The 57,671-nt window shown below is 57.6% G+C and carries 51 protein-coding genes; 22 read left to right on the top strand and 29 right to left on the bottom strand.

Annotated features, from left to right (window positions below):
* Nucleotides 1-735 precede the first annotated feature (735 nt).
* Nucleotides 736-1,845 carry an aminopeptidase gene (locus tag O2597_RS16755; protein WP_269526655.1) on the bottom strand — a complete coding sequence of 370 codons (1,110 nt, stop codon included), beginning with the start codon at nucleotides 1,843-1,845 and terminating at the stop codon, nucleotides 736-738.
* Nucleotides 1,846-2,481: 636 nt separating this feature from the next.
* The gene (locus tag O2597_RS16750) at nucleotides 2,482-3,375 is read right to left on the bottom strand and encodes a class I SAM-dependent methyltransferase (protein ID WP_269526654.1); all 894 of its coding nucleotides are present in this window, start codon (nucleotides 3,373-3,375) and stop codon (nucleotides 2,482-2,484) included.
* Between the two features lie 82 nt (nucleotides 3,376-3,457).
* Here O2597_RS16750 and O2597_RS16745 point away from each other — a divergent pair, with 82 nt between their 5' ends.
* Complete coding sequence (locus O2597_RS16745; protein WP_269526653.1) at nucleotides 3,458-4,741, top strand: mechanosensitive ion channel family protein; 1,284 nt, start codon at nucleotides 3,458-3,460, stop codon at nucleotides 4,739-4,741.
* On the opposite strand, the gene O2597_RS16740 is transcribed toward O2597_RS16745, so the two are convergent.
* Together O2597_RS16740 and O2597_RS16735 are read right to left on the bottom strand one after the other, a co-directional pair.
* Nucleotides 4,738-5,802 carry a glycosyltransferase family protein gene (locus tag O2597_RS16740; RefSeq protein WP_269526652.1) on the bottom strand — a complete coding sequence of 355 codons (1,065 nt, stop codon included), beginning with the start codon at nucleotides 5,800-5,802 and terminating at the stop codon, nucleotides 4,738-4,740. The genes O2597_RS16745 and O2597_RS16740 overlap by 4 nt on opposite strands.
* On the bottom strand, nucleotides 5,799-6,569 hold the full coding sequence (locus O2597_RS16735; RefSeq protein WP_269526651.1) for a hypothetical protein: 771 nt from the start codon (nucleotides 6,567-6,569) through the stop codon (nucleotides 5,799-5,801). The genes O2597_RS16740 and O2597_RS16735 overlap by 4 nt, the downstream gene beginning before the upstream one ends.
* Nucleotides 6,570-6,622: 53 nt before the next feature.
* Here O2597_RS16735 and O2597_RS16730 point away from each other — a divergent pair, with 53 nt between their 5' ends.
* On the top strand, nucleotides 6,623-7,375 hold the full coding sequence (locus O2597_RS16730; protein ID WP_269526650.1) for a TlyA family RNA methyltransferase: 753 nt from the start codon (nucleotides 6,623-6,625) through the stop codon (nucleotides 7,373-7,375).
* A gap of 216 nt (nucleotides 7,376-7,591) precedes the next feature.
* On the top strand, nucleotides 7,592-9,568 hold the full coding sequence (locus tag O2597_RS16725) for an ATP-dependent helicase (protein WP_269526649.1): 1,977 nt from the start codon (nucleotides 7,592-7,594) through the stop codon (nucleotides 9,566-9,568).
* Between the two features lie 81 nt (nucleotides 9,569-9,649).
* Here the strand turns inward: O2597_RS16725 and O2597_RS16720 are convergent, their stop codons facing one another.
* Genes O2597_RS16720 through O2597_RS16710 form a run of 3 tightly spaced genes read right to left on the bottom strand, consistent with a single transcriptional unit; the run spans nucleotide 9,650 to nucleotide 12,334 of the window.
* The gene (locus O2597_RS16720) at nucleotides 9,650-11,242 is read right to left on the bottom strand and encodes a putative Na+/H+ antiporter (protein ID WP_269526648.1); all 1,593 of its coding nucleotides are present in this window, start codon (nucleotides 11,240-11,242) and stop codon (nucleotides 9,650-9,652) included.
* Between the two features lie 58 nt (nucleotides 11,243-11,300).
* The gene (locus O2597_RS16715) at nucleotides 11,301-11,720 is read right to left on the bottom strand and encodes a hypothetical protein (protein WP_269526647.1); all 420 of its coding nucleotides are present in this window, start codon (nucleotides 11,718-11,720) and stop codon (nucleotides 11,301-11,303) included.
* A 53-nt stretch (nucleotides 11,721-11,773) separates the two neighbouring features.
* Nucleotides 11,774-12,334, bottom strand: a complete 561-nt coding sequence (locus O2597_RS16710; RefSeq protein WP_269526646.1) for a hypothetical protein — start codon at nucleotides 12,332-12,334, stop codon at nucleotides 11,774-11,776.
* A gap of 128 nt (nucleotides 12,335-12,462) precedes the next feature.
* Here O2597_RS16710 and leuS point away from each other — a divergent pair, with 128 nt between their 5' ends.
* The 4 genes from leuS to O2597_RS16690 are packed head-to-tail and all read left to right on the top strand — an operon-like array spanning nucleotide 12,463 to nucleotide 17,259.
* The gene (gene leuS, locus O2597_RS16705; RefSeq protein ID WP_269526645.1) at nucleotides 12,463-15,042 is read left to right on the top strand and encodes a leucine--tRNA ligase; all 2,580 of its coding nucleotides are present in this window, start codon (nucleotides 12,463-12,465) and stop codon (nucleotides 15,040-15,042) included.
* Nucleotides 15,042-15,866: a FecR family protein gene (locus O2597_RS16700; RefSeq protein ID WP_269526643.1), complete on the top strand. Its 825-nt coding sequence runs from the start codon at nucleotides 15,042-15,044 to the stop codon at nucleotides 15,864-15,866. The genes leuS and O2597_RS16700 overlap by 1 nt, the downstream gene beginning before the upstream one ends.
* A 4-nt stretch (nucleotides 15,867-15,870) precedes the next feature.
* Nucleotides 15,871-16,749 (top strand): LpxI family protein, encoded by an 879-nt coding sequence (locus tag O2597_RS16695; protein WP_269526642.1) that lies wholly within the window; start codon nucleotides 15,871-15,873, stop codon nucleotides 16,747-16,749.
* Between the two features lie 3 nt (nucleotides 16,750-16,752).
* Nucleotides 16,753-17,259, top strand: a complete 507-nt coding sequence (locus tag O2597_RS16690) for a type II secretion system protein (protein WP_269526641.1) — start codon at nucleotides 16,753-16,755, stop codon at nucleotides 17,257-17,259.
* A gap of 77 nt (nucleotides 17,260-17,336) precedes the next feature.
* Here the strand turns inward: O2597_RS16690 and O2597_RS16685 are convergent, their stop codons facing one another.
* From O2597_RS16685 to O2597_RS16670, 4 genes are all read right to left on the bottom strand, one after another.
* Nucleotides 17,337-18,182 carry a hypothetical protein gene (locus O2597_RS16685; protein WP_269526640.1) on the bottom strand — a complete coding sequence of 282 codons (846 nt, stop codon included), beginning with the start codon at nucleotides 18,180-18,182 and terminating at the stop codon, nucleotides 17,337-17,339.
* 79 nt (nucleotides 18,183-18,261) lie between these two features.
* Entirely contained in the window at nucleotides 18,262-18,798 is a 537-nt protein-coding gene (locus O2597_RS16680; protein ID WP_269526638.1) for a hypothetical protein, read from the bottom strand.
* 69 nt (nucleotides 18,799-18,867) lie between these two features.
* Entirely contained in the window at nucleotides 18,868-19,761 is an 894-nt protein-coding gene (locus tag O2597_RS16675) for a hypothetical protein (RefSeq protein ID WP_269526637.1), read from the bottom strand.
* An 844-nt stretch (nucleotides 19,762-20,605) separates the two neighbouring features.
* Nucleotides 20,606-21,457: an SCO family protein gene (locus O2597_RS16670; protein ID WP_269526635.1), complete on the bottom strand. Its 852-nt coding sequence runs from the start codon at nucleotides 21,455-21,457 to the stop codon at nucleotides 20,606-20,608.
* A gap of 340 nt (nucleotides 21,458-21,797) precedes the next feature.
* Here O2597_RS16670 and O2597_RS16665 point away from each other — a divergent pair, with 340 nt between their 5' ends.
* The gene (locus tag O2597_RS16665) at nucleotides 21,798-22,445 is read left to right on the top strand and encodes a hypothetical protein (RefSeq protein ID WP_269526634.1); all 648 of its coding nucleotides are present in this window, start codon (nucleotides 21,798-21,800) and stop codon (nucleotides 22,443-22,445) included.
* Between the two features lie 52 nt (nucleotides 22,446-22,497).
* Nucleotides 22,498-23,058 (top strand): hypothetical protein, encoded by a 561-nt coding sequence (locus O2597_RS16660; protein ID WP_269526632.1) that lies wholly within the window; start codon nucleotides 22,498-22,500, stop codon nucleotides 23,056-23,058.
* Nucleotides 23,059-23,402: 344 nt separating this feature from the next.
* Here O2597_RS16660 and O2597_RS16655 read toward each other — a convergent pair whose 3' ends face one another.
* Both O2597_RS16655 and O2597_RS16650 read right to left on the bottom strand, forming a co-directional pair.
* Complete coding sequence (locus O2597_RS16655) at nucleotides 23,403-26,840, bottom strand: pyruvate carboxylase (protein WP_269526631.1); 3,438 nt, start codon at nucleotides 26,838-26,840, stop codon at nucleotides 23,403-23,405.
* A gap of 91 nt (nucleotides 26,841-26,931) precedes the next feature.
* Nucleotides 26,932-27,471 carry a cupin domain-containing protein gene (locus tag O2597_RS16650; RefSeq protein ID WP_269526630.1) on the bottom strand — a complete coding sequence of 180 codons (540 nt, stop codon included), beginning with the start codon at nucleotides 27,469-27,471 and terminating at the stop codon, nucleotides 26,932-26,934.
* Between the two features lie 385 nt (nucleotides 27,472-27,856).
* Here O2597_RS16650 and O2597_RS16645 point away from each other — a divergent pair, with 385 nt between their 5' ends.
* Complete coding sequence (locus O2597_RS16645; protein WP_269526629.1) at nucleotides 27,857-28,228, top strand: endonuclease domain-containing protein; 372 nt, start codon at nucleotides 27,857-27,859, stop codon at nucleotides 28,226-28,228.
* Nucleotides 28,229-28,804: 576 nt separating this feature from the next.
* On the opposite strand, the gene O2597_RS16640 is transcribed toward O2597_RS16645, so the two are convergent.
* From O2597_RS16640 to O2597_RS16625, 4 genes are all read right to left on the bottom strand, one after another.
* Nucleotides 28,805-29,368, bottom strand: coding sequence for a GNAT family N-acetyltransferase (locus O2597_RS16640; RefSeq protein ID WP_269526627.1), 564 nt, complete (start codon nucleotides 29,366-29,368; stop codon nucleotides 28,805-28,807).
* Between the two features lie 13 nt (nucleotides 29,369-29,381).
* The gene (locus tag O2597_RS16635; protein ID WP_269526625.1) at nucleotides 29,382-30,389 is read right to left on the bottom strand and encodes a 5'-methylthioadenosine/S-adenosylhomocysteine nucleosidase family protein; all 1,008 of its coding nucleotides are present in this window, start codon (nucleotides 30,387-30,389) and stop codon (nucleotides 29,382-29,384) included.
* Nucleotides 30,390-30,402: 13 nt separating this feature from the next.
* Entirely contained in the window at nucleotides 30,403-31,728 is a 1,326-nt protein-coding gene (locus O2597_RS16630; protein WP_269526623.1) for a cytochrome P450, read from the bottom strand.
* A gap of 70 nt (nucleotides 31,729-31,798) precedes the next feature.
* Nucleotides 31,799-33,115, bottom strand: coding sequence for a uracil-xanthine permease family protein (locus tag O2597_RS16625; protein WP_269526621.1), 1,317 nt, complete (start codon nucleotides 33,113-33,115; stop codon nucleotides 31,799-31,801).
* Nucleotides 33,116-33,202: 87 nt separating this feature from the next.
* On the opposite strand from O2597_RS16625, the gene mtnN reads away from it, so the two are divergent.
* The 4 genes from mtnN to O2597_RS16605 are packed head-to-tail and all read left to right on the top strand — an operon-like array spanning nucleotide 33,203 to nucleotide 36,896.
* The gene (gene mtnN / locus O2597_RS16620) at nucleotides 33,203-33,979 is read left to right on the top strand and encodes a 5'-methylthioadenosine/S-adenosylhomocysteine nucleosidase (protein ID WP_269526619.1); all 777 of its coding nucleotides are present in this window, start codon (nucleotides 33,203-33,205) and stop codon (nucleotides 33,977-33,979) included.
* Entirely contained in the window at nucleotides 33,976-35,610 is a 1,635-nt protein-coding gene (locus O2597_RS16615) for a hypothetical protein (protein WP_269526618.1), read from the top strand. Before mtnN ends, O2597_RS16615 begins: the two co-directional genes overlap by 4 nt.
* Nucleotides 35,611-35,621: 11 nt before the next feature.
* A complete protein-coding gene (locus tag O2597_RS16610) occupies nucleotides 35,622-36,221 on the top strand; it encodes a phosphoribosyltransferase (RefSeq protein WP_269526617.1) in 600 nt (199 codons plus the stop codon).
* 60 nt (nucleotides 36,222-36,281) lie between these two features.
* Complete coding sequence (locus O2597_RS16605; protein ID WP_269526616.1) at nucleotides 36,282-36,896, top strand: hypothetical protein; 615 nt, start codon at nucleotides 36,282-36,284, stop codon at nucleotides 36,894-36,896.
* An 88-nt stretch (nucleotides 36,897-36,984) separates the two neighbouring features.
* On the opposite strand, the gene O2597_RS16600 is transcribed toward O2597_RS16605, so the two are convergent.
* Nucleotides 36,985-37,896 (bottom strand): phosphorylase family protein, encoded by a 912-nt coding sequence (locus O2597_RS16600; protein WP_269526614.1) that lies wholly within the window; start codon nucleotides 37,894-37,896, stop codon nucleotides 36,985-36,987.
* Nucleotides 37,897-38,040: 144 nt separating this feature from the next.
* On the opposite strand from O2597_RS16600, the gene O2597_RS16595 reads away from it, so the two are divergent.
* Entirely contained in the window at nucleotides 38,041-38,961 is a 921-nt protein-coding gene (locus O2597_RS16595) for an isopenicillin N synthase family dioxygenase (RefSeq protein WP_269526612.1), read from the top strand.
* A gap of 1,190 nt (nucleotides 38,962-40,151) precedes the next feature.
* On the opposite strand, the gene O2597_RS16590 is transcribed toward O2597_RS16595, so the two are convergent.
* Nucleotides 40,152-41,105, bottom strand: a complete 954-nt coding sequence (locus O2597_RS16590; RefSeq protein WP_269526610.1) for an alpha/beta hydrolase — start codon at nucleotides 41,103-41,105, stop codon at nucleotides 40,152-40,154.
* A 205-nt stretch (nucleotides 41,106-41,310) separates the two neighbouring features.
* Between O2597_RS16590 and O2597_RS16585 the strand changes: the two genes are divergently transcribed.
* Complete coding sequence (locus O2597_RS16585; protein WP_269526608.1) at nucleotides 41,311-42,324, top strand: adenosine deaminase family protein; 1,014 nt, start codon at nucleotides 41,311-41,313, stop codon at nucleotides 42,322-42,324.
* Between the two features lie 101 nt (nucleotides 42,325-42,425).
* The gene (locus O2597_RS16580; RefSeq protein WP_269526606.1) at nucleotides 42,426-43,154 is read left to right on the top strand and encodes a hypothetical protein; all 729 of its coding nucleotides are present in this window, start codon (nucleotides 42,426-42,428) and stop codon (nucleotides 43,152-43,154) included.
* A 22-nt stretch (nucleotides 43,155-43,176) separates the two neighbouring features.
* Here the strand turns inward: O2597_RS16580 and O2597_RS16575 are convergent, their stop codons facing one another.
* The 10 genes from O2597_RS16575 to O2597_RS16530 all read right to left on the bottom strand — a co-directional run bounded on the left by O2597_RS16575 (nucleotide 43,177) and on the right by O2597_RS16530 (nucleotide 52,031).
* On the bottom strand, nucleotides 43,177-43,692 hold the full coding sequence (locus tag O2597_RS16575; RefSeq protein ID WP_269526604.1) for a cupin domain-containing protein: 516 nt from the start codon (nucleotides 43,690-43,692) through the stop codon (nucleotides 43,177-43,179).
* Nucleotides 43,692-44,681 (bottom strand): bile acid:sodium symporter family protein, encoded by a 990-nt coding sequence (locus tag O2597_RS16570; RefSeq protein ID WP_269526602.1) that lies wholly within the window; start codon nucleotides 44,679-44,681, stop codon nucleotides 43,692-43,694. The genes O2597_RS16575 and O2597_RS16570 overlap by 1 nt, the downstream gene beginning before the upstream one ends.
* Nucleotides 44,666-45,916: an amidase gene (locus O2597_RS16565; RefSeq protein ID WP_269526601.1), complete on the bottom strand. Its 1,251-nt coding sequence runs from the start codon at nucleotides 45,914-45,916 to the stop codon at nucleotides 44,666-44,668. Before O2597_RS16565 ends, O2597_RS16570 begins: the two co-directional genes overlap by 16 nt.
* Nucleotides 45,916-47,262 carry an allantoinase AllB gene (allB, locus tag O2597_RS16560; protein WP_269526600.1) on the bottom strand — a complete coding sequence of 449 codons (1,347 nt, stop codon included), beginning with the start codon at nucleotides 47,260-47,262 and terminating at the stop codon, nucleotides 45,916-45,918. Before allB ends, O2597_RS16565 begins: the two co-directional genes overlap by 1 nt.
* Nucleotides 47,263-47,269: 7 nt before the next feature.
* Entirely contained in the window at nucleotides 47,270-48,553 is a 1,284-nt protein-coding gene (locus O2597_RS16555) for a Zn-dependent hydrolase (protein ID WP_269526598.1), read from the bottom strand.
* Nucleotides 48,523-48,882, bottom strand: a complete 360-nt coding sequence (gene uraH / locus O2597_RS16550; RefSeq protein ID WP_269526597.1) for a hydroxyisourate hydrolase — start codon at nucleotides 48,880-48,882, stop codon at nucleotides 48,523-48,525. Before uraH ends, O2597_RS16555 begins: the two co-directional genes overlap by 31 nt.
* The gene (gene uraD, locus O2597_RS16545) at nucleotides 48,882-49,400 is read right to left on the bottom strand and encodes a 2-oxo-4-hydroxy-4-carboxy-5-ureidoimidazoline decarboxylase (RefSeq protein WP_269526595.1); all 519 of its coding nucleotides are present in this window, start codon (nucleotides 49,398-49,400) and stop codon (nucleotides 48,882-48,884) included. Before uraD ends, uraH begins: the two co-directional genes overlap by 1 nt.
* A 22-nt stretch (nucleotides 49,401-49,422) precedes the next feature.
* Nucleotides 49,423-50,340: an EamA family transporter gene (locus tag O2597_RS16540; protein ID WP_269526594.1), complete on the bottom strand. Its 918-nt coding sequence runs from the start codon at nucleotides 50,338-50,340 to the stop codon at nucleotides 49,423-49,425.
* Between the two features lie 6 nt (nucleotides 50,341-50,346).
* Nucleotides 50,347-50,718, bottom strand: a complete 372-nt coding sequence (locus O2597_RS16535; RefSeq protein ID WP_269526593.1) for a cupin domain-containing protein — start codon at nucleotides 50,716-50,718, stop codon at nucleotides 50,347-50,349.
* Nucleotides 50,719-51,140: 422 nt separating this feature from the next.
* Nucleotides 51,141-52,031 carry an SAM hydrolase/SAM-dependent halogenase family protein gene (locus O2597_RS16530; protein WP_269526592.1) on the bottom strand — a complete coding sequence of 297 codons (891 nt, stop codon included), beginning with the start codon at nucleotides 52,029-52,031 and terminating at the stop codon, nucleotides 51,141-51,143.
* Between the two features lie 169 nt (nucleotides 52,032-52,200).
* Here O2597_RS16530 and ilvB point away from each other — a divergent pair, with 169 nt between their 5' ends.
* From ilvB to O2597_RS16505, 5 genes are all read left to right on the top strand, one after another.
* The gene (gene ilvB / locus O2597_RS16525; RefSeq protein ID WP_269526591.1) at nucleotides 52,201-53,985 is read left to right on the top strand and encodes a biosynthetic-type acetolactate synthase large subunit; all 1,785 of its coding nucleotides are present in this window, start codon (nucleotides 52,201-52,203) and stop codon (nucleotides 53,983-53,985) included.
* 82 nt (nucleotides 53,986-54,067) lie between these two features.
* On the top strand, nucleotides 54,068-55,108 hold the full coding sequence (locus O2597_RS16520; protein ID WP_269526589.1) for a DUF481 domain-containing protein: 1,041 nt from the start codon (nucleotides 54,068-54,070) through the stop codon (nucleotides 55,106-55,108).
* A 931-nt stretch (nucleotides 55,109-56,039) separates the two neighbouring features.
* On the top strand, nucleotides 56,040-56,468 hold the full coding sequence (locus O2597_RS16515; RefSeq protein WP_269526588.1) for a hypothetical protein: 429 nt from the start codon (nucleotides 56,040-56,042) through the stop codon (nucleotides 56,466-56,468).
* A 142-nt stretch (nucleotides 56,469-56,610) separates the two neighbouring features.
* The gene (locus O2597_RS16510) at nucleotides 56,611-57,042 is read left to right on the top strand and encodes a hypothetical protein (RefSeq protein WP_269526587.1); all 432 of its coding nucleotides are present in this window, start codon (nucleotides 56,611-56,613) and stop codon (nucleotides 57,040-57,042) included.
* 63 nt (nucleotides 57,043-57,105) lie between these two features.
* Complete coding sequence (locus O2597_RS16505; protein ID WP_269526586.1) at nucleotides 57,106-57,504, top strand: hypothetical protein; 399 nt, start codon at nucleotides 57,106-57,108, stop codon at nucleotides 57,502-57,504.
* Nucleotides 57,505-57,671 lie beyond the last annotated feature (167 nt).

Here is a 57,671-nt window from a genome sequence, read left to right as displayed (position 1 = left end):
GATGGCTCGATGCCGATCATCATGAATCGCTCCGGTTAAACTTATTGCACGCACTCGCCCGATTTCGACTTTGCTGTCCGGTCTACTGCCTGATGCCGGATCACGCACACTTCCTCTTCATTGGAATCGATTCGAAATCCAACCAGCTGGATGCCGTTCGAATGTTTCGCCGTGCATGGAATGATTTGCTGGAGCCCCCAAAAATTAGAGCATCAAGCTTACGACTCGGTATTGCGGGAAGATGACCGCAAGGAGGGAGCATTCACCAAGCTAGTGAGCTACATCCTAAGAAACCCAGTCCGGAAAAATCTGGTTCAAACATGGGCCGAATGGCCATATTCGGGTTGTCTCTTCCCCGGCTATCCAAAACTGGATCCCCGAAAATCCTACTTTTGGGACAATTTCTGGAAAGCCTACCGCGAACAAGGCGAGTAGAAGCGGCTCTCGCCGCTTCTCTACAACTAATCTTCCGTAGCGAAGACGCGACAGCGACTTCGCCCCCCCCTGACGAACCAGCAAATTTTACGGGTTCGCATTATTCAGAGTAGAAGCGGCTCTCGCCACTTCTCTACAACTAATCTTCCGTAGCGAAGACGCGACAGCGACTTCGCCCCCCCCTGACAAGCCAGCAAATTTTACGGGTTCGGATTATTCAGAGTAGAAGCGACTCTCGTCGCTTCTCTACCCTAACAATTGCCTGTAGCGAAGACGCGACAGCGACTTCGACCACCGAGGCTAGCCCAGCAAATAATCCGGGTTCAGCTTCTTGAGCGCTTCCTTGACGAAAAGGCCGTCCTTGCGGATGAGCTCACCGTCGAACCAGATCTCGCCACCGCCGTATTCCGGACGTTGGATCTGGACCATGTCCCAGTGCACCTGTGAGCGGTTGCCGTTGTCACATTCCTCATAGGCTTGGCCCGGAGTAAAGTGGAAGGAGCCGGCGATTTTCTCGTCGAAGAGAATATCACGCATCGGCTCAAGGATGTGCGGGTTGAAACCGATCGCGAACTCGCCGATGTAACGTGCACCCGCATCGGAGTTCAGAATGTCGTTCAAGCGGTCGGGGTTCGTACCATCGGCATAGACGATCTTGCCCTTTTCGAATTTCAGGTGAATACGATCAAAAGAGGTGCCTTGATAGACGGTCGGCGCATTATAAATAATCTCTCCCTCGACGGAATCACGGACCGGGCAGGAAAAGACTTCACCGTCCGGAATGTTATGACGTCCTCCGCAAGCGACCGCACCGATGCCCTTGATGGAGAAGCGCAGATCCGTATTGGGACCTTTCAGCTCCACCTTGTCCGTCGCCTTCATCAAGGCTTCCAGAGCGGCCATTCCCTCGGTCATCCGGGAATAATCCTGAGTGCAGACACGGAAGAAGAATTCCTCGAAACTATCGGTACTCTTCATCGCCTGCTGTGCCATGGCCGGGGTCGGCCAGCGAAGAATGACCCACTTGGTCTTGTTCACCCGGTGGTCGAGCACCGGCTTCATCGCACGCATGACCTGGCTGACCTTCGCGGGATCCACATCGGACATCTCGAAAATATTGTCTGAACCGCGCACGGCGATGTAGGCGTCCATCTTCTGCATCCGGGACAGCTCCCAGGCGCATTGCGCTTCATACTGGTCCGGTTCCACACCCATGACCAACTCGCGACTCACCCGGGCATTCTGCAGATTGACATAAGGCACTGCGCCCCGATCACGGGCGGCCCGAACCAGAGCCACGACCATGGCCTCCGGAATATCAAAAGCATCGATCAGGACGCGTTCGCCCTTTTGCAGGTTAGTGGAAAAGCCGGTCAACACGCCGGCCAGCTTGGAGTAATTCGGATCCATTCCAGATATCGGAATGATTCTTGGCCGAAGGTCAACCGCCGAGACAAGACCGGGTCGAGTCTGAGGCTTTTTTGTCCTTCAGGGAAGGGGCCGCACAGTCGACCTCAGTTTGTTACACCTAAAACCCCTCCGTCTTTCGCCCAGCGAAAGACACCTCCCCTTGAGAAGAGGAGGAACTGTTTCCCACAACCACGTAAAGACACACGCAGCCCCCAACAAAGCTCCTCCCCTGCTCGCAGGGGAGGTGGATCCGCGCAGCGGAGACGGAGGGGGCCACAGCGACAGGACTAAAAACCCTCCGTCTTTCGCCCAGCGAAAGACACCTCCCCTTGAGAAGAGGAGGAGCTGTTTCTCACAACCACGTAAAGACACACGCAGCCCCCAACAAAGCTCCTCCCTTGCTCGCAGGGGAGGTGGATCCGCGCAGCGGAGACGGAGGGGTCCACAGCGACAGGACTAAAAAACCTCCGTCTTTCGCCCAGCGAAAGACACCTCCCCTTGAGAAGAGGAGGAACTGTTTCCCACAACCACGTAAAGACACACGCAGCCCCCAACAAAGCCGTGAAGATACATTTCGGCCCGGAATTCAGAAACCGAGGGCCGACCCGAAAAGATCACTCGAAAAAACACACTCTCTCAGGCGTTCAAGCCCTCGGGCATTTTCGAGAGAGTGTAGATGTCATACCGGTTCCGCTTGCCTTCCAAGACATGGCTGGGCTCCCTTCCCGCCAAGGCCGGCGCGATCCGCGGACGCTTGACCACCACACGATAACGCGCCTTTTCCAAGGCCGCTTCCAGCAAACGGTCCGCATCGGGATCGGAACCGACGAGACGATGAAAGACACGCATCTCTTTCTTGACGAGTGCGCTCTTCCCCCGCTCGGGAAACATCGGATCCAGATAGATGACATCCGGTTGGGCCTCCTCCACCAAGCCATCCAGGTAAGTCAGGGAATCGGCCTCCAGCAGTTGCATCCGCCCGAGCACTTCCGCCACCGAGGCATCCTGTCTGGCACGGTGCAATCCGTCCTCCAACATGGCCCGTACCGCCGGCACCCGTTCGATCATCTGCACCGCGCAGCCCAAACTCGCCAGCACAAAGGCATCTCCGCCCAAGCCGGCAGTGGCATCCAGCACACGGGGAAAGACCTTGGGCCGAAGACCGACCGCCTTGGCAATCATCTGACTGCGACCGCCCCCATGTAAACGCCGGTAGGCAACTTCTGCGGCGAGAAAATCAACCCGGACTGCAAGCCCCTCCGCATCGGTGGTTTGCAGGCGCAAGCCGGCACCGTCCAGGATAAAGACGAGACTGTCCGGACTCACGACATCCAAGGACAACAGAAACTGCTTGAGCTGCTTCGGCTTTGCGCCCGCCTGCAGCGTGCCATCAATGCAAGGGATGGCAAATTGCACGGCGAAACGCTCTGCCTCGGAGGCACAGTCTGCATTCAGGTACACGATGGCGGCAACATCCACAGGACAAAGTGAGTCGGGATTCTCAAGCGGCAGCAATTCGAATGTTCCCACAAGCTAAAATCCGACTTCCATTCTGCGGGAGAACGCCGGCAAAAATGTTGCGGATGCCGATGGATACCCAAATACTTCGCGCATGACCCTCCTGGAAAGCTGGATCCATAATTTCATACCGACCGAAGGATTTGATACGGGCGACCTCTGGCAGTTATTACTGGTCGCGGTCCTCTTGATCCTCACGCAAAAACTGCTGGGCCGTAAGCCGGAATCCGATCCGGACGCCCCCTATGGCCTGTCCGTCTGGCTGCCCGAACATTACAGCTATATCGCTTTCTGGCTGGTCCTGCTGGTGATCAATATCACCTTACACCTGACCACAGAGATCCACCCCCAGGTCCTGAATCTATTCTGTGGCCTCGGCGGCACATGGATGCTGGTCGGCTCCTCCGCCAGTTGCCTGCGTAAGCGCTTCTGGTCGAAATCCATCTCCCTGATCGTCTACAGCGTCTCGATCATCCTGCTTTTCCTGAAGGTGTGGGAGGATTTCACCATCGTGACCGACTTCACGTTTAACATCGGTGCCCTCAAGCTTTCGCTCTGGGGCATTGTAACGGGAATCGCGGCATTCGCCATCACACTCTGGATCAGCCTGGCAATCGCACAGATTGCGGAGGTGCAGATACAGAAGGTGCCACGGCTGAGCCCCTCCCTGAAGGTGCTCCTGGTCAAGATCATGCGGATCGTCTTCATCGTGTTGGCCGCCTTCATCGCAGTCAGCTCGATGGGGATCGACCTCTCGGCCCTGACCGTCCTCGGTGGCGCGGTCGGCCTGGGGCTGGGCTTCGGCTTGCAGAAGGTCGTCTCCAACTTTGTCAGCGGCATCATCCTGCTGACCGATAACTCGATCAAGCCCGGCGATGTAATCGAAATCGACGGCACCTATGGCTGGATCAACAACCTGCGCGCCCGCTACGCCTCGGTCATTACACGCGATGGGACCGAGCACCTGATTCCGAACGAGGACTTGATCACACAACACGTGGTCAACTGGTCCTTCACCGACAACCTGGTCCGTCTGCGAGTCCCCATCGGGGTCTCCTACAAGGAGGATCCGCACCAATGCATCCAGTTGGTCCTGGAGGCGGCCCAAAGCATCGAACGCGTCCTGCGCACCCCACCCCCGGTCTGCCTGCTAAGGGGCTTCGGTGACAGTTCGATCGATCTGGAACTGCGCTTCTGGATCTCCGATCCGGCCAACGGCGTCGGCAATGTAAAAAGCCAGGTCCTCCTGAAAGTCTGGGATGCCTTCAAGGAGCACAAGATCGAGATTCCCTTCCCGCAGCGCGACCTCCACATCCGCTCCAGCGAAGTGGTCCCGGTGGCCAGAACGGAAATGTCCCAGGCGGACGCGGACGATTAACGGCCCAGCAGGTCGCCGAAGATTCCGTCGCCCGGAAACAGGCGCCATCGCCCCCAACGGTAGCGGGTGTGCTCGCCCTTGAGACAGACCGCCGACAGGTCGGATTCAGTCCAGTCCGACCGGCGACGCTTCGCTCGTTTCCCCGCCATCGCACGGTAAGCCGCATCCATCGCGTCGGCGAGTGTCTCGATGGTTGCATGTGTCCGCACCCAATCGCAGGCCTGTTCCGCCAAGTCCGGATCATAGGCCTGGATCCGCTCCATCAGGCCTTCGACGGCGACCGGGTCCGTCAAGGCTTCACGTCCGAAATTCCGCAGCCGCTGTGCCTCGATATTTTCCGGAGTAATCACCGGCCCCAAGCCGGAATCCCCCACGTTCACGACAAACGCACCCGTCGCCATCGATTCCAGCGCACATCGTGCTTTGGCAAAAACGATATCGTAGCGATCGAGGCAGTCCGCCGGGTTTTCGAGAAAATTCCCGAGAAAGCGGCCCGCTTCATCAAAGGCCAGGCCGACCCGCGAGCAAGCCTCCCGGATCATCTCAAAATGCGCGTCACTCGTGATCGATCCGGAAAAAATGAGGGCTCGCACCGGCTGCTTCCGGAAGATCTTGCGGCGTTTGAAGACGTCGAGGCAGACCCCGTTCTGAAGTATGTAGACCTCCCCCGGCTCCAAGCCGGCGACCTGGGCCGCCCGCTTTGCGGTCAGGCGGTCGACCCCACCGTAGGCATCGGTCAAGCGGGCAGGAGTCGGCTCGTCCTTGGGGGAGAGCCCATCATGGCAGATGTACAGTAAGGGAGCCTGCGGAAAGAAATAAGCCGCACGGAGGGCCGGTCCGGTATGTTGTCCATGAATCAGTTCCGGTGGCTGGCGAATCGAGGCGAGATCATCCGTGACCGTGAAGCCGGCTTGCCTCAAGGACTCGGCAGCCTCACCCAGCCGTGGCGAATAGAAGAAGCAATCATGTCCGCGGTCCCGAAGGAGGCCGGAGAGTTCGACCAGATAGCGCTCGGTGCCCGAGCGCCGCATCAGCCCGATATTGGTGATCAAGACCCTCATGCTTCGTCCAATTGAAGAAACGCATCGCGAAGCTTTCCGGCGAAGGGTTTCACGTGGGTCTCAAATAAAATAAGCTCCCGGTACTTCCCCTCCGCCACCCGCTTGCGGCCATACTCCTCATAATAAATCGGAGCTTCGGGTGCGACAATGGCCGGCGATGCATCGGGGACACGGGAGAGCACCTCCACGCGGAAGGCCGCCTCACCGGCACGGGCAATGGCCATCTCCACCTCGTCCTTCAGTTCCGGATAGTTCACCGCCGCCTTAAGTTTGCGCTGAAACGCGGCGTCATCGAGATGAATGACGCAATCGTCCGGTCCCGCCTGCTGGAGGGCCTCCGCCGGACTATCAACCAGGTTAAAGGCAAAATTGAAGACCTTCCAAGCATTCCGCCGCAGACGCTCGCAGATCATATTAATCATGTAGCGCATGATATCGTGGGCGGTGTTATAGCCCTCCAGACCGTCGCCCACCACAATGAGCTCCCCGGGCGCCTGTCCGAGGGAAATCGCATCATAGATCCGCTTCATGAGTTTGAGCAGGCGTTCCGTTTGCCCACTGAGCAGATCCTCGTAGAAAGCGGCGTCTTTGAGACCACCGAACACAGCTCCCGGAGTGCCCCCCGCAGCCCGCACCACCTTGCCGGTCGATTCGATCCGCCCCTCCGACAAGGAGCCGGATCCGTCCGTTAAAACATGGACAATCGGCCGATTGCGCGCCATCCACTCATAAGCCCTCAGCTCATGGCCCGGATGACCCAAAATCATAATTGGTTGCATACAAGTATGCTATGCACTGTATCACCATAATTTAAAGCACAATGGCGACTGCAAAAAAAATACGTCTTGATGAACTTCTGGTGGCCCAGGGCCTGGCTGACTCACGCTCGCAAGCCAAGGCCCTGATTCTGGCCGGCAAGGTACTGCTGGGCACCGAGCGGGTGGACAAGCCGGGACGCACCCTGCCAGCCGACAGCGTGCTCACGGTGGAGCAACCTCCTCGCTTTGTCAGCCGTGGCGGCGAAAAACTGGAAGGCTTTCTGGAGCAGTTCGGCATCTCTGTCGAAGGCTGCCACATTCTGGACGTGGGTGCCTCCACCGGCGGCTTCACCGATTGCTGCCTACAGCGCGGGGCGGTCAGCGCCACCTGTGTCGACGTCGGGCGTGCGCAGATGCACAACAAGCTCATCCAGGACGAGCGAGTGACCAACATGGAGAAGACCAACGCCAGGCACCTGCAGCCCGGAGACCTTCCCCGTGACACCTACCCACGCATCGTCATGGACCTGTCTTTCATCTCGCTGACCAAGGTACTGCCCGCGGTCTGGCAGTTCATCGAACCCGGCGGCATCCTGATCGCCCTGGTCAAGCCCCAGTTCGAAGCCCGCAAGGCGGAAGTCGATGCCGGCAAGGGCATCATCCGCGATCCCGACATCCACCAGCGCGTGCTGGCCGAAGTCACCGATTTCGCGCTAGCGGAGCTGGATGGTTCCGAATTGGTCGGCACGATTCCCTCCCCAATCAAGGGCACCGACGGCAACACCGAGTTTTTAATCGGGCTGAAGCGGACGTAAACGTGCCCGCCCCGGCCCCCTCGTCCAAGGCATGATTTAGAAAAACGTAGTCGACCCGCTTGAGCCGGTCGACCGCAACTGCAAGAGCTGCCACCTCTCCGAAACGGTCGCACGGCTCAATCAGTGCGACGACGAAATACGCCGAATACCGAAATTCGTTTGCACCCTCCCCGCCCCTGACTTCTCATTCCCCTTTTTCGACCACGGACCCAGACCATGCACCCAGACTTCGCTCCCATCGATTTCAAAGCCGAGCTCAACGACGAGCAATACGCCGCCGTGACCGCCGATCCGGGACCGGCTCTGGTATTGGCAGGTGCCGGATCGGGCAAGACCCGCACCCTGACCTACCGTGTGGCCTACCTGCTCCATACTGGGATCCAACCCTATGAAATCCTGTTGCTGACCTTCACAAACAAGGCGGCCCGCGAGATGTTGGAACGCGTGGAGGAATTGACCGGCATCGCCCGCCACCAGCTCTGGGGCGGCACCTTTCACAGTATCGCACAGCGCATTCTCCGCATTCACGGGGAAAAAATCGGACTGAAGCGCCACTATACCATCCTCGACGAAGGCGAAGCCGAAAGCCTGCTCAAAAATGCGATCCAGGCGGTCGACCCAAAGTTCATCAAGGGGAAAAACAACCCGAAGCCGAAGGTCGTGGCCAACATGATCAGCTACGCCCGCAACACCTGCAAGGGCGTCTACGAGGAAGCGGACGAGCACTTCCCTTTCATCGACGGGATGGCGCAAAAGATCGAAGACTTCCACAAGACCTACCAGAAAATGAAACTGGAGCAGCAAGTCGTGGACTATGACGACCTGCTCGAGTTACTGCTCAAGCTACTGAAACAGGAACCGGAAATTGCCGCCCAATACCAGGAGCGCTTCAAACATATCCTGGTCGACGAGTTCCAGGACACCAACCGCCTGCAATCCGAGATCGTGGATTGCTTCGGCGCCCATCACCAGATCATGGCCGTGGGCGACGACGCCCAGTGCATCTACACCTGGCGCGGGGCGGACTTCGACAATATCATGCGCTTCAACGAACGCCACGAGGGCGCGGAAGTCCACAAGATCGAAACGAACTACCGGAGCAGCCCCGAGATCCTGGACTTTGCCAACGCGGTCCTCGGCAACCAACCGGCCGGCCTCGGCTACGCCAAGGAGCTCCGCGCGGTGAAGCCCTCCGGCGAAAAGCCCTACTTCATTCCCGTGATGGACGCACGCGGACAGGCCAGCTTCATCCTGCAGCGAATCCAGGGGCTGGTCGATGAAGGCCGCAACCTCTCGGACATCGCCATTCTCTACCGCGCCCACTACCAGGCGATGGACCTCCAAATGGAACTCACACGCCGCAATATTGATTACCAGATCACCAGCGGTGTCCGTTTCTTTGAGCAGGCCCACGTCAAAGACTTTACCGCCCAGTTGCGCTTCGCTTCGAATCCGGCCGACGTCTCCGCCTTTGCCCGCTTTGCCTGCCTGCTGCCCAAGGTGGGCCCGAAAACCGCGGAGCGACTCCACAAGCTGACCAAGCAACTCGCCGAGAAACAGCAAAAGAACTTCTGTGACCTGCTCGGTGCGCCTGAAATCCTGAAAAAGGTACCGGCGGATGCCCAGGAGGAATGGCCCTCCCTGGCGGAAACGATCCGCGAGCTCTCCATCGCGATCTCCAGCGACGCGCCCAAGGCGGTGGTCCAACTCGCCCTCGACGGATGGTACGGCAGCTATATCCGTGAAATTTATCCGAACTGGATGGAGCGTGAAGATGACCTGCAGAGCCTGGTCAGTTTCGCCAGCCGCTATGAGACGATGGCAGAACTGCTGGCCCAGCTCGTCCTGCTCGCCTCGGAAAGCAATGAACGCAGCCCGGAGGAGATGAAGGACTGCCTGCGTCTGACCACCATCCACCAAGCGAAAGGGCTCGAATTCCCCGTCGTCTTTGTCATTGGTCTGGCCGACGGGCTCTTCCCTCTGAAGCGCACGATTGACGACGGCGACATCGAAGAGGAGCGACGACTGTTCTACGTCGCCGCCACCCGCGCGATGGAGGAACTCTATCTGAGCTACCCGATGCTGAACCAGCAGGGCAATAACGTCATGCGTCTGAATCCGAGCCGCTTCGTGCAGGAAATCGATTCCAGCCGCTACCAGACGCTACGGGTGGCGCCATCACGAAGTTGGTAATACCGCTTCAGTCCTGCGGTCCGGATCGGGAGTGCGGGATCGTTTTACACCTTCGGTCGACCGGCTTAAGCGGGTCGACTACTACCGAAGGTGCGGCAAGAGCATGAAGACTACGATCATAACAAGCGTCGGGAACAATGCGCTGAGCAACAGCTTAAGAGGCGAAACCCCGCCATCGAAATACTTGCTGAGGATACTTTGACCGGCCGGATTCGGCGCGTTCGCGATCACGGTCAAACCACCACCGGTCACAGCACCAGCCACAACCGCATATTGAAGCGCAAGCGCATGTGCGGTGTCGGCCGCCAGGTGCTGGTCGAATGCCGGCACCTGCGAGGCAAGGAAGGTAATCGCCGCATTGTCGTTAAATGCAGTCAAGCAGGTGGCCCCGAGGAAAAGCGGCACCTCTCCGAGTGCCGAGAGCACCGGAGCAATCCACCACCCCTGAAGCCCCCCATGGGTCACCAAGCCGGCGAGGAAGAAGCCGACTAGAAGCGGCCCCTTCAGGTTAATCGCATACTGATGGTGATCCGTCGCAATCGTGAATGCGATAAAGCAGAGGAAGGAACCGATAAACAGGGCCGGATGGTGCAGCGTAAAGACCGTCCAAGCGAGAAAAACAAGGTGAACCGCAATGATCCAAAACGGTGCCGGTTCTTCTTTCTCTTCCGTCCCTTCTGCCGCCATTTCCGAAGCCTTCGCCGTGAGACTCGCAAAATTCTTACGAAACACAAAGAAGTAAACCAAAGTCGCGATGACAATACCAAGGGCCGCGCGCCAGCCAAAGTGTTCCAGCATGTAGGGCATATTCCACCCCCACTCACCTGCGACCATCAGCACGGGCGGCGCAGCAAAGTGCGTCAAGGTGCCCCCGACGGAAACGTTGACGAATAACAAACCGAGGGTGGCGTATTTGAAAGTCGGCGTCGGGTTGTATTGATAGAATTGGTGGCCGAGCAAAAGGGCCGCAATCGTCATTGCCGCCGGCTCTGTAATAAACGAGCCCAAGAGCGGAGCAATGATCAGGATCGAAAGCCACCAGGCCGCCGGGGTGCGCTTGCCGATGCTGGCCACCGCGCTCAAGGCCCGCTCAGCGAACAGCACAACCGGACGGGAGGAAGCGATCGCCATGATAATCACGACGAAAACCGGTTCCGTGTAGTTGCGGGTATCGATATAGTGCGTGGTAAAATCCCATCCATGAATGAGCGTAATGCAGACCAACAACGGGAATACCCATATGCCAAAAACCGCTTCAACCTCTCCCAGGAAGTGAAACATGGTGGCTTTAAAACTGACCGGATCCTTGTTTCCGACGAACTTGTAGTTCATCGCCTTGATGCGCTCGTTGTGCTCGTGTTCGATTTGATGTGCCTTTTTCAGGATCGGCCCGGCGGCAAAGGTATGCAGGATCGCGCCAAAGAAGAGCAGCGTGGCGATGATGTTCATCGGCTCGGCTTTGGCCCGGACTTTCAAGGTCTCGATCAAGCCGAGGTCTTCATGCGCAATGCCCAATTCTTGGGCCCGTTCCTCCTCCAGATGCGTGTAGGCATCGAGCTCCAACGGAAACACGATATCCGATGCATGGTCACCGCCGCCGGCCGCATGGAGGCTCGGAAGGGTGATTGGCAGGAATGGTAGTAGAAGTAGTAGGAAGAGGCGTAGTTGCTTCATCGATTAGATGTCCTAGCGCATTGTGTGCCGCTTGAAAGAAAAAAAAATCTTTTATAACTCATTCACGGACTTGCATATAGGTCGATCCGTGCAGTTCACCGCGGTCCAGCCAGCCGATCAGATTGTTTGCGGACCGGATCCCCAGTATTAATCCGACACAAAGAACAATTGAGAGAATCGAGAACCCACGCAGACCGACCCTCCGTGACTCACGTGCCGCACGTAAGAATGCCCGCGATTCCACCACCAGCCAGCAGGCACAATAGGCAAAGCTGCCGACCTCTACCGGCCGGTAATAATGCGCGATGTAGTCCCGGAACCACCCGGGATACTCCTTCTTCAGGAGGCTGTAGGTTGCCGGGCTCTGCCAGAAGCCCCAGTACTCCTTGAAGCAGGTCATGAACAGCAACCAGGACAGGCAGCCGAGCAAGAGGAGATAGAGGACGACACGCTGGAACGCTGTGGGCCTGAAGGTCATGGCGAAAGTAAAGCCCCAAAGGCGAAAGACGCAAGCATGGGACGGGGTACCGACTACTCCTCGCCGCCGGCTCCGGCACGCTGCACCGGCACCTCTCCGTCGGGGCGATTCCGGCGAAATTGATAGCGGTTCAGGTCACGCAGGGACATGGTCTCGGCCATTTCGCTGAATCGCGTGGTGTCCTGCAGCATCATCTGGTAGAGACGCTCATCCTTCACTAATTCAGCGGTGGTGGAGGCCTCAATCCCGGCATCCTTGTGCAATTGCGTCATCCGCTCATTCCAGCGCGACAGCTCGGTTTGAAAGGTCTTTTTGTCCTGCAGCTTTTTCTCGAAGACCTTGTGCTCGTTCTGCCCGGTCACGGCGATCGGTGCCTTTTTATTACCGAGCGAGCTGTAGTGCTTTCCCCACTCCTGAAGCGGAAAACTCTTCTGCATCAGGCTGGTATTCTTCTGCTTGCCCCAGTCTTTCTTCTGAATCTTCGAATCGGTCAGCGACTTCGCCCGGCTCTCCTTCAAGCCGTCGAGGGACAGTTGCGGAGCAGCCGGCAGCCAGGTGGATACGGCCAGAAACGCAAGAATGACGAGAAAAACTAGGGCAACACGGTCTCTCATTTGGGGTCGCACATGCAAATCAGCACTTCTGCAGACGTCAAGTGCGAAGCCTGCCTAGAGCCGTCTCTTCGATGCTTTGTGGCGTTGACGCCCCCGAAGTCAGGCTTCTAAATCCGCCGTTTCTAAAAATGGCAACTCCAAGCAAAGATTACGACTTTTCCGCAATTGAACCGAAGTGGCAGGACTTCTGGGCCGCAAAAGGCACCTATGAGGCCAAGGACTTCGAGGACAAACCGACCTTCTACGTCCTCGACATGTTTCCCTACCCCTCCGGAGCCGGCCTGCACATCGGGCACCCCGAAGGCTACACCGCGAGTGATGCGTTGAAACGCTTCAAGAAGGCACAGGGCTTCAATGTGCTCCACCCGATGGGCTGGGACGCCTTCGGACTGCCGACCGAGCAGTATGCGATCAAAACCGGCACCCACCCGCGGATCACCACCGCCCAAAACGTGGCGAGGTTCAAGGAGCAGCTCAAGCAACTCGGCTTCGCCTACGACTGGGAGCGAGAAGTCAACACCACCGATCCAGGCTATTTCAAGTGGACCCAGTGGATTTTCCAGCAGCTCTTCAAGAAAGGCCTCGCTTACGTCGACGAGAAGCCGGTCTGGTTCTGTCCGGACCTCGGCACCGTGCTCGCCAACGAGGAAGTCCTCAACACGCCCGAAGGCCCCCGCTCCGAACGCGGCAATTTCCCGGTTGAACGCCGCCCCATCCGCCAATGGGTCCTGCGTATCACCGAATATGCGGAACGGCTGATCGCCGGCCTCAAGGATCTCGACTGGCCCGACTCGACCAAGCGCCTTCAGGAGAACTGGATCGGCCGCTCCGAAGGCGGCGAGATCACCTTCGATGTCAGCGGCCACGACGCGCAACTGACCGTCTTCACCACCCGCCCCGACACGCTCTACGGCGCCACCTACATGGTCATCGCACCGGAACACCCGCTGGTCGGCAGCATCACCACAGCCGGGCAAAAGGCTGCGGTCGACGCCTACGTGCAGAAGGCCAAGAGCAAGTCGGACCTGGAACGTGCTGAGCTGAGCAAGGAAAAGACGGGCGTCTGGACCGGTGCCACCGCGGTCAATCCGGTCAATGGCAAGGAAATCCCCATCTGGGTGGCCGACTACGTCCTCATGACCTACGGCACCGGCGCGATTATGGCCGTGCCCGCCCACGACGAGCGGGACTTCGAGTTCGCCAAGGAATTCGGCTTGGAGATCATCCAGGTCATCGACGACAACGGCGACGGCAATAAGGACGAAGCAGGCGCCCTGACAGAAGCCTACACCGGCCCGGGACTGCTAATCAACTCCGGCGAGCAGAGCGGGAAAGACTCTGAATCCGCCAAGAACGCGGTGATCGGGCAGCTCGCGGCGGACGGACGCGGCCAAGCCACCGTCAATTTCAAACTCCGCGACTGGCTCTTTTCCCGTCAGCGTTACTGGGGCGAGCCCTTCCCCGTACTCTGGGTTACCGAATCCGACTACGCAGGTTTCGACGACAGCCTAAAGTCGGTCGAGCGCCCGGTCAGTTGCCAGATCGACGGCGAGACCCGCTTTGCCGTTATCCTGCCGGAGTCCGAACTTCCGCTCGAGCTGCCGGAGGTCGAGAGCTACACGCCCTCCCCGGATGGCCAAAGCCCGCTCTCCAAGGCCGACGACTGGCTCTATGTGTATGTCGATCCGCAAACCGGAGCGACCTCCAAGGAGGCCCGGGACGGCTGGGTGCAAGCGGTTCGTGAAACCAATACCATGCCGCAATGGGCCGGCTCCTGCTGGTACTACCTGCGCTACGTGGACCCGAAGAACAGCAGCGCCCTGATCGATTCCGAAAAGGAGAAATACTGGGGCACGCCCGACCTTTACATCGGCGGTGCGGAACACGCGGTGCTCCACTTGCTCTACGCCCGTTTCTGGCATCAGGTGCTCTTCGATTGCGGCGTGGTCAGTGACCCGGAACCCTTTAAGAAACTCTTCCACCAGGGGATCATCCTCGGTGAAGACGGCGAAAAGATGTCCAAGAGCCGCGGCAACGTGGTCAACCCCGAAACCATCATCGAAGGCTACGGGGCCGACGCCCTGCGTTGCTACCTCATGTTCCTCGGACCGCTTGAAGCGATGAAGCCCTGGAATACCAAGGGTATCGAAGGTATCGCGCGATTCCTCCGTAAGATCTGGCGCCTCGTCGTCGGCGAAGATGGTGAGCGGCAGGCCAACATCGCCAGCGACAATAAGCTGGACGCCGAATCCGAGCGTGTCCTCCACGCCACCATCAAGAAGGTCACGGAGGATTACGAAGCCCTCGGCTTTAACACCGCCATCTCCCAAATGATGATCTGCGTGAACCAGCTGGGCAAACAAAACGCCCTCAGCATTGAAGCCGTCCAGACGCTCCTGCAACTGGTCGCGCCTCTGGCGCCGCATATCGCGGAAGAGCTCTGGGAACGCCTCGGTCACAGCGGCAGTATCGTGGATGCGGGCTGGCCGGCTTGCGACGAGTCCAAGCTGGTCGAAGACACAATCAAGATCGTCTTCCAGGTGAACGGTAAATACCGTGGGGACGCCCAGCTTCCCGCCGATGTGTCCAAGAACGATGCCATTGCCGCAGCCAAGGCACACGAGCGCGTCATTCCACACATCGAAGGCAAGGAAATCAAACGGGAGATTTACGTCCCCGGAAAGATCGTCAATATCGTCGCAGTCTAATGCGCCCCCCGCTCCCCATGCTCCGCCGTCTCGGCAGCCTCATCGGCCTCATGGCACTTTGCCTCTCGGTCGCCACCGAGGCCAGTGAGACGCCGGAGTTGAAAGGAATTGCCTGTTTCACCACCGTCCAGGGGGATGTCCGCCTGAGCCCGGATGAAGGCAAGGCATTTCGGCCGGAGCTGCATCAGGTCGTGCCACTCGACGCAAGCGGCCTCGAGACGGGCCATGACAGCTTCACCGCCATGGCACTCTCCAACGGACTGGGCGTCGCACTCGCGCCGCTCAGCGAGGCGAAGGTGCTGCGCTACCGGCAGAATCCGTTCCGCACGGAAAAAGAGAGTTTCAGGTATGAACCCTCCGTATCCGAGCTGCGCATACGCCTCAACCGGGGGACGCTCGCCATCAGCTGCGACCACTTGTCCCCCCTGTCCGAGGCACGGATCGAACTGCCATACGGCAACGTACGGATCCACGCCGCGGCCTGTGTCATCGCACTCGATGAAGCCGGCATCCACATCACCAGTTACCGGGGTAACCTGACCTACTACTATCCGGGCGATGCCGGACGCGCCTTCATCTCCAGCGGACAAAGCGTACGCATCAGCGAAGCCAGTGCAGGGATCGGCGAACTGGCCGGCCAAAGCGGGATGGAAGCGCTCCCGGAAGGTTGGAAACAGATGAGCGAAAGCGCAGCCTTTGCTTCAAAGCGTGTCTATTTCAAATCGACGGGAGAAACGGCGCAGCAGCCGGCCGAAGCGATCCTCGTCGTCCGTCCCGGCGCTTACGAGAAAGCATCTCCCCGCCCCTACAGATTCAAAGAGTAGTCCGATGCCCGACCTCCCATCCCAGTATCTACCCAGTGATTTCTCAGCCCGCCCGATCGGATTGATCGCGGGCAAGGGCCGCTACCCCATCCTCGTAGCCGAATCCATCCGCGCCGCCGGTATCCCCCTGCGCGTGATCTCTTTCAAGGACGAGACGGAAGGGGCGCTCATACAGTCCATACCTGCGGCCGACCATATCCAGATCAAGGTCGGTCAACTCGGCAAGTTGCTCAAATCCCTGCAGAAACTCGGATGCGGGTATGCGCTCATGGCCGGGCAAATCACGCCCAAGCGGCTTTTTCACGGCCTGCACCCCGACCTGAAAGCACTCACTCTGCTCAACAAGATCAAGGTAAAGAATGCGGAGACCATCTTCGGAACCATCGCCTCGGAAATCGAAGCCATTGGTATCCGGATGCTGGATGCACGCTCCTTTCTTGATGCGCATGTCGCCGACGAGGGCCTCATGACCGGAGGCAAGCTTCAGGCAGCCGAAGAATACATCCAACACGGAATCGAAATGGCCAAAGGGATCGCCGACCTGGATATCGGGCAAGGCGTAGTGGTCCGCAAAGGCACCGTCCTCGCCGTCGAAGCCTACGAGGGCACCGACCCCATGCTGAAACGGGCCGGCAGCTTCAAGACCGACGGCCTGATATTCGTCAAAACCGTAAAACGCAGGCAGGACTACCGCTTCGACGTGCCGGTCTTCGGCGAACGCACCCTCGCGATCATGCACGAAGCTGGTATTCGAACTGCTGCCTTGGAAGCCGGGAATGTCCTCATCCTCGACAAAGCGCAAATCATCGGCCAAGCTCGCAAGTTAAAGATAGAACTCTACGGCTATTCACCCGCTCCCCACACAAGCCATCTAACAAGCTGATACATGTCACAACCATGCCTACCGCAACAGGCCCGACGTACAGGCGCCTTCACCCTTGTTGAACTGGCCGTCGCCGTCGCGGTGATCGGCATCCTCGCCGCCTTGGCCATCCCCTATTTCAAACGCACCTTGGACCGTTCCCGAATGAGCACCCTGGAGAACGACCTGCGCATCTACGAACAGGACTTCGACACCTATGAGTTGAAGAATGGATTTTACCCGGCGTCACAACCCACTGCCGGGGTCAACCCGGTCGGGATGGAGGGACAAATGAGCCGTGCATGGATCCTGCCGAGCCCCGTAGGCGGGACCTACCGCTGGGTCTATTCCACAGAAGAAAAACCGGAAGACCGCATCGCCTACATCGAGATTATCGGGAGTCCGGAACATCCGATCATTCTGGATACGCGACAACTCGCGAAGATCGATGACGAGCTGGATGATGGCAACATTTCAAGCGGTCGCATGGTCCTCTACGGTACCAATATCCGGTATTACTTACGCCAGTAATACCACTGCGAAGGCTTACAAATCATGTAGCGTCCGTCGTAAGCCGGATGATGGCCGAAAATACCGGAAACATGCGATTACTCGAACACCGGCTTGATCTCACCGAGCTGTGAAAGCGGGCCGTAATGCCGGGTAAACGAGACCCCGTGAAGCTTCAGGATCTGTTCGCCCAGAGGCACCATCAGATCCTTCTCCCCGGCCAGAATTGAAAGCTGGTCACCATGCAACCCGGCCCGCGCCGGAGACTCGCGAACCGGCACCAAAATGTTTTTGCCACTGGCGTGAGAGCTCCAAATCTCATATAGGGAAAAGTTGCCCGTACGTTTGAGTTCAAAGACTTGAGCCCCCTCCCGGTACTCACTGACATACACCCCGGACCACTCGGAAAGCAAAGAACGGGAACGGACAACCGGTGCCGGAGTAAAATCGGGAATCGCGACCAGGCTGGGCTGGTCCGAGAGCGTACGCCATACGGAGTAAAAGCTGAAAACAGTAACGCCGGCGAGAACGAGAAGAAACAAGCTCTTCACGAAGGGGCCCAAACCGCTCTTGCGGTAACGTACAGGACGCGGACCGGCCTCCTCTTCTTCTTCGCGTGCATTGAAAATGTCCTCCCAGGATGTATTATGGAGCAGTTGCACCACCTCATCCGCAACCACCTTTACGTTCTGCCGGCTTTGGGAATTGAGATCGGAATAAAACAGCTCCCCCCCGATCGAAGTGACATGGACACGCTTGGTACCATAGGTAACTTCAACCTCGGGGATCTCAACAGCTGGCGTCAGTGAAGTCGCGATCGCGACACGGTTAAGGACCATACAGAAATCCTCGTTGGAGTCCACCTCCGCCGTCCAGGATTCGTCACAATGGGTTTCAATCGAATAGTCCGGGTGGATATTCGATAATCTCAGGTGGTAAGCCATACAGGGTTAAAGGGACTGCTAGCCTTGCGCATCCCACACCGCCAGACAAGCATGATTTTGCATCACTGCAGAAGGCGGATTATTCCTGCTCAATCGCCTCGCTCTCCGTACCCGGCTGATGTGTCATACGGAAAAGAGTGACATCGGGGATATCAATCAGCACATGCGAGAGCATCCGCAAGACCAGGACGCCAAGCACTTGCAAACCGGTCGTCAAGATAGTCATCAAAAAGCTCGCCGCATTAAAGGTCACATACAACTGCAGGAGCGCGATGCCCACGAGTACGCCGATACTGATCCAGGCCAGCAAATTAACCAGTGCGCGGACATCCGCATAGGCGCTCGCCTCCCGGACTTGTCGTTTCAAGCGACCGGCCGGCGAAAGCGCTGGAGCGCTGCCCGGACGGCTGTGGCTGCTGCGTTGGCTGCCTCCAGTGGAAGCCGAAGATGGAGCTGCGGAACGACTACGGCGTGACCGGCCCCCGCGCCCCTCGCGCATCATTTCACGCGAACGCCGATACGCGGCATATGCCTGTTGCCATTGCTGTTCGCTGAGATCCCGCATACTCGGATCCATCTGCTCGCGGGATGCCTTGAATTCTTCAAAGTCCTTCATGTCTCATGATTCAATATATTCACCGTTCAACTGCAAACATTACTCGGTCTACGTGAGGCACACTGCCCTCTAATCCACCAACAGGTCAAAATGCCCGTACATGTCATGACCGTTCACCTGGATCTGGGCGAAAAGCCGGTACCATCCCGGATTCGGCACATTGAACAGGAACGCCAGATCGTCCGAATTGGCCGCCCCCAGCACACTGTCTTCCGGATGCATATGGGCAAAGCCCCGCCCCGCCTGGTCAAACGCGACCATGTGTCCCTTCGCTCCCATGATCATTTCAAGCTCGATCGGACCGCCGTCGGCCGCAGCCATCTCCAGGCTGAAACGGTAGTCCCGCCCCGTCTTCAAGCGCTCGGGCACACCGCCCAACCGGAAGCGCACCCCGTCAATGATGGACTCGGTATTGCGTTCGAAACGAGGCTCCGACGGCAGCCCGTTCACCTCGATCTCGCCGGTCGCAATCAGCTGTCGCCGCGTCTGCACCGGAACGATCTCCGTAAAGACCCGGTAGGTCCCCGCTCGTTGGGGCGTGAAGCTGAAATGATAGCGGCCGTTCAGTCCTTCCGGCTCGGGATGCACATGATGGTAGTCTTCCATCGCCGGGTCGATAACCATGACGTGCATCTTCTTCGTATGCGTGAGGGCCAGTTCGTGGGGAGCGATCGGGGTGCCTCCCGATGTCTCCAACACAAGCGTCACATCGACAGGATTTGCAAGCTGCGTCACCTCAGTCGTAAGCACACGCATCTGGAGCGGATACTCCAGACGCGAAAGGTCCAGAAATCCGGCATGATTGGTCGCGCAAAACTCAATTTCTCCATCGGCATTGACCACCTCCTCGTAATGGAGAAAGCCGCATTGTGCATCCGGCAGGGAACGAAGGACAAAATAGGCGGCGACAAAGACGAGCGAGATAAGGGAAATGCTGAAAACCGGCAACTGCTTGGTAGGCATGGCAGGGGTAGACATGGCCATCAATGTGCCTGCCTGTGCCTCGCTGTCAACCAAGCTAGGGCTCGGAGACTGGCCACCGAGCCGTCAAATTCCAATTTATGAAGCGGTCTGATCTTCGAAGGGAACCCCTCCGTCCGCGACAAGCGCGGACACCTCCCCTGCTGCCCGCAGGGGAGGAGCTTTTGGGGGCTCTGCGTGTGACTTTACGTCGTTGTACAGAAACAGCTCCTCCTCTTACCAAGGGGAGGTGGCTTTCGCCACGCGAAAGACGGAGGGGTTTCAGTCCTGTCGCGGCGGACCCCGCCGGAGCCTTGGCCTAGGAGGGAGGGGGTTGAGTCTTGTAGCAACGGACCCCTCCGTCCGCGACAAGCGCGGACACCTCCCCTGCTGCCCGCACCCGTCTTCGTTAAGAACTACGCCGAGGCATGGGGGAGGAGCTTTTGGGGGCTCGGCGTGTGGCTTTACGTGGTTGTACAAAAACAACTCCTCCTATTCCCAAGGGGAGGAGGCTTTCGCCACGCGAAAGACGGCATGTCCGCCGGAGCCTTGGCGTAGGAGGAAGGGGTTTGAGTCCTGTACCTGTGGACCCCTCCGTCCGCGACAAGCGCGGACACCTCCCCTGCTGCCCGCACCCGTCTTCGTTAAGAACTACGCCGAGGCATGGGGGAGGAGCTTTTGGGGGCTCTGCGTGTGACTTTACGTCGTTGTACAGAAACAGCTCCTCCTCTTACCAAGGGGAGGTGGCTTTCGCCACGCGAAAGACGGAGGGGTTTCAGTCTTGTCGCGACGGACCCAGCCGGAGCCTTGGCGTAGGAGGAAGGGGTTCTCATTCAAGCAAGGCCACCTACAACTTCTTCGCCTCTTCCAGAAACTCCTCGGTCGTCCAGCTGCTGCCTTCCTTGCGGTAGGCCACCCGGCCTTGCGCATCCACCAACAGGGTCGCCATGGTATGGTTGATTGTGCCGTCCTCTTCGACCGTCAGAATACCGAAACGGCGCAACAAATCGTCAAGCAAGTCCTCCGTACCGGTCAGCAGGTAAAAGCTCCCGTCGTCCTCAATGCCGTAGCCCTCCGCATACTGCTTCAGGATTCCGGGGGAATCATAAGCCGGGTCGAAGGTCACCGTGACAAAATGCAGGTCCTCCATGCCCAGCTCGCGGGCCTTGTCCTGCATGGCGGACATGCGCGTGGTGGATGCCGGACACATCGTCGGCATCTGGCAGCGGGTAAAGATGAAGTTCAGGATAAAAGGATGCCCGCGCAGCTCGCGGATCTGCACGAATTTGCCATGCTGGTCGATCCCCGCAAAATCAGGAATGAAATCCCCCTGGCGGGTGAACTTGCGTCGGCTCATCGTAGCCGTCTCCTGATGCAACCGTGCATTGACGTCACGGTAAGCCTTCGAACCATCGCCATCCACAGGAAAGATCTTTTCCAAATTCCAACGGCCCCCGTATTCCACCGCCTCTGCCTGAATCAGCCGCCCGGTGTAGTCGATCCCGGCATCGCCCATGCCGACCTTGAACTCGACCGTATCACCGGTCTTGAAGGCATCCGCCTTCGAAAGCGTCAGCTCCACTTTGTAAGTGCGCGAATCCGGCTGCACTTCCAGCACGCGACCGCCCACCATCGCCGCATGGGCCGTCAGCACGGAAAGAATAAGACTCAGGGGAATCAGGGGGAAGACACGAAACATAGAGTGATAATGTTCTTACCTGCGACATCTGGCAAGCTGTCGCTTGAAAAACTCTGATTCTCCCGGAAGGACCTGCTGAATTGAGCCCCGTATAAATATATTTGGACATCAGGACTAAAGGAATCAGGATAACGATATGTTACTCAGATTCCAACGATTCGTTTTACCTCTACTCTTACTGACTCTTCCCCTCCTTATCGTTTCCGTTTCAAGCGCGACAACCGTCCGGAAAAAAGCACAACAAGCCCAGATTGCATCGAACATGCGGCAAGTGGCTCTCGCTTTTCACATTCGCTACACTTCCTCTGGCGTTGATTACACCCCGGATAAACTACAAGACATGGAAGCCTTCCTCTACGAACTCGCTCAAGTCGAGCTATTCGACGCGGTCCTCTTCCATTGCTATCCGGATGAATTGAACTTCAAAGCACGAGCGCCTGAAATCACCGCCTACCGGAGCGACGCAGGTAAGCTGGTATTCGAGTCTGAAATTCTAAATTACCCGATCGCCTACAGTGTCGCAGTCTACCCGGACTTGAACCAGCCGGCATCGATGACGCCACTTCTTTGGACACGCGGACTTCACCACTATGCGAGCTTCGATCGTCCATATGCCGGGCATATCGCTTTTCTGGACGGGCATATTATTCATGTTGAAGGAACCCCTGGCAGTCCGGATCCGGAGTTGTCCGACTACTTCGGCCCGAATAGCGAGTTCAGTAAAGCGATCCGCATTCTAGAGCATGAACCCGAAGGCTGGTCCGAGGAACCACTCGCTCCGCTCCCCATACGCTACGATGCCGAATTCAGTCCCAGCTTTGTAGATAAGTATGGATTTCTGCTATTTATATTCGGCCCCGGACTCATCGCGGGCGTACTGGTCATGGCACTTCCTAAGCCAAGCAAATGGCAACGTATACGGAGCGGACTGATCGCCTTCGCACTGGTCTTCACTGCCACACTCGTTCTCTCGGCCATGACTTGCTAAACTGTCATCGGCTCCAGGACGAGACAAGAGAACACCGGCTTGAAACTATAACATGAAAGCAGAATTCGGACTGTTGGGCCTGATCGCCCTCTTATTTTTAAGCGCCTGCGAAAAGGAAGGGCTAACCACGACAGAGCTCCAGCGCGTACTCGGGATCAGCGAAAGCCAGTTTATCATCCCCGGCGACCTAGCTGAAGATGAATACCTCAGCCTGCTGTGGTTACATGAGGGCCAAACTTTAAAATATGAGTTCTTTTTCAACTTCCCCCATAAGGATGCGGGAAACGTCACCGGCTATACCTGGAGCAATTCACAAAGCGCGGATTTTCTGAACTTCAAACTCGTCCTCGACCCGCCGCTCCCCAATGGCACCACTGGCTTTTTGCACAAATTCGAAATCCCTGAAGGCTACCACTACGGTTCAGTCTCAGGATCGCCGAGGATCCAGGAGGGCGATGCCTTCATGACCTGCTTGGAGAATGGCTCCACCGACTATATCCAACTGGTACTGAAGCGCGTGATCAAATGCAGCTGCGGCGCGATGACGAATAGTCCGGATCGAACGACCTGCAGCTATTGCGAGCAGGATCTACCGAGCCGGAAGAGCCGATAGACGCTCATCCAGGCAGAGCAGCCATATCAACACTTCGACAAGCTCAGGTCAGGCCGCTTCGCGGTCTTCCTGCTGAAGGGGAACCCCTCCGTCTGCGACAAGCGCAGCCACCTCCCCTTCTAAGAGGAGGAGCTTTCACATTGCTGCGCCATTTGAGTCGTCCGAGATAAACCAAACTCATCCCCTGCACACCGGGGAGGCCTGTCACGGCGTATCGGAGCGAAGCCGGATGGACCGGCTCGCCCGGGACGGCATGTCCGCCGGAGCCTTGGCGTAGGACGGAGGGGTACGGATGCGCGGGTTGTGCCGGTACAATACAGTACTTCCCCGCCCCCCATGCAAGCTTAGCGCAGGCGCACCAACAAGTCCTTGGAATCCACCTGGTCGCCGGCCTGCACTTCGATGGCATCCACGATGCCGTCGGTGAGCGCATAGACCGTGGTTTGCATCTTCATCGCCTCAAGCACGCAGAGCTTTTCCCTCTGCTTGACCTTCTGACCGACGGAAACGGAGACGGCGCTGACCATGGCCGGAATCGGCGCACCGACCTGCTTCTTGTCGGCTGGATCGGCCTTGGTCCGCTTCTTGGTGACGGTCTTGATCGAATGGTCGAGAATCACGCACTCGCGGGCACGCCCGTTCAGTTCGAAGGTCAGGGTGCGCGCACCATCGGCGTTCGGCTCGGAGACGTAGATCAGCTTCACGATGAGGATCTTGCCCTCCTCGATCTCGACCGAGATTTCCTCGCCCGGCTTGAGGCCATAGAAGAAGGCAGGCGTCGGCAGGACTCGGGCATGGCCGTATTCGTCCACAAATTTGACCAGATCGGCAAAGACCTGCGGATACATCAGATAGGCGTAGAGTTCGTCATCGCCGATCTCACGCTTGTATTTCTTCGTCAATTCCTCCCGGGTCGCGTCAAGGTCGACCTTTTCGGCTCGGGCGCCGGGACGGCCCTTAAATGGCTTGCGGTCACCAAGCACGACTTTCTGTACATCCTTGGGCCAGCCACCTTTCGGCTGGCCCAGGCCGCCGGAAAGCATATCGACCACGGATTCCGGAAAGGCTGTGCCGGGATCCAGATTGACCATATCCTCCGGCTCGATGCCCTTCGTGAGCAGGAACATGGAAAGGTCGCCGACAACCTTGGAGGACGGAGTCACCTTCACGATATCGCCGAGCACCATGTTGACATCATGGTAGTAGCGCACGACTTCCGGCCAGCGGGCACCGAGGCCGAGTGCTCGGGCCTGTTCGCGCAGGTTGGTGTATTGCCCGCCGGGCATTTCGTGATTGTAAACTTCAGCCGAGCCAAACTTCGGACTCGTATCGAAGGGTCCGTAGAACTGGCGAACCGCTTCCCAGTAGATCGAGAGCTCGTTGAAGAACTTGAGGTCCAGGCCGGTGTCGCGCTTATCACCATTCAGGGCATTGACCACGGAGTTCAGGTTCGGCTGCGAGGTCAGTCCGGAGAGTGACGAAACTGCAAGGTCCACCACGTCGACTCCCGCCTCCGCCGCCTTGATCACGGACGCACCGGCAATTCCGGAAGAGTCGTGCGTGTGGAAATGCACGGGGATACCAATTTCACTGCGCAGCGTCTTGATCAACTTGTAGGCCGCATGCGGCGTGCAAAGGCCGGACATGTCCTTCAGCGCGAGGATGTGAGCGCCCATTTGCTCCAGCTCCTTCGCCATGTCCACGTAGTACTGCAGGGTGTACTTGTCGCGCTTGGGGTCGAGGATGTCGCCGGTGTAGCAAATCGTCGCCTCACACACAGAGTTCGTGTGCTTGCGGATCGACTCCATCGCCACCTTCAGATTCGGCAGATAGTTCAGCGAGTCAAAGACCCGGAAGATATCCATCCCCGACTCCGCGGAATGCTTGATGAATCCACGTATGACATTGTCCGGATAGTTCGAATAGCCCACCCCGTTGGCTCCGCGCAGCAACATCTGAAAACAGACATTGGGAATACGCTCGCGTAAACGGCGCAGCTGCTTGAACGGGTTCTCGCGCAAGAAGCGCATGCTGGTGTCGAAGGTCGCCCCGCCCCAGCATTCAAGTGAGTAAAGATCACCGGCCCGCTGGGCGATCGCATCGGCCACTTTGAGCTGGTCGTAGCTGCGCATGCGGGCGGCGAGCAGCGACTGGTGGGCATCCCGCATCGTCGTATCGGTTACCAGCAGTTTCTTCTGCTTGCGCGTCCATTCGGCGAACTTTTCGGGACCGTGCTTCGTCAGGTAATCCTTCGTTCCGGCCGGCAGCTTGTGCGTGTGATCGTGCGTTGGGATGATCACCGGGAGGTCCATCACCGGAACCGGACGGCCTTTCACCTGATCGTTGCCATTGACGATCGTTTCGCCGAGCAGTTTCAGCAGCTTGGTCGCACGATCGCGACGACGTCTAAACTTGAAGAGATCCTTCGAGGTATCGATCATCGTCGTGGTCGCCTTGCCCGAAATAAAGATCGGGTGGTTGATCACATTCTCGATAAACGGAATATTGGTCTTCACGCCGCGGATGCGCATTTCACGCAACGCCCGGTCCATCCGCTGGATGGCGAGCTCGAAACTGCGGGCCGAAGCGGTGAGTTTCACCAGCAGGGAATCGTAGTACGGTGTAATGACCGCCCCGGTGTCGCCCATGGCACCGTCGAGGCGGATGCCGAAACCGGCCGCGGACCGGTAGTTGACAATCTTGCCGTAATCGGGAGCAAAGTTCTTATCCGGATCCTCTGTCGTGATCCGGGCCTGGATGGCCACACCGCTACGCGGGATATCCGCCTGCGAAGGAATTCCGACTGCCTCACTGTGCAGGCTGTGCCCCTGGGCAATGAGAATCTGGCTGCGCACGATGTCGATTCCGGTAATCACCTCGGTCACCGTATGCTCGACTTGGATACGGGGGTTCATCTCGATGAAGAACCACTCGTCGGTATCCAAATCGTACAGGAACTCGACTGTGCCGGCACTGTAGTAACCGATCGATTTCGCGATCTGCACGGCCGCCTCGCAAAGCTGGATGCGCACCTCGTCCGGCAAGCCGATGGACGGCGCGATTTCAACCACCTTCTGGTGGCGACGCTGCACCGAACAATCACGCTCGTGCAAGTGGACCACGTTCCCCTGCTTGTCTCCCAGGATCTGCACCTCAATGTGTTTGGCCCGCTCGATGTAGCGCTCCAGGAAGACGGCCGAGTTGCCGAAGGCACGCTGTGCTTCACCCTGCGCCTCTTCCAGGGACGCCTTCAAGTCCTTGGGATCCTTCACCACCCGCATGCCGCGTCCACCCCCGCCAAAGGCCGCCTTGATGATCAGGGGGAAGCCGATCTTTTTGGCCGTCTTCAGGGCTTGGTCCGGATCGTCAATCGGGTCTGCAGTGCCCGGTAGTGTCGGCACCTTCGCCTGATCGGCTATTTTACGCGCTTCGATCTTGTCGCCCATCCGGGCCAGCAAGTCCGCACTGGGCCCAACAAAAGTAATCCCGTTCGCCTCACAGGCTTTCGCAAACCCGGCATTCTCGGAAAGGAACCCATAGCCGGGGTGGATCATATCAACCTGCTTGTCCTTCGCCAAGTCGATGATGCTTTCGATGTCCAAATATGCAGCCACCGGCCCCTTGCCCTGTCCCACTAGGTAGGATTCATCGGCCTTGAAGCGATGGACGCCAAAGCGATCTTCATTCGCATAGATGGCAACGGTGCGGCAGCCCAACTCGGTGGCACTGCGGAAAATACGGACGGCAATTTCGCTACGATTAGCGGCTAGTAGTTTATTCATGTTTGGGTAGTATCGGGGAAAAAAGCAGAGAAAAGGCAGATGACGCGCACAAGTCAACCGATCGATTAATTATGCGCATTAACTAAGCTTATCAAAGCGTACCATCAACCGGCTTGTCCCGGCAGCGGGCCTTGATCGCCGAGCGGAAGGCGGGGTACTCATGGCAAAGCTTCGACTCGTCCCCCAGTTCGAAATCAGTCCATTCGAAGCCGGGAACCATCACACAACTGCCGAGCGCCCAGCCATGCGCTCCGCCGGAACGCACACGGGATCCCTGCCAGCTACGTTCCGGGGTCGCGTAATGGATGTTCTGGCCCTGTCGGAAATCCGGCCCGATCTCCACCAGTTCCCCGCTTCCGTCCTCCTTGAGTACGAGCATTTCAATCGCGTCGCCCAGATGATGGAACCAATGCTCCACGGTGGGAAGACGGTGCATGGCGGAAAAGGAGTCTGCCGTGATCAGGAAGTGAATCAGAGTGCCCATGGGATGGGTGTTCCCGACAGGATAATCCGTTCCTAATAGATGGTTCGCCACACGCCGGGGACTGCACCAGACCTGTTTGAAGAAACCACCCTCCTGGTCGAGTGGCTCGAGTTGGTAGTGTGCTATGATTGCCTCAATTTCGGTCACAACTCAGAGCATAACCAAAGTTTGGGATGAATCCAGCCTAGGTGGCATTTGGTTCCAAATTGGAAGGGCTCAGGCGGATCCCGTTGAACCGGCATTTCAGGATGGGGTGACCCCCTCCGTCTTTCGCTCAGCGAAAGACACCTCCCCTTGGGAAGAGGAGGAGCTGTTTCGGTACAACCACGTAAAGACACACGCAGACCCCCAACAACTCCTCCCCCATGCCTCGGCGTAGTTCTTAACGAAGACGGGTGCACGCAGGGGAGGCCTGTCACGGCGTATCGGAGAGAAGCCGGATGGCCGCGCTTGCCGGGACGGAGGGGTCCACTGCTACAGATTGTAAAAACTGCTTCAATCTAAGCTTATATACGTTACTATAGTTCTCCGCATGACAGAGAAAAAAGCACCCCACAACAAGCCGGAACTGAAACCTTATCGCCGTAAGCTTCGACAGAAAATGACTCCGGCTGAGGCACGGCTATGGACCTATCTGAAGAATAGACAGATCGATGGCCGCCGGTTCAGGCGACAGTTCAGTATCGGGCCTTACATTCTTGATTTCTACTGCCCCGAGGAGAACTTATCGGTCGAACTCGACGGCGAATCACACGCCGGACCAATTGCCGCTGCAAAAGATGCGGAGCGGTCCGCCTACTTACGGGCACAGGGAATCAATGAGCTCAGGTTTGAGAATAGAGTGGTTTTCGAGATGCCCGAGGCCCTGATCGAAAGAGTGAAACAATGTTTCAAGCGTGAATGAACCCCTCCGTCTTTCGCTCAGCGAAAGACACCTCCCCTTGGGAAGAGGAGGAGCTGTTTCGGTACAACCACGTAGAGACACACGCAGACCCCTCAAAAACTCCTCCCCTGCTCGCAGGGGAGGTGGCCGCGCTTGTCGCGGACGGAGGGGTCCACAGCGACAGGACTAAAACCCCTCACTCCTACGCCAAGGCTCCGGCGGACATGCCGTCTCCGCTTTGCGGATCCACCTCCCCTTGATAAGAGGAGGAGCTGTTTCGGTACAACCACGTAGAGACACACGCAGACCCCTCAAAAACTCCTCCCCTGCTCGCAGGGGAGGTGGCCGCGCTTGCCGGGACGGAGGGGTCCACAGCGACAGGACTAAAACCCCTCACTCCTACGCCAAGGCTCCGGCGGACATGCCGTCTCCGCTTTGCGGATCCACCTCCCCTTGATAAGAGGAGGAGCTTTTTCGGTACAACCACGTAGAGACACACGCAGCCCCCTCAAAAACTCCTCCCCTGCTCGCAGGGGAGGTGGCCGCGCTTGTCGCGGACGGAGGGGTCCACAGCGACAGGACTAAACCCCCTCCCTCCTACGCCGCAAGATACACTTCCCGATCAATCCGGTAGACAACAACGTCCATCGGCTCCCCGTTCTGTTTGTAGTCGGTGCGTTCGTCGACCAGCACCCCACCCAGCTTTTCGGGGATATGGCGACTGGGCAGATTGGCACGATCGACCGGATAAAGCACTTCGCGGGAGCCGGTCGCCGCAAAGAGCCAGTCACAAAGCAAGCGTATGGTTTCCTGACCGTAGCCTCGGCCATGCACGGCAGTCTTGAGCCAGATGCCCAGTTCCGGAGGCGCATGCTCCGCCTTGCCATGAATGCCGGAACAACCGAGAAACTCTCCGCTCTTCCGGTCCTTCACCGTGCAGATGTAGTCCGTGCCCGTGCTCATGACCTCCTGCGCGTGGATGAGGAAGGACTCGGTTTCCGCCAGTTTCGAGGGAGCCACAGGCACTAGGTAGCGGGTCACTTCCGGCGTAAAGGATTCGAAAATAAGCGGCGCGTCGGCCAGCTCCACGGCAGCCAGGACGATCCGTTTTCCGGTCAAACGGACATTCCTGAGGTCTCCGAGCTGCGTGAACGTATTCATGCCGGACAAGCCCTTACTCCACGGCCAGCTCGTCCAGAAGCGCAAAGAGCAGGCGTGCGCCGACAATCGAAGCCGGCACGTCATAGACATTCTCGACATTGACGCCCTCCTGGCCACCGGCCAAATCACTGATCGCACGGATGATCACCCAATCGACATCGTTAATGTAGCAAACTTGGCCAACCGCAGCGGATTCCATTTCGGTCACTTCCGCATTGAAGACCTCGCGCTCCCATTTCCGGTAAGCCCGGTTGTCCTGGAAAATCGAACCGGTAACACCGTTGCCACCGACATACAGCTTCGCTTCCCGCTCCTTCAAGACCATCTGCGGTGGCACCTTCCCGATCGCACGCTCAGCCGCCTCCAGCAAGCGCGGTGTCGCACTGAAGTATGCGGTATCCTGCGGCTTCTCCATACCTTCCTTGATCACAAGCACCTCGTCCGGATGGACGAATTCAAATGGCTTGTAATCCGGATAATTCGGATCGGCCGCCTTGCGGGCCGGCTGCTCCTGAAGGAAAGCCCGGTAGTAATCCGGCAGAATGTATTCGCCGGGGTTCTCCGGATCAGGGTTACTGTAAACGCTTTCATCGTGGTAGTACCAGCGCTCCGGCACGACCACATCCCCCGGGTGCAGTTCCGGGTTCACCGCACCGGCAATGCCCATGTAAACGACCTGCTTGACCGGAAAATAGTCGAAAGCCATCTGCATGGACATCGCCGCGTTCGCGATGCTCATCCCCGTCGCATAAACCAGGATGGGTTCCCCCTTATAGGTCCCAAGCTTGAATTTCACACCTTTGTAAACCCGTTCATCCGTAATCTCGGCATCCGGCAGCGCTTCGATCGTATCCAAGACGCCTTTCATTTCCGGCGCATAGGCGACGACGACGGCAGTGTATCCGGGCTCATCGAATGACTTCGGGCCATAGCTGGCTGTGCGTGTCGCACAACCAGCCAGGCAAACGAACACACCGGCAAAGACAACCTTTGCCAGGAAGGGGTGTTTTTTCTGGGACATAAGTGTATTGTAACTATTTCTTCGTCAGCTTCGCTTCCATCCGGAGCGTCATCGCATCCGGCTCGCCCGGCTCCGCGATGTAGTTTTCAACCCGCGGTTTGCTCAGGATCTCGTAATCGTATTGAGAAAGCAAATACCCGATCATTAGCGGCATGTGGATACGGGCCACATTGATGCCGAGACAGACGTGGGATCCGCCACCGAAAGTGCCGTGGGCCTGGCGCGGATATTCGTTCTTCATCCAGCGCTCGGGCTTGAACTCGAACGGGTCCTCGTAGATCGTGTCATCGTAGTGCATCAAGGCCATCAGGTGCAGGCACTCGGTCCCTGCCGGAATCGTATAGCCGAGGAAGTCCAGGTCCCCGTGCGGCACACGCGGCAGCACCGGAGCGGCCGGGAAGAGACGTTCGGTTTCCATCAGGGTCGCCTTGAGCAAGGGGAAGTCCTTCATTCCGTTGGCCAGCTTGCGGGCATCGAAATCCTTCAATTCCTCAAGCAGGCGCGCCGTCCATTCCGGCTGCCGCTTTAGCTCGTCGAGGAGGTAGGCAAGCAACTTGGAAGTATTTCCCGTACCGGCGATCAGCAACAAATAGGTGTCATAGATCAGCTCTTCCTCGGTCAGTGACTCGACATTCTTCGAGACCTTCTGGTGGATAATTTGGTCCAGCATGTCATCCTTGCCCGCACCATCCAGACGCTCCTTTACGATCCCGTGGAGACGCTCGAGCACCTCGCGTTTGATCGTCAGGTAAGAGGCTCGGTTGTAGGCGATTTCACGCTCATGCGGCTTCAGGAAGAGGGCTCCGATGAAGCCTTCCTCAAAGTCCACCATTTGCGAGACCTCGGCGTCGGTGAATGCTTCCTTCACCGCACTCTTCGACAGGGCGCGCGTGAAGATGCGCATGAACGCCTGGTGCAGCTCGACTTCCTGCCCGTCGATTTTCTCCAAACCGAGGGCAATTTCACGGGCCATCGCACCCATGCCGCTCATGACAGAGGAATTCTTAAACCCCTTGTTCAGCAGACGGCGTTTGCGTCGGTGATCTTCGCGGTCCAATTGAGTCAGGTGCAGAGTACTCAATTCCTCGCGGAACACGGTCATCGCATTGTGGTAGCTCCAGTTGTCCGGAGCGGTCCAGGCGATTTCATTCGCATCGAGGCCGGCGAGCACGATGCGTTCCTCTCCATTGATTTCCGTAATGAAGACGGGGCCTGCTTCACGGTAAGCCTTGAGCAGGGATTCCGCGGTGTAGCCGCGGAATGCGATATCACTTTTGGAGTTCCCCTCGGCAAGGCGTTCGAGTTGCTCCTTCGGATAGTAGTTTAGTGTCTTTTGCATTTTGATTTTTGTTTTGGTTAGATCTTCGTCCCCAGGCTTCTTTTGAGCTTTTCCCCCGTGAGGAGGCACACTACTGCGGACGAAGATAAAAGATGTTCATAATGACCGCGGTCAGACCGCCCGTGGCGACCGGCGAGCTGAAGATCCCCTGCAAGAGAGAGGGCAGGTTCTCGACGAACTCCTTCTGGCTGGGGATTGCAAACGCCATGCCGAGACTGATCGCCAGAACCAAGACCTCTTTGCTGCCGAGATGCTGGTCGTTGATCATCCGTAGTCCGGCACCCGCGATCAGGCCGAAGAGTACCAATGTGACACCACCGAGTACCGGACCGGGAATCATCGAAAAGACAAGCCCGGTCTGCGGCAGGAGTCCCGTTATCATGAGAATCCCCGCGACATAAAACCCGACTTGGCGGCTACCGACACCGGTCAATTGGATCACACCGTTGTTCTGGGAAAAGGTCGCGGTCGGGAATACGTTGATCAGCGCGGCAAAGGTCGAAGTGATCGCATCCGAAAGGATACCGCCGCGCAGACGATGCCAAAAATCGATACCATCCGTTTTCATGCCCGAAAGGCTGGCAGTGGCCGTCAGGTCGCCAATCGCCTCAATGGAAGAGACGAAGTAGATGATCATGAAGGGAATCAGCAGGTCCCATTTAAAGGCAAGGCCCTCATGGAGCGGCTGCGGCAGGACCAGCCAGGGGCCTCCGTTCGATTCCGGCCAACTCAGCATGCCGAAGGCCGCTGCCAAACCGAAACCAATCCCGATCGCGATCACGGGACCGCAAATGCGGAGCATGGGCTTGCCCAGGACCTGCGTCCCGATCAACGCAACCACAACAATGGCCGAGAGGATAAAATTCTGAGTCCAGGCTTCAGGACCACTGCCGTCGGGGATGCTGGCGATGGAGTGCCCCGCGACAGGAATCAAATTCAGACCGATCAAGAGCACCACGATCCCGGCAATGATCGGTGAAAAATAGCGCCGCAAGGCCGGCAGGAAAAAGGAAAGTACGAACTGCAGCGGCACGGCCGCCAGTGTCATCCCGCAAGCCAGCGGCAGGCCGCCCTCCTGCCCCGCACGCAAGAGCAGGTCCAGGTAGGCGAAGCTGGTGCCGTTGACCGAGAGCAAACCGGATCCGATCGGCCCGATGCGCTTGGCCTGAAGAAAGGTTCCCAGCCCCGCCGAGAACAGGCACATACTGACGAGGTAGCCCTGATTCTGCGCCTCGACCCCGACGACCGAGATGTAGATCAACGCCGGCGTAATACAGCCGATAAACATCGCCACCACCTGTTGAAGTGCCGCCAGCGCGGCCTTGCCCGGAGCCATACGGCTGTCGTGCGGATACAGGAGTTCGGATTTCTTCTCGGCTGGAGGCATGTGAGCCGCTGAGCAGGTTCTTTACCAGCTTTGTCGATTCGATGCGCTTCCCGGCATCTGGCACGGTTCCTGTTTGCCCTCCGGAACATGTCCCAGAAAAAAGCCGCACCTATCCTCGTCCTCAGTGCCATGCCTTCCGAGATCATCATGATCCGGCATGCCATGACCGCCCGGAAGGAGGGCACGCTTGAGATTTATCCCTACGTCAGCGGCAAAATCGGGAAGCTCAAAATCATCACCGCGGTCACCGGCGTGGGGGTGACCAACGGGGCCATGTGCACCGCCCTCTTCATTCATCATTTCAAACCGCAGGCCGTAATCGTTTCAGGCACCGGCTCCCGCTTCAACCACGCCCTGCGCTGCGGCGACACCATGATCTCCAAAAAGACGATCCATCACGCGGCCGGCAGCCTGACCGACGACGGCATGGTTTACCGCAAGGTACGGGGCCCCCTCCCCGACATGATGACCCATTACGCCTATCCGCCCGACAAGGCGCTCTTCAAGGAAGCCCAGGCCGCCGTCAAGACCTACGAAGCCGAGGAAATGGAAATCGACGGCGAGCGCTACACGCCGGAAGTGCGGCCCGGCATCGTCACGGCCAGCGACCTCTTCGGTGTGTCCGAGGCGAAAATCGCCGACATGAAGAAGAAGCTCAACCCCGACATCATGGAGATGGAAAGCGCCGCCATCGCCCAAGTCTGTGACCACTTGGGCTACCCGCACATTGTTTTCCGGGCCGGAAGTAACCTGACCCAGTCCAATCCGGGGACCGCCTACCGGAAATACGGACAAGCCGCCGCCGCCAGTGCCGGCCGCTGGACGGCACACTTCCTCAAGCACCTCAGTTCCAAGCAGGCATGAAAGCCTTCCATATCGGCAAAGGCGACTGGGACGGCTTTGTCGCAGCCCTGATCAACAACCTCGTACAGTTGCTGATTCTGACGCCGCTTTGCCTCGGCGTACTGGGCTTTTCCGCGGAACTGGTGATCGGGCGAATCCTCCCGGGCATCGCCGTTTCCTTTCTGGTCGGCAACTTTTATTATGCCTATCTGGCCCAGCGTGAAATGCGCCGGACCGGACGCGATGACGTCTGCGCCCTGCCCTACGGGATCAGCACACCGGCGGTCTTTGCCAACGTGTTCCTCGTCATGCTGCCGGCCAAGTTGATGGCCGAAGCACAGGGGCTGCCGGACCCGGAGCAGATCGCATGGGAAGCCGGCCTACTGGCCTGCTGCATCGGCGGGATCATCGAATTTCTCGGCTCCTTCTGCGCGGCGGGACTGCGCCGAGCCATTCCACGGGTGGCCTTGATCAGTACCCTCGGCGGAGTGGGACTCGGCTTCCTCGGCATGGCCTTCCTCTTTCAAGTCATGGAATCACCGCTGGCCGGAATTCCCGTGTTCTTTCTCAGCCTCAGTCTCCTCTTGCGCCCCTTCAACCTGCCGGTCTGGCTGCCGGCCACCGGCATCATCCTGGCCGTGGGAACCGCGTTGGGATGGATGACCGGCGCGGCTCCGGTCGAGACACTCGGACTCGCACCACTCTCACAAATCGGACTTAACCTGCCCACCCTGCAGATCGGCCACCTATGGGCTGCCACCGGCAATGCCGAGCTCGCCACCATACTCAGCGTCGTCCTCCCGATCTCTTTGCTCGGCGTCATCGCTTCCCTGCAAAATATCGAGTCCGCCGCCGCCGCGGGTGACAGTTTTCCCGAACGCCCCAGCCTCATCGTCAATGGACTCGGCACCATCGCGGCCGCCTGTTTCGGCTCCCCCTTCCCCACCTCCATCTACATCGGCCATCCGGCTTGGAAGAAAATGGGGGCGAGGGACAAGTACTCCATTTTGAACGGGCTCGGGGTCGGCCTGCTTTGCCTGAGCGGGTCATTGGCCGCCATCGTCTGGCTGATCCCGGTGGAAGCCGGCATCACGATCATCTTCTGGATCGGCCTGATCATCGTGGCGCAGTCCTTCGAGACCTCGCCGAAGCACCACTACCCGGCCGCCATCGTGGGGATGATGCCCGGGCTCGCCGCATGGATCATTGTCATGGCCAATACTCTGGTGAGCGGCTTGATCACCACCGACGGCTCGATCCGGGGACTGACCGAAAGCTTCCTGCAAAGCCAGGCCGCAGCCGGGAATTTCCTGCGCGGCGGGATCGCGCTGCAACAGGGCTTCCTGATCACAGCCATGTTGTGGTCCGCCATCACGGTCGCCATCCTCGACCGCGAATTCCACAAAGCCGCCTTCGTTTCACTGATCGCATCCGGCATCGCCGCATTCGGCTTGATCCACGGATTCGTGCTCAGCAACGGAGGCGCGGTGGTCGAGATTCCCCTCTTGACCGCGCTGACCGGAACCAGCCCCGAAAGGTGGATTGCGGCCCCCGGCGAAACCGTCGGTTACCTGATCGCGGCAGGCATTTTCTTCATAATTTACCGGTTGAACCGGATAAAGAGTGGACATCACGAAGGGCTCCATACCTGATAGGCTGCATTATGATGATTCGAAAGATACCGGATAACTTTAAGCGAATCTATTCAAAGGAGGACATCGCTTATCGTGTGTACAAGATGGCTGGCGACGTACGCCACTGGGTCACGGAAACCCATGAGGAAGACGGACAACAGGTCCTGGCGATCTGTGTGCTGCGGGGCGGCGTGTTCTTCTTTGCCGATCTGCTCAAGGAAATCCCCTACACGGTCGAACCATCCTTTTGCCGGGCCATGAGCTACTCCTCCGAGGACAACACACAGGGCAACGAATTCCGTCTGGTGGTCGAACCGGCTGAGATGAAAGGTCGTCGCGTGCTCCTCGTCGATGACATCTGCGACAGCGGCAAGACCCTGCGCAACCTCCACGATTATGCGCTCAAGAACGGTGCGAAGGAAGTGCGTACCGCCGTCCTGATCCACCGCAAGCACGAGGACTCCGTCTATACGCCCGACTACATGGGCTTCGAATACGACGGTCCCGAGTGGTTCGCCGGCTATGGGATGGAAGACAAGAACCACAATTCCAACTTCCCCGAAGTGTACATCATCGAAGGGGAAACCGTTGAGACCCCCGGCAAGCCGACCGCTTCTACAATTCAGTAGAAAGTTTAATAACGCATTTTAAGTGACACATAAGACCGCGGCGATTAGTTCCGCGGTCTTATGTTCTTACATCGTTCACGCTTCCTCAAGGTATTACAACTGTGGCCGCTCTGGCTCTTCGCCGCGACACCTCTTGGCGCGCAGAACCTGTCGCTGGTCATCGATCTCAGCGATAGCTCCATCACCTGGGGCGGATCGCTCGAGAGCTTGGTTCCCGGCGCCCTGCCGCCACCTCCTACATTTGGCCTCTTTGCCACTCCGAACTACTCGCTGGAACTTCCGGACCTGCTCGCGCAGAATATTTCAGACATCAATCCGCCCGCCTCCCTCCCGATCGACTATATCCTTTTTGATGTCGATACCGGAACCGGCCTGATCAATGGCCTTCAGATATCGCCCGGTGCCCTCTTGGCCCTCTCTCCCATACCAGCCCCGGACACAAGGTATCAAATCATTCCCGGAATCAACAGCCTGACGGGGGATTTAGGACTCACCCAACCCTCCCTCGAAACAATCCTCAACGATCTGAGCCTGGGCGATTACACACTCTCCGACATGACAGCCTTCTGGTCCGGGGGCATCAATATCTCGGTGGTTCCGGAAGCCAAGCAGTACGCACTCACCTTGTCCCTGCTCAGTCTTGCTTCGCTGTGCTTGAGCCGACGGCGCCGCTAGACGCGACTTACAGACAAACGAAGGGCGTATCCCTAAGGACACGCCCTTCTCACTCTGACAACCCCTGAAACTAACTAAATAATTTCGCTTAATCGGCGGAATGCTTCGACATTTCCGGATGGATCCGGAGGCCTTCATCCACACGCCCTTCAGCCGGCAGCTCGGCCAGCTTCGGAACGACGTCCTTCACCACTTCGAGACTGATCTTGTTCAGGCTCGCGTAGATATCGCTCAAGTCGCTGAACTCCCAGGGAGCAATCCCCTCCGCCGGATTTGAAATGATCACGAGGCTGGCGTAATTGATCCCCAGCTGACGGGCATAGGACATTTCGGTGCCGACATTCATGGTCACCACATCACCGTTCATGCGGCTGAAAAATTGGATCTCGGCCGCCGTTTCGAAGCGCCCGCCCGCGGCCTGCACCACCGTCCCTTTGTCAAAGACATTGATCTTGTTATAGCTGTCTTCCTTGCGCAGCACGGTCAACGCCGACTCATAGAGCGCATCGTGCACCAAGGGATCCGTAGCCGGAATAAAGCGGGCCAGGATCAAGCCTTCAGCGGAAGTCACCTCACGCGGGAAGTAACGCGGGCGGCTCGTATTGAAATCAATGAAATCGTGCGGCACGATAAAGTCCTGGGTCTTCATCGCCGGATTGATCGCCCCGGCGGTGGCTCCACCGATGGCTTCTTCCACTCCGAGGTCATACAGTGCGGCCCAACCGGCCAGGTATTTCTGCCCACCGTGTCCGTGCATATAGTAAAAGGGTACGCCTTCGATCTCGCCGTAGTAAATCGTCGGTGATTCGCCCAGCTTGGTTTCCACCTTGAACTGGTCGGTCAGGATGCCCGAATCCAGCAGCGCATCATTCAGGTAGGTGCCACCAACCACGGCGATTTTCGCCTTCGGCACCTCCGACCATGACGAGGCCACCGGTGCCGAAATAGCAACAGCAATTATAATTAACTTAACAATGCGATTTGATTTACAATTAAACATTCTAATCCAGTTTTAGCAGATGCAGGACCAATTTATAATTCCCGGAAAAATCCGAATACAAAGATTACATTACAGTAAAGCTTCCAGGCAAACACGGCTCAGACGTCCCGTGCTTTGGCCTGCTGCCTGCTATAAGCCGGCTCTATGAGTATCGCTACCACTATACCGATCGTCGACATGGCCCCCTATCTGGAAGGCACGCCCGAGGGCAAAGCCCAAGTGGCAACAGAAATATATAATGCCGCCCACAATGTCGGATTCACTTATTTAAAGAACTTCGGCATGTCCGAGGACTTGCTGGAAGCGGCCTTTAAGGTCTCGCAGTCGGTATTCAACTGTGACGAAAAATTCAAGGTGCCCTTCAACCCCGAGGCCAATCACGGCTTCACCCAAATGAAAGGCGAAGCGCTGGATCCAACCAAGCCCGCGGATTTAAAAGAGACCTTTACCTGCCGCAACCTGGCCAATCAACCAAGCGGACCGGACTACTGGCCCAATCCCCAATTCGAAGCCTTCATGCGAGTCTTCCATGCCCGCATCGTAAAAATCGCAGCCGATATCATGGGTGCCTTCGCACTCGCTCTCGGTCTTGAACCGGATTACTTCGACAAGCGCCATACCGGTCTCACGCAAACACTTCGCCTCCTTCACTACCCGCCGGTCGAAGAAGTCGCCGAAGGGCAGCTCGGAGCCGGCGCCCATACCGACTACGGCACGATTACCGTACTCTTTCAGGATCCCTCCGGCGGACTGCAGGTGCAGAACCTTGCCGGTGAGTGGATCGATGCACCCCCGATTCCCGGCACCGTGGTCATCAATACCGGCGACCTGATCTCCCGCTGGAGCAATGATTTCTTCAAGTCGACCCCGCACCGCGTCGTGCCGCGTCCGGCAGCGATGAAGAACGGGCGTCTTTCCATCGCCTTCTTCAGCGATCCGGACCCCGAGGTCATGATTGAAACCTTCCCGAACTGTATCACCGAGGCAAACCCGGCCAAGTACGCCCCCATCACCGCGGGCGAACATATCCGCGAGCGCATCATGGCCTCCCAGGCCAAGGCCTGAGCACAGAATCATTCTGTTGACCCTGTTATCAGGTCCCGCGAATTGTCGGTGTCGGCTGCTCGATCCCTAGACCTCTCGGACGGATAGGGATATCCGTCCCTACCCCAAAAATAGAATGCGGAGCTGTCAGCATTCGTGCATATTCGTGTGCATTCGTGGTTCCAAAAGCACATCGCTGTCAGAAATTATTCTGTTTACCTTTTCATCATGAGAGGAAAGGCAGAATCATTCCAGCAACGGCGTGCTCGCCCTGAGAGTTGAAACAGGATTATGGATGACAAAATGATTCCGGTACTCCGGTTGTAAGCATCATTCTGCCGATAATGATTCTGCCGAAGAATCGATCACAACTAGCTGGTAACAACGGAGCGTCCGCAAGCGGGACACGCCACGCCGTAGGAACGAAGGCGGGACACGCCACGGATCGAATAATCATTCTGTTGGCCCTGTTATCAGGTCCCGCGAATTGTCGGTGTCGGCTGCTCGATCCCTAGACCTCTCGGACGGATAGGGATTATCCGTCCCTACCCCCAAAATAGAATGCGGAGTTGTAAGCATTCGTGCACATCCGTGTGCATTCGTGGTTTCACAACACAGCGCTGCGAGCAGTTCACCATTCTGCCCAGGCGTCCGCAAGCGGGACACGCCACGCCGTAGGAACGAAGGCGGGACACGCCACGGATCGAATAATCATTCTGTTGGCCCTGTTATCAGGTCCCTCGAATTGCCGGTGTCGGCTGCTCGATCCCTAGACCTCTCGGACGGATAGGGATATCCGTCCCTACCTCTCTAAAAGTATGCGGAGTTGTAAGCCATTCACGTAAATTAACGTACATTAACGGTTCTCAAAAAGCAGCGTGGTCAGCATTCGTGCACATCCGTGTGCATTCGTGGTTTCAAAACACAGCGCTGCTCGAATCATTCTGTTGGCCCTGTTATCAGGTCCCTCGAATTGCCGGTGTCGGCTGCTCGATCCCCAGGCCTCTCGGACGGATAGGGATATCCGTCCCTACCTCTCTAAAAGTATGCGGAGTTGTAAGCCATTCACGTAAATTAACGTACATTAACGGTTCTCAAAAAGCAGCGTTGTCAGCATTCGTGCACATCCGTGTGCATTCGTGGTTTCAAAACACAGCGCTGCTCGAATCATTCTGCCTATAATAATGCTGCTATCTCAGTTGCCGACCGGACTACGGGATCAAGGTTTTCTCCAACCACTTTGCGGCATAGGGACAGGGCGGCACGTCGACCGGCTCCAGAATCGCGCCATGCGTCGTGTGTGGCAACGCGATGAACTCGTGAACCACACCAGCGGCTTCCAAGGCCTTCACCAGGGCTTCGGATTGCTTGATGTTCACCACGTCATCCTCCATCCCGTGCACGACCAGCATGGGCGCATCATCGGCGGTCACATAGCTCACGGTGGAAGCATCCTTGTATTCCTGATAGATCGGGTGCCCTTCCGGTTGCCATAAGACCACATGCCCGACAACCGTCCCCAACAAGCCGGCAGCAGTCGGGCTTTGCCGCAAGGCCGCCAAAGTATCATGCAGACCCGACATCGGCACCACGGCTTGTAGCCGGCTGCTCATTCGGTTCACCGGATCAAAGGCATCGGGATCCGCGACGTCATCCAAGACACCGAGAAAGGTAATCATCGTCGCGCCCGAAGAGTGTCCCAGCCCGCCGATATGCTCCGGGTCGATACCGTAGTCCGCCGCATGATAACGGATAAACTGAACCGCGCGCTGCACATCCCGGATTTGGACGGGCAACTGGTTCTTTGGAGCCAATCGATGGTTCACCGAGAAAATAGTGAATCCGGCCTCATACATCGGCTTGAAGAGCTGGTAGCGCTCTCCCATGAAATTGGGGAACACGCCACGGACATGTAGATCCACATCCAAGTCCTTGAGCGGGACGTCATCGTATTCCCCGTTTGCCGTAAACCCGGTGCCCATGACGAAGACCACCCCGTAGCCGTTCGGCTTCGCCGGCTTGTAAACGTCGAGCAAAAGCGCCGTACCGTGATCCATGCCGTAGATCACATTCTGCTCACTGGGACGCAGGTAATCATGCGTCACCGGCTCGGCAGCCAACATAGAAAGCGTGCAAGTAATCAGGAGTAAAACGACGTATTTCATCAATGAGTAATTCGGCTTGTTGAATATTGGAGTGGTAGCACCGTCCCGATGCGCACCCACGTGCTAATAAACGAAGTTGTCTGAAAATTCCTGCGGCGTGCGGACACGCCTGCGCGACCTTAACAGCTATCCTTCGAGATGACTCCAGCAATTCGGATACCAATGCCGAGGTGCAATTCGGCGCATTACCTGCTAAATTAGAGACATGTATACGCCCAATCCCGACCTCAAGGAATTCGTCCAAAGCCTCCCCAAAACGGAAACCCATCTCCATCTCGAAGGCGCCTGCCCCTACGAGATGATCCAGCGCACCAATCCGGAAAAATACAGAACCGCCCCACCCATGTGGGACGACAGCTTCCGCTACGACAGTTTCGACCAGTTCATGGACATGTATGCGGAGTTCTGCGCGGCGGTGTTCACCAGTGCCGAGGCTTACCACGAGTGCGCCAAGAAGATCCTGCAGAACTGCGCGGATCAAAACTGTCGCTATGTCGAGACCAGCTTCCACATCGCCTCATTATTTGGCGGGACCATGTCTGGCCCCGAGCTCGTACAGGCCGTGCTCGACGCGGCACCGAAAGGTCTCGAAGTACGTGTCTTCATGGGCATGTGCCACAACGATTACACGGGCATCGGCAAGACGATCATCGACGACTGCATCAAATGGGAAAAGCTCAGCGGGGTCGACATCCACGGGCCGGAATACATCCCGATGGAGCCCTGGACCAAGGACATCTGGCAAAAGGCCGCCGACGCCGGCAAGATCCTCAAGGCCCACGCCGGTGAATTCATGCCCGCTTCCTTCGTTCGCTACTGCATTGAGGAGTTGAACGTCCGGCGTATCCAGCACGGCGTCCGCTGCATCGAGGACCCCTCGGTCGTCGACCTCATCCTCGAAAAAGATGTCACCCTCGACGTCTGCCCCATCAGCAACGTCAAACTACAGGTCGAAGGCGTCACGGACATGGCCCACCACCCGATCCGCAAACTCTTCGACGCCGGTGTGCGCTGCACGGTCAATTCCGACGACCCCTTCATGTTCGGCAACAGCTTGAGCGAGGATTACTATGGGCTCGCGACGGACCTCGGCTTCACGCATGCAGAACTGGCCAGACTCGCCCGCAACGGCTTCGAAATCGCCGACTGGGAGAGCCCGGAGCGGAAAGACTGTATCCGTGAGTTGGATGCGATCGCGGGATCCGGACGTAGCCTCTAATCAGCATGGCTGATAAAGTGACGATTAACGATCCAGAGTGCCGCGGATGCTTGATTCATAACCTCAGCTTGTTTTGGCTACGCAGCATCATTTACCGAATCATGCGCGGACTCAAAAACTTCACTCTCTGCCTCTCGATCGCGGCGCTCGCCGGCTGCGCCAGCACAGAGGTACCGATGCCCCAGTACTCGATGGCCGATGCAGCGATCCAGACACAGGCGCAAACACACAAGCTGGTTCTGCTCCCAAGCAATCACAGGTCCCGTTCCGTCGAGAACTTCCTCCCGCTGTATCCGAGACTCGACCAAAGCCTCCAGGCCTATCTGGAGGCAAATGGCTTCGAGGTCAGTTATGCGGCTGACTTGAAACCACTCTCGACCGGGCGCATCGCCGACGACAGCGGCTATTTCGGGGACTACGATGCGACCAAGCACCTTGCCGAAGCACGCCGAAGTGCAAGCAAGCCCGGCGACTGGACCGTGCGTCCGGTCCTCCGTTTCGACCACGTTCAGCTCGAGTTTCCTTATACCACTTACACCTGGGCGGGCGTGAAACGCAAGGTCCGGCAGTCGGACAATCAGCATTCCGCAGGCTGGACCACAAACACCACGATCACACTCGAAATCAAGATCCAGGATGCATTGGGACGACTCATGTTCAGCAGCCGGGGAGGCATCTGCCTCGCAATGGAATCCAATGCAAAAGACAAGGGCTTTGAAACCGAGATGACCCTCGACCCGATCACGAATGACGAAATCAAGGAATCAGAACTCGAAGAAGCCATCCGGATCGCGCTCCACCCCTTGATCCAAATTCCCGGGAAGCAGTAGCTTCCAGAGACTGGCTGATAGCTTAAGCTTCGAGATTGGGTCCGATCAGGCTGCGCAGGCACTCCGGCGTGGCCCAAGAACTGGTTCCGATGTATTGCCCCAGAAAGGCTTGTCCGGCTCCGATATGCATCCCTGCCTCGGACCAGGCCGGGGTCACAACCGAGCCGACCAGTAAATAGTCGGCCGACTCGCACAATCGCACGGCCTTGTAGGCATTGCCAGGCGTCGTAACCGCCAGTTGCTCTCCTGCATTCAGCTCGCGCCCCATCCGAACGCAAGTGGAGCGCCCGTCTTCGAAAAACTGGAAATAGTCCGCCGGTCCGCCATCGATGAGGATGTGATGGTCATCGGACGCCAGCCAATGCAGGTGATTTTGCGGCGACTCACGCGTCAGCGCATAATAAATCATATTACTCGCCGGCAGGGCCAGCTCCCCGTGGAGCACTTCGAGCCCCGAACGGAACATCAGACGAAAGAAACCCGCCTCCCCTAGCAAAGGTTCCAACCCAAGCGACGCGTACTTCGGAGGCAGCGGCATCAGTGCACTTCGCTTTGCGCCTTGAACTTGCCCGAAAGCAATCCGGCCAGTACCAGTTGCGAGGGGTGGTAGCACATCAAGGGGATCAGGACCAGCGCCGGATCCACGACCCCCGGAGCCGCAGCCAGGATCGAGGTGGCCAGCGGCAGCCCGGTAGCCAGCGATTTCTGGCTGGCACAGAAAAAGGCGGTCACACGCTGGGCATGGTTCGGTCGAATCCAGGCCGAGCTCAACCAAACCAGCCAACTGGCCAAGAGCAGCAGGCCGACGGTACTGGCGATGACCGCCACAACCGAAGCTCCGCTGAGCTCATCCAGAAAGCCGGATTGTACGCTGTTGGCAAAAGCGGCGTGGACAATGAACACGATGATTCCGGTGCTCACTTTCTTCGACTTCTTTGCGATCAAGGTCGCCTTGCCCGGAACGATCTTTCGAATGATTTGGCCGACAATCAAGGGCACGATAATCAACATCGCCAGCTTGGAAAAAAGCGGTGTAAGCGGGACGTTGGCATCCGCCTCCGCCGCCAAATAAGCAACCGAGACAGTGGGTACGACCAGCACGGAAAGCAGGTTCGAAAAGACCGTGGAGAAAATCGCATTCGATGTATTCCCCCCCGAGACCGTGGCAAAGGTGATGGCCGAAGCCACTGTCGTCGGAAGAATCGAAAGCAACCAGAGCCCGGTCCGCAACTCCGGCGCCAGAAACAGTGAAACCGGGATCAGGTACAGGCCCGTCACAACGGGGAACCAGAGGTAGTTCCAGGACAGCACAAAAACATGCAAACGTTTGGGCCGGTAGCCGGAGGTCAACTCGCTGGTCGGCAAAGACAGCCCCTGAAGGAAGAAAATAATCCAGACGCCCAGCTTCGTGGTCACTTCCGAGTGTAGAAGGCCGCCTTTGGCCGCGGGGCCCGGAAGCAGAATCGCGAGCAGCACAGCCCCCAAAAGGATCAGGATAAAACTGTTTTTCTTTATAAAGTTTTGCATAACTCCAGCAGGGCAAGCGGCACGGACGCACTCACCTCCCGAAAGATAAATTGAATTCCTATGCTACGTTTCTCATCCAGCATGAGCGGCACTGTCAAGGCGGGTAATTGTGCCAGGCTTGCAGGCGACGTCAGCCGCAGGGTTTTCTCCCTCAGGTCCGGCGTTGCCGCCGAAGGGGGCACGGCCGCTCCCGGACAGACCGGTAATGCGAGGAAATCGTAGTCGGAAAAATAATGTTCGAACCAGGCCGCAAGCCGCATTCGAAGCCCTTCGGCCGACTCAATATCTTCCCCCGACCATAAAGCCCCGCGTTGAATTCGAGCCAACACTGCCGGGTCGTAATAGTCCTTGTAGTAACGAATGCGCTCCTTGTGCAGGGCATAGGCCTCACGGCTTTGCAGCACGTTGAAAGCTTTGTTGGAATCCGGCATCAGCGACAAAAGCCCGGCCGCATCCCCGGGCTCACCCAAGCCCAAGCCGGCGGCCGCCCGCGTCAGGACCTCCTCGCTTTCGGCATCCACCAGTCCGGACGGAATCAACAAACTGCCCCTCAGCCGGCCGAAAGCCGCCTCGCCCCCATCAAACCATGCCTCGAGGACAGATCGCATATCCTCCGCAGTCCGAGTGAACCAGCCTATGGTATCAAAGGATTCAGCCAGTGGATAAGCGCCTCCCATACAATACCCGGGCACCCAGCGAATTCCATAAATCCCGCACAATGCGGAAGGGACCCGGATCGACCCTCCCGTATCCGTGCCAAAGGCCAGTGGCAAATAGCCCGCCCCCACCACATAGGCCGAACCGCTGCTCGAACCGCCACTCAGACAGTCCGGACGGCTCGGATGGGGACAATCCCCATAATGGGGATTTTCTCCTGAAAGCCCGTAGGCAAACTCGTTCATCTGTGTCTTCATTACACAGGACGCCCCAAGCCTGCGCAGCTCAAGGACCAGTTCACTGTCGTCCGTTACCGGATGATCCACCAGGTCCGGCATCAGGGATGAATTGTGGGTCGGCCAACCCCGGATATTGAAAAGATCTTTCAGCGCATAGGGCACCCCGGCAAGTGCTCCGCCCCCGGCGACGGCCGAGGCGCTCAAATCAGCACTCACAACCGACGTATCCGTTTTTTCAATGCACGCCGCGACAACCGAGCGCACCGCTTCGGCCCATGACTGCGCGTCATGCTTCGCGAGTTCCCGCCACTCGTCCAAACTACGCGGGGGCTCATTCATCAAAGTCCTCCCTTCCCCCGGAGAAATGCTCCCGAAGGCTCACCCTGAACATGACCGTCGGTAAACACGCATTGCCCCCGGAGCCAACTGCTCTGCACTTCCAAACGCTGCGTCATGCCACAGTAGGCAGAATGCCGGTGACGGTAGAGCAAGTCTTCCGCTGCGATCGAGCGGGGCACTGTACTTGGGCGAATGAGAACAAAATCGGCATCGGCCCCGACTCCCAGTTGGCCTTTCCCCTTCATGCCCATGATGGCAGCCGGCCGGGTCGATACCATGTCGACCAGACGCCCCATATCGGGCCCCGCGCCGATGCTGACCCGGTCGAAGAGCAAGGGAAGGCCGTGCTGCAAGCCAGAGATCCCACCCCAGGCGGAATAAAAGTCGCGACCTGTTTTCATCTCCGGCGGACAGGGAGAATGGTCCGAACCGATGGTATCGATCCGTCCGGCCAGCACCGCGGCCCATTGCGCATCCACCACTTGATGCGGTCGCAAAGGCGGCGCGCATTTGGCCGCAGGCCCGATCCTCTCGGCATCTTCCAGGTCGAGAAGCAGGTAGTGCGGGCAGGTCTCACAAAGGATGTCGACCCCCTCGGCCTTGGCGGCATCAATCACATCGAGCACTTCGGGGGCACTGACGTGAACGATGGTGATCGGGCATCCGGTCTCCTTCGAGAGTTCAATCGCAATCCGCACCGCACTGACCTCCGCTTCGACCGGCCGTGAAGCCTCCCAGTCTGTCGCGCTTTCACGTTGTGCCAAACGCGCCGCCGCCGGCTCCAAAACCGCTGGGTCTTCCGCATGGAGGGCGAGTCGCAAGCCCGTGCGGGCGATGCGTTGCATGCCCGCACGCAGCGTTTCGGTGTCCGAGTTGATAAAATCATCCGTTCCGCTGGGCGACATGAAGGCCTTGAATCCGCAGACCCCGGCATCCGCCAAGGGTTCAAGCTCATCCAGGTTCCCGGGAACGAGCCCACCCCAGAGGCCGTAATCGACATAGGACTTCCCTTCGATCGCCTTGAGTTTCAAATCAAGGGCGGCGAGCGAAGTGGTCGACGGGATACTGTTCAAGGGCATCTCGACCAGCGAGGTCACTCCACCCGCCGCGGCCGCAGCCGTACCGGTCTTGAATCCTTCCCAGTGGGTGCGGCCCGGCTCGTTGAAGTGGACATGCAGATCCACCCCCCCCGGTAAGCAGTAGGCACCCGCGGCATCGATACTTTCACAGCAAGGACCTGAGACCGTGGCGGCAATGTCCGAAAAGCGCCCTCCTTCGATGCCGACCTCCATGGTCTGCCATTCGCCATCCCGCAGGATCCGGACATTATGTAATTTCGTATCCATCTCTATGCTACAGTTGACGATCCAAAGCCAGCACGGCCTTCAACATGACACGCAAGGCCATCAGGCAATCCTCCTCCGATGCGAACTCGTCGGGATGATGACTCAGCCCCTTCCGGCAACGAACCGCCAGCAAGCCGACCGGGCAAACACCCGCGACCTTCATGCTGTCATGCCCCGCCCCGCTGAAGATCCGCAGGGCGTCCCCCTGCTCCTGCTCGCAGGCACCCGAAAGCAGATCGGTCAGGGCGGCGTCGCAGGACACATTCCCGGCCTGATGCACGACCCGGTAGCGGAATTCCAAACCGCTGCGCAGTGCGATCGCCTTCAAATCGGCCGAAAGTTGCTCGTGCGCCTGCGTCAGGCCCGCCTCGTTGGGATAGCGTAGATCGATCGTAAAACGCACACTGCCGGGAATCACATTGCTGGCATTCGGGCGCACTTCGACCTGTCCGACCGTCGCGCGAACCCGTTCGTCCGAGCGGCAGAGTTGATTGACGGCCAGCATCATTTCACAGGCATAGGGCAAGGGGTCCTTGCGCAAGCGGGCGGGAATGGTGCCGGCGTGCCCCGCCTCGCCGATCACCTCGACTTCGGAGCGTAGCTGGGCCGCGATATTTGTAAAGACGCCCAGCGCGCGCCCTGCCGCCTCAAGGACGGGCCCCTGTTCGATATGTGCTTCGAGAAAATAATCCTGTGGCCGGATAAAGGGCTCGGCAGCCAGCAGCTCGTCGATCGACTCCGCACGGTCCACCAGCCATTCCCCCAGGGTCTTCCCGTATTCGTCGGGCATGTGAAGCCAGTCTTTCTCGAACTGCCCGCTTAAATACCCGCTCCCGAGAAAAGTGCTCTGAAAGCGCACGCCTTCCTCGTCGCAAAATGCACTGACCCCGAGATTGTGTTTCATCTCGACACCCGCAGTGTTCAAGACATCGGCCACGGCGATCGCCAACACCACTCCAAGGGTGCCGTCATAAGCCCCGGCATTGATCACGGTGTCGTAGTGGGACCCCAGATGAATCGCCGGCGCCTCATTGCCCGCTTCGGCGTAGCTGCGCCAACCGGTCACGTTGGTCAAGGCATCGTAATTCACCTCCATCCCGGCCTCGCCCATCCAGCCCTTCAGACGGTAGGCCGCTTCCTCCGCAGCCGGCGAAAAAAGGATCCGCTCCAGCCACTCCTTATTGGAGGAAATCGTCTTCAGCGTCTGCAAGCGCTCAATCATGCGCTGGCCGGCGGCTTCAATCGCAGCTTCCAGTTCCATCAACTCCCCCGGTAGGTGGAATAGCTCCACGGTGAGGCCAGGAGCGGCACATGGTAACTCTCTCCGGCGGTGAGGTTGACTTCAAGAACCACGACATCGAGAAAAGGGGGATCGGCCAAGGGCACCGATTTGCCCTTGTAGTAATCCCCCATCGCGAAGGAGAGGCGGTAGCTGCCGGTGACAAGTGCCTCGCCGGTCAACAAGGGGGCGTCCGTCCGGCCATCCGCATTGGTGACTCCAGCTGCGATTTCCGCCCACGCAGGCGCGGTGGGACTCTTGAATTCGAGATGCCATGACACCCCGGCGGCTGGCGTGCCACCGTAAGTATCAAGGACATGTGTACTTAGTTTTCCTGACATTATGATTCCTGAGGTGTGTCGACTAAACTGCAGATGCGATGCCAACCGATCCGGGCAATTTGAAAAAGACAAGCCATGCGCTCGGCCTCGGGACTGGCCTGGCAGCGGACCTCCAACATGGGCAGGACATCCGCAGCCGGATGCTCGGTCACGCAAAGGATGAAGGGATGGCCGAAGCGCTCCCGGTAGGCCGCCAGGACCTCCCGCATTTGTGCCAGCGTTGCTTCCGGCAAGGCGGCAAAGCCCGCACGCTTTTGTTCGGCCTGCGAGAAATCGGTCAACTTGGGCAACTGGTCGAGTTTGGCCGCCAGGTCCGGGTGCGCCTGGATCAAGGCCACCTGCTGCTCGGGGCTGGCCCCGTAGAGGGCCGACTCGCAAGCCGCCTGCAAGGCCTTCACATGACTGAAAGGACGCTGCCCGGCGGCGAGCTCGACGACCCAGGGCGAATGCTCGAAGACCTGCCCCAGCGCCTCGCTGAACGCTTCCCGGCTTAAACCGTTGAGTGTCTTTAAATCCATAAGGTTTCCTTGCCTGAATAACTTAAGTCGTCGCCATCTGCGGCACGCGGACGCGATCACTGTAATTGTAAAGCACGATCCCCGACAGGACAAGCACCACGCCCACGATCTTGGACGGGCTGAGGCTTTCCCCCAACAGGATCGCGGAACTGAACACCGCAATGGGCAATTCGACCGAGGCGAGAACCCCACCCAGGCTGCTCCCGGTAATCGGCAGCCCCTTCATCAAGGTCAGGACCGGCAAGGTCTGCCCCACCACCCCCAGCACGATGGCCATGATCAGAAACGAGCCCAGCTGCCCGTCCAGCGGATACCAGAGCGAAGGCACAAAGCACCATACGATCAGGCAGCCCACCAGGCCGAAGGCGGAGATGGAGAAAGAGCGAAACTCCACGGTGGTAAAAGACGCCACCCCGGGAGTCAGGATGAAGACCAACGCATAACAGAAGGAAGCGGCCAGCGCACTGAAGACCGCGGCCACGGCGCCCGGTTCGCCCAGACTGGAAAAGATCTGGGTGGTCAACGTAGCCCCGATCAGGACCAGCAGGATCGAACACAACTTGGGCGCGGAGAAGCTCTGGTTCCCCGAAATCAGGGAAACGGCATAGACCACGGGGAGGTACATGAACATGAGCGTGGCGGCAATGGCAACGGGCCCGAGGCTGAATGCGAGGAACAGCAGGTTCCCCACCCCGACCGAGGCCAGCCCGATGCCGGACAGCTGCAGCCACTGGCTCCACCCCCGCGGCCGCACCGTCTTCAAAAAGCCGCGCGCAAAACAACCATAGTAGAGGCTGGCAAACAAAGCCTCGACCAGAAACACCTGCAGGAACGATGCCCCCAGGCTGTAGGCAAATTTAATGAGCACACCATGGAACCCCCAGCAGCAGCCGGTATTGAGTACCAAGGCGATCCCTTTCCATCGGTCTCGCGTATCCATGACTGCTTATTCCGATTCCGCTTCAAAGACCTGGTCCGCTTCCGCCCAGGGTGGCGAACAGGTCACCACCATGACCAGATCCGTCTCTTCCGGATTATGAATGGAGTGCCACTGCCCCGGAATAATGGCAACCGCCTCGCCCGGCTCCATCGCGCAGTCTTCGCCGTCCAGATGCATGATCCCTTTGCCTTCGACAATGTGATAGGTCTCCTCGCTCTTCAGGTGGTAGTGCTTCTTCACGGTCACGCCGGGCGGAATCGTGATATAAGCGATACTCAGGTTCTTCAGACCACTGTTACGGGGACCCAGGAATTCCTTCGCGACGGCACGGTCCTCCGCCACGTAATCCTGACAATCCATGATTTTGATGATTTCCATAGCTCGAGCCCTTAGCTAGTTCTGCGCCACGCAGATCGAGAAATGTGATTCCAGTTTCCGGACCCGCTGAAACAGCGGCTAAAAAAATTCATTGGCGATCTTCGGGAAACTCCGAGATCGGCAGTGATGAGGACGGGAGGCAACCCCTCCGTCTCCGCTGTGCGGATCCACCTCCCCTGCAAGCAGAGGAGGAGCTTTGACGGGACCGGACCTCACAACACCGGTAACATAATTGAGAGTTCTCAAACTCCTCCCATGTACGCAGGGGAGGTGGCTTTCGCAGCGCGAAAGACGGAGGGGTCTCGCACACGTAACAGTCCCTGAAATGCAGCACTTCCCTAGCAATCGCCAATGAAGCGTTAAGATGCGAATCGACGATCTGGCCATAAGAACTGGAGAAGGCATATCGCGCCTCAACCGATTCAGTCCTGCTTTTTCAGCGCCACCGTCCAGCCGGAACCGTAACCGATCCCGTGTTTCTCCGCGAAACTGCCCATATTCAGGGCGAAGGAGACATTGAGCAGGCTGTTGAGATAGACCAGAGGCTCGCCTTCCGGCACAGCCCCGAAGGTGGCGGAATAAGGCAAGATGCCCTGGAAGACGGGCGTCCCATCCTTCGAAATCGTGACCTCGAGCATGCCGCCAAAATCCAGGTCCAAGGCATCCAGCAAGTCGCCGCTGATATTGGTCCATACATTCCCGTAGCGCACATCCAGTTTGAAGACGCTGCCCTTCAAGACCCCCGCCTCAACGCTGGCAGCTTGGTAAGGCAGGCTCAAGACACCGTCCAGTTCCGGGCCAACCTCCTCGAAACGGATGGTTTCCGAGGCGAGACGCGCACCGGTGTAGGCATAGACATCCCGGCCATGAAAGGTATAGGACTTGCCCGATTCCTTGCGCCGGTTGACCGCCTCATCGATCTCCCGCACTTCGGCCACACCGAGCTCGGCGGCCACAAAGGTCAGGGTGCCGTTGTCCGGGGTCACGAAATAGTGCCCGCTTTCGGTTTTAAGGACGACAGACTTGCGCTCGGTCCCGACCCCCGGATCGACCACGGAGACGAATACCGTGCCGGCCGGCCAGTAGGCTGCGGTCTGCTTGAGGGTCAGGGCCGCGAACCAGATATCATAGGGCGGCACTTCGTGGGTCAGGTCAAAAATCTTCAGCTCGGGCGAGACCCCGTAGGCCACGCCTTGCATGGCAGACACGGCACCGTCGCCCAAACCGAAATCGGACTGGAATACGAGGGCGCTCGGCGCGGCCGTCAAACGAAGGACACTCAGGAGGAATAGAAGGGATAGGAGCGATTTCATGCCGGGCAGCTAGCTAGAAGCAGGCCAGCTGTGGAGCGATCTTCCTCCCCGATCCGGCCCCGCAGACCGCTTCGAGGCTTGATTCATGGCCGTTTTATTGTCTTTTTCCTCCCTTTTGCACATACACCGCTTTCAATTAAGAGCTGAACACACCCAACCCACCGACACGATGAAAACCGAAAAAGCTATCGACTTTCCACAACAGGACGAAATCGGTCCTGAAATGAAGGGCGCCGATGTCATGGTCGCCGCACTTGAACGTGAGGGTGTGGATGTCGTCTTCGCCTATCCGGGCGGCGCCTCCATGGAGCTCCACCAAGCCCTGACCAAAAGCCAGAAAATCCGCACCATCCTGCCCCGTTTCGAGCAGGGAGGCGGTTTCATGGCCCACGGCTATGCACGCGCCACCGGCAAGCCCAGTGTCTGCATGGCCACCAGCGGCCCCGGCGCCACCAATCTCGTCACCTGTATCGCCGACGCCTTTATGGACAGCATCCCGCTGGTCGCCATCACGGGCCAGGTCTACCAGCAGTATATCGGCAAGGCCGCGTTCCAGGAAACCGACTTCTTCGGCATGACTCTTCCGATCGTCAAGCACAGCTATCTCGTGCTGGAGAAGGAGGATTTGCCCCGCGTGATCAAGGAAGCCTTCCATCTGGCCAGCACCGGGCGCCCCGGTCCGGTCGTGATCGACATCCCGAAGGATGTGCAGCAGGCCATCTACAAGCCGACCTTCCCCGCACAGATTGATATCCCGGGCTACAAGGACGATGTCACCCACCCCCAGGCCGAAGACAGCGAGCTCGGCCAGGTGCTGGATATGGTCGAGGCAGCCAAGCGCCCCGTGCTCTACATCGGCGGCGGGATCATTTCGGCCGATGCCCACAAGGAGCTGCGCGAATTTGCCGAGTTGACCGGCATTCCGGTGGCTTCCACCCTCATGGGGCTGGGCGCCTTCGACGCGGAACACCCCCAATCTCTTTACTGGTTCGGCATGCACGGCACGGTCGCCGGCAACTGGGCGGTCTGCGACAGCGACCTGCTCATCTGCGCCGGTGCCCGTTTCGACGACCGCATCACCGGCAAGGTCGATAAGTTCGCCCCGGACGCAAAGATCGTCCATATCGATATCGACGTATCCGAGCACAACAAGAACAAGCGGGTCGACCTGCCCATCCATTCCGACATCAAGCACGCGCTCACCCGACTGGTGGAGCTCTGCAAGACCGGTCAATTCAAGAAGCCGGACCTCTCAGAATGGTTCAGCACCATCAACCAGTGGAAGGCGGAATACCCCTTTACCTATGAGAAGGGCGAATTCATCACCCAGCAGGAAGCGGTCGAGGCCCTCTACGAGGTCACCAAGGGCGATGCGATCGTTTGCACCGGGGTCGGCCAACACCAGATGTGGGCCGCCCAGTTCTACAAATTCCGCGAACCGCGCACCTATATCAGTTCCCTGGGCCTCGGCACCATGGGCTTCGGCCTCCCCGCCGCGCTCGGCGCCAAGGTCGCCTGCCCCGACAAGCTGGTGGTCAACATCGACGGTGACGGTTGCTTCCTCATGAACGTGCAGGAACTCGCCACCGCCAAGATCGAGAAGATCAACGCGAAGACCATTATCATGAACAACCAGCACCTCGGCATGGTGGTTCAATGGGAAGACCTCCTCTACGAAAGCGTCCGCGGGCAAACCATCCTGTGCGATCACGATAACATCGGCGGCCCGGACAACCTCGACGCCATCTACCCGGATTTCGTGAAGATCGCCGAAGGCTTCGGCGTCAAAGGCCGCCGCGTGGTCAAGCGCGAGGACCTCAAGGGCGCGATCGAGGAAATGATCGCCCACGACGGCCCTTACGTCCTCGAAGTCATCGTGCCCTACACCGAGCACGTGTTGCCGATGATCAAGCAAGGCCTTTCCGCCAAGGAAATCCTGATTAAATCCGAGTAAGGTTTGAAATTTGCTTCAAGCGGACTCTGCTCTTCGCGAGTCCGCTTTTTTTTATTCATACATAACGTACTGACAACGAACCATGCTGAAAAACAGCCTGACTACACGCGCGCTAACTCTCGCCCTGCTGCTTGCCGCAGGGACCGCACACGCCGACCTGGTCGTCACCACGGATGGCGCCCGCCTCACCGGTACCATCACACTGATCGACAAGGGTACCATCCATTTGGATACACCCTATGCGGGCAAACTGAAGATCAAGCAGGAGCAAGTCGCGTCCTTTGAAACGGAAAGCCCGGTCACCGTGCGCCTGCAGAGCGGTACGGTCATGTCCGGCCCCGTCGAATCCACCGGAGACGGCAAACTCAAGATCAAGTCCGAGGACGGCGTCCTGGAAACCAACACCGCACGCGTGGTGGCCTCCTGGGGCCCCGAGGCGGAGGACCCCGAGGTGGTCCGCAACCGCCGGGAATGGCAGTACGACGCCAGCGTCGACATCACCGGCAAGACCGGCAACACCGAGAAATTCAACATGGGTGCCAGCCTCAAGGCCAAGCTCAAGGGCCCGAACGATTCATTGTCGTTCTACGCCGAGTACGAGCAGGGCGAGGAAGAAGGCAACAAGACGGACGACCGCGCCGCCGGCGGCATGGCTTACGAATCCTTCTTTAGCAAGCACCTGGGCTGGTATGTCCGCTCCGAACTGGAAATGGACAATATCGACAATATCAAGATGCGCTCCACCAGTGCCGCGGGTATGTCCTACCGCCTGATCAACAAGGACCATCAAACCCTGGTCGCCCGCAGCGGTCTCGGCTATCGCTACACCGCCTACGACAACGACAAGGAAGACGAGTCCAGCCCCACCCTCGACTTCGGGCTCGCCCATACCTACCAGTTCATGGACGACATCTACATGACCAACGACCTGACCTACGTGCCGTCCCTGGATGATTTCGCCAATTACCGCGTCGTCCACGACAGCGGCGTCGAGATCCCGGTCGGCAGCGGCAACAACTGGAAGATCCGTATGGGTGTGAAGAACGAGTACGAAAGCCAGCCGGCCAACGACAATAAGCTGGATACCAGCTACTACACCAAGATGATCTACTCCTGGCGCTAATTCCGCCTCAGACTTTGCATTCAATCCCGCCCTCCGGCGGGATTTTTTTTGGTTTATCATCAAAAACTGCAAACAGTGTGCCTCGAATGGCACTACTTTAAGCTTCTTATCGTAGTGGCGACTTCAGTCGCCATCGAGCCGAGGTGGCTTAGGATGCTGAATATGGCAGCTAAAGCAGCCACTACGAGCGACGCTTTGTTGCAATAGGAACCCTTCTATTTGTCCTTAAAGTAGTGCCATTCCAGTGTGCCTCCCCCCCTCCACACCACTACTGATACTTGGGAGATGCTATTATCAGTTGCTCGCGGACTTCACGGGCCTCCTCCATCTATTGGCGAGTTGCCTGGTTAACCGCGAGCACTCAAATAGAGCGGAAATGTAAAAGCTCCTCCTCTTTCAGCAAGGGGAGGCCTGTCACGGCGTATCGGAGAGAAGCCGGATGTCCCGGCTTGCCCGGGACGGCATGTCCGCCGGAGCCTTGGCGTAGGAGGGAGGGGTTCCGACACTTCACTGAACACACGAAATACTGAAATTTCACGAAAATCGACGATGATCCCCCCCCGCCTGAGTCGGGCTTTTGCTCACAGAACATCTAGCTAAGCTTCAAGCATGTCCATTGCACATAAAACTGGAGAATAAGCACTTACACAGCCCAATAGACTTCATCGCCCGCTCTCAAAAAAACAGCAAAACCCCGACTCGTCCAATTTGCGCCGTCTCAGTCGGGCTTTTGCTCCAAATACAGCTGGACAGCCCTCCCCCACAATACTTAGCTATCAAACGATGGCTTATTTCACAAGTAACTGTCAATCGGAGCATTCCGAACCACCCGCTTACGTTCAGATTGACCGGGCCCCGCCCCCGGAATCAGAAACGTTTCCCTGCAAAACCCCGACTCAGTCGGGTAGATAACACTGATCTACGGAAATAAATGAAGTTCACCTGTATATTCGCAATGATGGCATTTTTTCCATTTTGCCTTATTGCTAGAGATGTAATCCCAGCCGACGAATCTTATCGTGATAAAATAGTTGAAGCAGTAAAAGAAGGTAACATTGGTTGGATCGCAGACGAAATCAACTACCCTATACTCGTAAGCCAAGAGAATGAGAAAATAGTGATCCAAGACAGAGAAGCTTTCATGAAAGTGTTAAGTGATCGATTGAATCCTAGCCTAAGAAAGGAAATTTTATCAGAAGCTAAGCAACCGCTATTTGCGAACTGGAAAGGCCTTATGATCGGATCTGGGCATGTTTGGTTTGAACAAATAAAAGATAATGAAAGCGCCTCTTGGGATTATCGAATCCTTGCATTTGGTCTATTCGCATTCCAACCTCCATATGAGATCGAAGGAGAGTAGATCCAGTCGCACCTATCAACTCCTTTCGCGCTCCGCGCTTCAGTCGCGATAGTGCTCTACGTTCTGCGAAAGGAAAATGAAATCAATATCCCTACTTTTTTCTCTATTCCTTGTATGCCTAAACTCATACGCTTCGTATGACTTGGAAGAATACAAAACGAATAAAAGAATTCAAAGGCATAAGATTCCAGTAAAACCAGAGATACGGCCATCTGTTTTTCATAAAGAGCTCAGCGCTCTTGAAAAATACTTAAAATCAATAAGAACGGAAAATGATGATTTCCGTCTGTATGTCCTGTATATACCGCATGACGACTTAAGCATTCACCTTCACCTAGAAGACTATGAGTATAAAGATACTTGCGAAGGCTGTAGGCAGGAGAGAATAAGAAAAGAATGTAAGAAGTGCACAGAATCCAATGAAGCTTACATAGTAGGCCTAGAGTGCATTTTGGAAGACGAGACAAGCGTGGTTCGGTTATACAGAGACGGCACGCTCTTAGACTTTGCAAAACAAACTATGCTTGAGTTTAGGCAACTCAATGAGCCAAAAGCAGAACCAGGCGGGAGATGACAACTCCGAGTAGCGCTGCCGCGCTACTCTCCGCGCATCCCCACTACGTTATAGAAAAGAAATATGCCACGACGATTAACAGCCACGAAAGATGGAACTCATAAGGCTCTAAAGAACACAGCTTTCGAAAGCAGAACCATCAGTTGGCTTATGCAAGATGGCTGGCAGCTTTTCACTCCAGTATTAGACCACGGCCATCAAACTGACATCCTAATTTCGGATGGGCCGAATTACCACAGGGTCCAAGTCAAAACAATTGATTCCAAGGATGGTGAAGAGAAGGAAATAGAGAATAAATGGAAAGATAGCCATGTGAATGTGGTAGTTGTATTCACTCGTAATTCAAATTGGGGTTACGTCATACCAGCTTTTAAAGAGAAAAAGAGAAAATTAAACCACTCTGAACACCAACGCTTTGAACAGAATAAAACCTCGTTCCTTAAAGCCTTCCATAAACTATAACCAGGCGGAGGTAGCAACGCCGTAGGCGCGCTACTCCTCGACGATCGCTAAAGAAATGAAAAAGTTAATCTTACTACTCAGCCTATTGGCCTGTTCGACAACACATGCCTCAAACATCACCGCCGGAGATGTGACTCAAAAAGATGTCCTCGATGCGCTGGGAATGA

The organism is Coraliomargarita parva (assembly GCF_027257905.1).
Lineage (GTDB): Bacteria > Verrucomicrobiota > Verrucomicrobiia > Opitutales > Coraliomargaritaceae > Coraliomargarita_A > Coraliomargarita_A parva.
The sequence above is the reverse complement of the archived record's forward strand: the minus strand, read 5'-3'. Positions and strand labels throughout refer to the sequence as shown.

Bases quoted from the DNA above. Each gene is read 5' to 3' on its own strand.
- O2597_RS16700 (WP_269526643.1), top strand. From the start codon at position 15,042: ATGCGCCCCCCGCTCCCCATGCTCCGCCGTCTCGGCAGCCTCATCGGC.
- O2597_RS16665 (WP_269526634.1), top strand. From the start codon at position 21,798: ATGGAAGCCTTCCTCTACGAACTCGCTCAAGTCGAGCTATTCGACGCG.
- O2597_RS16675 (WP_269526637.1), bottom strand. From the start codon at position 19,761: ATGCCTACCAAGCAGTTGCCGGTTTTCAGCATTTCCCTTATCTCGCTC.
- O2597_RS16610 (WP_269526617.1), top strand. From the start codon at position 35,622: ATGATGATTCGAAAGATACCGGATAACTTTAAGCGAATCTATTCAAAG.
- O2597_RS16575 (WP_269526604.1), bottom strand. From the start codon at position 43,692: ATGCCGCTGCCTCCGAAGTACGCGTCGCTTGGGTTGGAACCTTTGCTA.
- O2597_RS16540 (WP_269526594.1), bottom strand. From the start codon at position 50,340: ATGGATACGCGAGACCGATGGAAAGGGATCGCCTTGGTACTCAATACC.
- O2597_RS16505 (WP_269526586.1), top strand. From the start codon at position 57,106: ATGCCACGACGATTAACAGCCACGAAAGATGGAACTCATAAGGCTCTA.
- O2597_RS16755 (WP_269526655.1), bottom strand. From the start codon at position 1,845: ATGGATCCGAATTACTCCAAGCTGGCCGGCGTGTTGACCGGCTTTTCC.
- O2597_RS16520 (WP_269526589.1), top strand. From the start codon at position 54,068: ATGCTGAAAAACAGCCTGACTACACGCGCGCTAACTCTCGCCCTGCTG.
- O2597_RS16585 (WP_269526608.1), top strand. From the start codon at position 41,311: ATGTATACGCCCAATCCCGACCTCAAGGAATTCGTCCAAAGCCTCCCC.
- O2597_RS16530 (WP_269526592.1), bottom strand. From the start codon at position 52,031: ATGAAATCGCTCCTATCCCTTCTATTCCTCCTGAGTGTCCTTCGTTTG.
- O2597_RS16630 (WP_269526623.1), bottom strand. From the start codon at position 31,728: ATGCAAAAGACACTAAACTACTATCCGAAGGAGCAACTCGAACGCCTT.
- mtnN (WP_269526619.1), top strand. From the start codon at position 33,203: ATGTCCCAGAAAAAAGCCGCACCTATCCTCGTCCTCAGTGCCATGCCT.
- O2597_RS16645 (WP_269526629.1), top strand. From the start codon at position 27,857: ATGACAGAGAAAAAAGCACCCCACAACAAGCCGGAACTGAAACCTTAT.
- O2597_RS16655 (WP_269526631.1), bottom strand. From the start codon at position 26,840: ATGAATAAACTACTAGCCGCTAATCGTAGCGAAATTGCCGTCCGTATT.
- O2597_RS16595 (WP_269526612.1), top strand. From the start codon at position 38,041: ATGAGTATCGCTACCACTATACCGATCGTCGACATGGCCCCCTATCTG.
- ilvB (WP_269526591.1), top strand. From the start codon at position 52,201: ATGAAAACCGAAAAAGCTATCGACTTTCCACAACAGGACGAAATCGGT.
- O2597_RS16735 (WP_269526651.1), bottom strand. From the start codon at position 6,569: ATGATTTTGGGTCATCCGGGCCATGAGCTGAGGGCTTATGAGTGGATG.
- O2597_RS16570 (WP_269526602.1), bottom strand. From the start codon at position 44,681: ATGCAAAACTTTATAAAGAAAAACAGTTTTATCCTGATCCTTTTGGGG.
- leuS (WP_269526645.1), top strand. From the start codon at position 12,463: ATGGCAACTCCAAGCAAAGATTACGACTTTTCCGCAATTGAACCGAAG.
- O2597_RS16680 (WP_269526638.1), bottom strand. From the start codon at position 18,798: ATGAAGGACTTTGAAGAATTCAAGGCATCCCGCGAGCAGATGGATCCG.
- O2597_RS16695 (WP_269526642.1), top strand. From the start codon at position 15,871: ATGCCCGACCTCCCATCCCAGTATCTACCCAGTGATTTCTCAGCCCGC.
- O2597_RS16590 (WP_269526610.1), bottom strand. From the start codon at position 41,105: ATGAAATACGTCGTTTTACTCCTGATTACTTGCACGCTTTCTATGTTG.
- O2597_RS16715 (WP_269526647.1), bottom strand. From the start codon at position 11,720: ATGACCTTCAGGCCCACAGCGTTCCAGCGTGTCGTCCTCTATCTCCTC.
- O2597_RS16565 (WP_269526601.1), bottom strand. From the start codon at position 45,916: ATGAATGAGCCCCCGCGTAGTTTGGACGAGTGGCGGGAACTCGCGAAG.
- uraH (WP_269526597.1), bottom strand. From the start codon at position 48,882: ATGTCAGGAAAACTAAGTACACATGTCCTTGATACTTACGGTGGCACG.
- O2597_RS16690 (WP_269526641.1), top strand. From the start codon at position 16,753: ATGTCACAACCATGCCTACCGCAACAGGCCCGACGTACAGGCGCCTTC.
- O2597_RS16605 (WP_269526616.1), top strand. From the start codon at position 36,282: ATGTTCTTACATCGTTCACGCTTCCTCAAGGTATTACAACTGTGGCCG.
- O2597_RS16625 (WP_269526621.1), bottom strand. From the start codon at position 33,115: ATGCCTCCAGCCGAGAAGAAATCCGAACTCCTGTATCCGCACGACAGC.
- O2597_RS16720 (WP_269526648.1), bottom strand. From the start codon at position 11,242: ATGAAGCAACTACGCCTCTTCCTACTACTTCTACTACCATTCCTGCCA.
- O2597_RS16640 (WP_269526627.1), bottom strand. From the start codon at position 29,368: ATGAATACGTTCACGCAGCTCGGAGACCTCAGGAATGTCCGTTTGACC.
- allB (WP_269526600.1), bottom strand. From the start codon at position 47,262: ATGGATACGAAATTACATAATGTCCGGATCCTGCGGGATGGCGAATGG.
- O2597_RS16745 (WP_269526653.1), top strand. From the start codon at position 3,458: ATGACCCTCCTGGAAAGCTGGATCCATAATTTCATACCGACCGAAGGA.
- O2597_RS16660 (WP_269526632.1), top strand. From the start codon at position 22,498: ATGAAAGCAGAATTCGGACTGTTGGGCCTGATCGCCCTCTTATTTTTA.
- O2597_RS16600 (WP_269526614.1), bottom strand. From the start codon at position 37,896: ATGTTTAATTGTAAATCAAATCGCATTGTTAAGTTAATTATAATTGCT.
- O2597_RS16535 (WP_269526593.1), bottom strand. From the start codon at position 50,718: ATGGAAATCATCAAAATCATGGATTGTCAGGATTACGTGGCGGAGGAC.
- O2597_RS16635 (WP_269526625.1), bottom strand. From the start codon at position 30,389: ATGTCCCAGAAAAAACACCCCTTCCTGGCAAAGGTTGTCTTTGCCGGT.
- O2597_RS16615 (WP_269526618.1), top strand. From the start codon at position 33,976: ATGAAAGCCTTCCATATCGGCAAAGGCGACTGGGACGGCTTTGTCGCA.
- O2597_RS16515 (WP_269526588.1), top strand. From the start codon at position 56,040: ATGAAGTTCACCTGTATATTCGCAATGATGGCATTTTTTCCATTTTGC.
- O2597_RS16580 (WP_269526606.1), top strand. From the start codon at position 42,426: ATGCGCGGACTCAAAAACTTCACTCTCTGCCTCTCGATCGCGGCGCTC.
- O2597_RS16710 (WP_269526646.1), bottom strand. From the start codon at position 12,334: ATGAGAGACCGTGTTGCCCTAGTTTTTCTCGTCATTCTTGCGTTTCTG.
- O2597_RS16740 (WP_269526652.1), bottom strand. From the start codon at position 5,802: ATGAGGGTCTTGATCACCAATATCGGGCTGATGCGGCGCTCGGGCACC.
- O2597_RS16725 (WP_269526649.1), top strand. From the start codon at position 7,592: ATGCACCCAGACTTCGCTCCCATCGATTTCAAAGCCGAGCTCAACGAC.
- O2597_RS16730 (WP_269526650.1), top strand. From the start codon at position 6,623: ATGGCGACTGCAAAAAAAATACGTCTTGATGAACTTCTGGTGGCCCAG.
- uraD (WP_269526595.1), bottom strand. From the start codon at position 49,400: ATGGATTTAAAGACACTCAACGGTTTAAGCCGGGAAGCGTTCAGCGAG.
- O2597_RS16685 (WP_269526640.1), bottom strand. From the start codon at position 18,182: ATGGCTTACCACCTGAGATTATCGAATATCCACCCGGACTATTCGATT.
- O2597_RS16670 (WP_269526635.1), bottom strand. From the start codon at position 21,457: ATGTTTCGTGTCTTCCCCCTGATTCCCCTGAGTCTTATTCTTTCCGTG.